Consider the following 57,671-nt stretch of genomic DNA (forward strand, 5'->3'; position numbering starts at 1 on the left):
AAGGCCGAGCGAATACACCGCGATCCCTGCCAAATAGAGGTTGCGCTGTCCGTATCGATCCCCCATCCGCCCTGTGACGAGCATGGGCACCACGGTGCATAACAGGTAGATGCTGGTGATCCACACGGAATCGCCGACGTTGGAGGGAAGATGCGGGGTCAACACGGGCACGACGGCTTGGTCCAGCATGACGAAAAAATAGCCTACGGACATCGCCGTAAGTGCCAACCACCTACTGCGCTTCGTCTGACTCGCTTCCGCCGGGGACGCCTGCCCGTCCGTGCCCATTTCTCTGCCTGCTCTCTATCGCGCGGATCCCATCGACGTTCCAGATTACGCGGTTGTCCGGCAACCACTCCGTTTGCGTCGTGGCGACGAGGACGACGCCTGGGTAACGAACGAGAATCCGGGACAGGTCTGCGAGAAATTCCGCAGACACGTGCTGGTCGATACCTTCGAGAATCAGTATCGGCGGTTGTCCAAGTAGCGCACGCGCAACTTTCAGGCGCGCCACCTCGCTTTGCGACCAAGGCTGACCATCATTTTTCAATTGCCGGCGCAGGCCCTTCTCGTCGCTACGCACTGTCTCGTCGAGCCCGACGGCTGTGAGAACGGCATCGATTTCCTCTGGTTGCGCTGCGGGTAGCCGGTAAGTAATGAGGCGATTGACCGAACCTCGCTCCAGACGTGTGTGGATCGAGGCGAAGCCGACCAGCTCGCGTCGCACCTTCGCAGGCGCGCTGGCGAAATCCAGACCGTTGATGACGAAGCAATCCTCGTCGTCGGTAGATAAGAGCTCAGAGACGACAGACCTGAGGCGGGTTTGATTGTCTGAGCGCATTTCGACGATGGTGCCTGCCGGTGCCATCAGGGTATCGATCGGAGCGCCGTCGACAAGCAATCGGTCGATGACGACAGAGCCACCGGTGGTGGGCACGTCTTCGTCGTCACGCTGCTCCCACGCTTTGCGACGCATCTCCTCGATCTCTTTGAGACGGTCTGCTTGTTTGAGCACGGGCACGAGGATCCTGGCGGCCGCATTGTAATTCTGGCGATACTCCACGACTTTGCCGAGATCATTTAACGGTGTAGCCAACACACCCAGCAACGTCATGGCCGAGGCGACCGACGCCGCTTCAGCGAGGCCTTGATCCGAGACCATGACCACCGCCACCACAGCGAAGGACGAGGCGGTTGCGGAGAGTGCGCGTGTTAATCCGGTGATTCTCGCGCGGGATACGGCAGCGACGACGACTTTGCCGCTGTGGCGATCGAGCTGTTTGATCTCTCGGGCAACGGCACCAGAGGCACGCACGGATTCACTCGCTAACACGGTGTCAGCAATGCGCGCCGACATCCTGCCGCGCCTGCGCCGCAGGTCCCGAGATTTTTTGAACGTGGCGCTGGACAATGCGGGAATCGCGACGAAGAAGAAGGCCATGGAGACAGCGACAGCAAGCGCGAGCTCCAATTCGAGCATGAAGAGTCCGATCAGTACGACAACGATCAGCGGGATTCCGGTGACCAAGGGAACAATGCCAAGTGAGATCCAGTTCCGGATTGAGGAGAGGTCGTTGGAGGCACGGGTCACCGTCACTCCGAGGGAGCCGGTATATTCACTTTCTCCCACGGCGGTGACCACGAGTCGACGACGCTGTTCGAAAACATAATCCTGGCCGAGATCCTCCCCGCAGACGCGCTCCAGCCACCGGGCCAGCCCCAGGCCGAGAGCCGAGACGATCATCACCACCAGAACGAGGCGATCAGTGGACTGGTCGGGGTCAAGCACTGCCTCGACGCACAACGCCATGACCAGGGCTGAGACTGCTTGGACGATTCCTAGCACGGTGAGTAGGACCAAGAGTCCACGTCTGCGTCCCGCCCAGATCGGCGGCATCTTTTCTGTCATTGTTCCCTTTTGCTGTGGGCCTATTTCTACTGGCCCTGACTAATAAATGCCTCCACTACTTGTGGTTCGCACAACTCGAAAGTATTAATCACGGGAACATCCAAATCAAGTAGCACCGCAGCTGCTTCGCGCGCAGCGAGTGGCGACGACGTCATCACTCCCGAGGCACAGGCCACGGACAACCCGGCCTCCTGCAGGGTCTGCACACCAGCTCGAGCACCGAGTGCATCCACAGCAGAGAAGACGAGGCGATCGACGCTTGCCTGGAAGATGTCGTCGCGAAGCAAGCGGACGGTTTCGTCCTGGTAGATTCCGTCTGCGATTTCTACGATCACGACATCGTTGTTGTGGCTGAGCAGTTCGATCATGTTGGCGGTGAGGTCACGCACCTGATTGAAGTCAAGTCGGAAGGTTGTTCCGTACCCGAAATCGGTGAAGTCGACGACGTCAGCCGCGCCGGCATCGATGAACAGGTTCCGGTCGTTTCCAGCGCCGGTGCCCGTGATCTTTCCCGCGCCAACGCGCTTTCCTGCTTTGGTAAACCCATTGATCATGCAGGCGGCGGTGGTGGACTTTCCCGAGTTCATCGAGGTGCCCAAAACCGCGATCACTTCGGTTGTTTTGCGTGGTGCCTCGGGCCGGCTCACGTTGACGTGGGGCGCGTATTCCATCACGTTGACCACGACTCCGTCGCGTGCCAGCAAGCCCAGTGGTTCGATGAGCGTGGGCTCGTCGATACCCGCGTGCTGTTCCGTAACAACTCCCGCGATCCCGCCTGCCGCGACCAGGTGGCAGTAGTCCAGGGAGTCTGGGATGTGCGCCAAGAATTGATCCGCGGCGTAGCGATGCCCATAGGCCAAGAGCACGAGATGACCCTCGAACAGGATTGCCTTGCGGGAGTGCTCCGTTTCCACGCGCTTGTGGTTGTGGATTCCGACGACGCGGGCCAGGACGACATCGCCTGCTCGCGGAGCGACATCGGAACCGGCGATCAGGTGGAAGTCATTGTCTGGGTCGGTGAGCGACGGTGTGAGGAACCGGCAGGTGTAGGAGTTTTGAATGCGCTGAGTTGGAAGTTCTTCCCTCCGGTGGGCCCCTTGCGACGCCGGAGCGGACATCGCTTCAAACTCGAGTTGTGCGGAAGCACCGTTGAGCATCGCCAATTGTTGGTGAAGAATTCCTGGCGCGGAGAGAATTGAGGTCATTAACCAAGCCTTTCGAGCATCAATAGATCATCTTTTTCAAAAACCATTGCTTATTAAACAGCAGCAATGTGAATCTCAGGTGAAAAGAAAATGAGAACATTCTCACTCGTCTAATCTAAGGTGCTACACAGACATAAACCCCATAAGTTCCCTGCATCTCTGCATGTCAGGAACTTATGGGGTGTTGTAAATTGCGCGGCTTTTAAGGCCGGTTTTACGCGCGGGCCGCCTCGAAGGCAGCGCCGACGCGGTAGAGGCGATCATCCTTAAATGCCGGTGCCATCAGCTGGAGGCCGACAGGCAGGTTTGTGTCTTCAGCAAATCCTGCTGGCAAGCTCATGCCAGGCAGGCCCGCCAGGTTCAGTGGCAGGGTAAACAGGTCGAAGTTGTACATCGCCAGCGGATCGTCGACCTTCTCGCCCAGCTTGAAGGCGGTGGTTGGCGTCACTGGTGCCGCGATAACATCAACCTGCTCGAAGGCCTTGGTGAAGTCCTGAGCAATCAGCGCGCGGACGCGCTGTGCCTGCAGGTAGTAGGCATCGTAGTAGCCGACGGACAGAGCGTAGGTGCCCAGCATGATGCGACGCTTAACCTCGTCGCCGAAGCCCTCTGCACGCGAAATCGCCATCACTTCGTTAGCGGAATGCTGTCCATCGTCGCCGCCGCGGTGGCCGTAACGCATACCGTCGAAGCGGGACAGATTGGACGAGACCTCGGAGGTCTGGATGATGTAGTAGGCACCCATGACGTCGTCAAAGTGGGGGCAATCAACCTCGATGATCTCGGCACCGAGGTTTGCCAACTCGTCGTATGCCTTGGTGATCGCTGCCTGCACGCCAGGCTGATTGCCCGGGCGGTTGAACTGCTTGACCACACCAATCTTGGTGCCCTTCAGATCACCAGCAGCACCCTCGCGGGCAGCGGCGACGACGGGAGCGAGCGGGGTGTCAACGCTGGTTGCGTCGAAAGCATCGTGGCTTGCAATGACCTCGTGCAACAGCGCGGTATCAAGGACGGTGCGCGCACTGGGGCCACCCTGGTCCAGGGAGGACGCAGCGGCGATCATGCCGTAGCGCGACACGGTGCCATAGGTTGGCTTCACACCAACCGTGCCGGTCAAAGCTGCTGGCTGGCGGATGGAGCCGCCGGTATCGGTACCAATGCCCAAAGGAGCCTGACCAGAGGCCAAAGCCGCTGCAGTGCCACCGCCGGAGCCACCAGGGGTGCGCTCGGTGTCATGTGGGTTGCGGGTGAGCTTGTACGCGGAGTTCTCGTTGGAAGAACCCATCGCGAACTCATCCAGGTTCGTCTTGCCCAGGATGGGTACGCCTGCGGCACGCAGGTTTTGCACCACAGTCGCGTCGTAGGGCGACATGTAGCCTTCAAGCATCTTCGAAGCCGCGGTGGTGGGCGCATCCGTGGTGACGAACAAGTCCTTCACTGCGACAGGCACACCGGCCAGAGCGGAAGGAAGTTCCTCGCCCGCTGCGACCTTGGCGTCGATCTCGTCGGCAACTGCGAGTGCTTCCTCTGCGCCGACATGCAAGAAGGCGCCCAGCACCTCGTCGGTTTCGGCAATGCGGTCAAGGTGTGCCTGGGTTACTTCACGGGAGGTGACCTCGCCGGAATGGATCTTCTCGGCGAGCTCGGCAGCGCTGAGGCTGGTCAATCCGGAAGTAGGTGTGGTGTACTCGGTCATTTTTATTCAGCTTCTCCCAGGATCTGTGGAACGACAAAACGCTCGTCTTCAACCTCTGGGGCCTGATCGAGTGCCTGTTCTTGTGTCAACGTCTTAATCTCAACGTCTTCGCGCATTGGCGCGTGGATGGAGTGTGGATGGCTCATCGGCTCGACTCCTTCCGTGTTGACCTGGGAAACCTTCGACACAGCGTCCATGATGGTATCCATCTGGTCGGCATATGTAGACAGTTCTTCTTCGGTCAGCGCGAGACGGGCAAGACTTGCGAGGTGATCGATATCCTCGCGGGAAATGTCAGACACGTAAACTCTTCCTTTGCACTTTAATCTGTTGAACCGCTCCCATATTACGGCACGAGGAAATCTTCGGGCAGTGAGGTAGCGCTGGTATAAAGAGAGAAGCGCAATCTTTGCCAATGAAAGAGGAAAACAATGTCGTACCTGATTCGCGTATTGCTCGCTGATACTCCCGGAAGCCTCGGCGAACTCGCCCAAGCATTCGGGTTATTAGGGGCCAATATTCAATCAGTAGACATCGTTGAAGCACTCCCCGACGGAACTGTGTTGGATGATATCGTCGTCGAACTCCCCCGCGATGTCATGGCCGATGCACTCATTACCGCCGCCAGCGATGTCGAAGGCGCGGAGGTGGATTCGATCCGCCCGTTTACCGGACGGGTCGACCGTCGCGGTCAGATTCAGATGTTGGCTCGGGTGGCCAAGCAGTCCCACAACCTGACCCGCGCGATGGAGGAATTGGTCACGGTCATGCCGTTGGCACTGACCTCGTCGTGGGCCATCGTGCTGCGCCAGACCGAGCAGGGTGTCACGCGCATTGCGGCATCGCAGGCCGCGCCTAGCGACGATGGCTCCTCGCCTGCCCTGACCAATGTGGAAGAGGCACGCATCCTCCGCCCCGAAGACGAGGACTGGATCCCTGAATCCTGGGGATTGTTGGACTCCACCCTGGCCGCGACTCCCCTGCGCGGCACCGACCTTGTGCTGATTGTAGGGCGCACCGGCGGACCAGATTTCCTGGCCAACGAAGTGACCCACATCGGAGATCTGGGCACCATCGTCGGCTCACTGCTGCACTAGGGCGCTGAGCTAATCCGAGCTATTCCGGCGAACCCGTCTCGAGTAGGCGCTGGAAGCCGGCCTCATCGAGCACAGGTACGCCGAGATCACGGGCCTTGGTTTCCTTGGAACCGGCGTTTTCTCCGGCAACGACATAGTCGGTCTTCTTCGATACCGACCCGCTGGCCTTACCTCCGCGCGAAAGTATCGCTTCCTTCGCGGAGTCACGCGAGAAATTCTCCAGTGTGCCGGTAACCACCACGGTCAGGCCCTCAAGCGTGCGCTCGACCTGAGTCCCCGCATCGGCCTCCATGGTCACGCCGGCTGCGGCCCAGGAGTCCACGATATTGCGGTGCCACTCCACGTCGAACCACTCCTTGAAGGCCTCGGCGATAATCGGGCCGACGCCGTCGGTCTCGGAGATATCCTCAACGGGCGCATCGACGAGCGCCTGCATCGAGCCGTAGCGCCCGGCCAAGGCGCGGGCCGCGGTGGGACCGACATGGCGAATCGACAGCGCCACGATCACCCGCCACAGATCCGCCTCCTTGGCCGTGGCCAAATTATCCAGCAACTTCTTACCACTGGCGTTGACCTTGCCTGCCTTGGTGGTATAGACGCTGGTCTTGGCCAAATCTTCCTCGGTGAGGTCGAAGAGAGCGCCTTCGTCGATAAGCACTCCCGAACGGATCAAATCCTGTGCGGCCTTCTCCCCCAATGCCTCGATATCGAAGGCACCGCGACCCGAGAGGTAGCTCAGGCGCGAGGACAATTGCGCCGGGCACGAGCGCGTGTTCGGGCAACGCCAATCCACGTCGCCCTCCTTTTGCGGGGCGAGCGTGGTGCCGCAGGACGGACACTGGGTGGGGAAAATGAACTCGCGCTCGGAGCCGTCGCGAAGATCGGCCACGGGGCCCAGGACCTCGGGGATGATCTCGCCGGCCTTGCGCAGCACCACGGTATCGCCGATAAGTACCCCCTTGCGCTTGACTTCCTCCTGGTTGTGCAGGGTGGCCATGGACACCGTCGACCCGGAGACGAAGACCGGCTCCATGACCGCAAACGGTGTGACGCGGCCAGTACGTCCCACGCCGACCTGAATGTCGAGCAGCTTCGTGGTCACTTCCTCCGGCGGGTACTTATAAGCAATCGCCCAGCGCGGGGCGCGTGCGGTAGTACCCAGTCCGCGTTGCGCGGCCATGGAATCGACCTTGATGACCACCCCGTCCATCTCGTGGATGGCGTCGTGGCGGTGATCGGCCCAATAATCCACGGCTTTGAGCACCTCGGCCGCACTTTCCGCGGGCTTGGTGTATTCGGAGACCGGCAGGCCCCAGGACGCCATGGCCTGATACGCCTCATGCTGGGTCGCCGGAGTGAAGCCCTCGCGTGCGCCGATGCCGTGACAGATCATGTGCAGCTTGCGCTTCTTCACATCCTCGGGATTTTTCTGGCGGATGCCACCGGCCGCCGTGTTGCGCGGGTTGGCAAAGGGCTTGCCGCCTTCCTCGATGCGCTGGGCGTTGAGTTCCGGGAAATCCTCAGGGCGGATAAATACCTCACCGCGGATCTCCACCAGCTCCGGGAAATCGCCGGTGAGGGTGTGCGGGATGTCCTCGATCACGCGCGCATTCGCGGTGATGTCCTCGCCAACGCGACCGTCGCCGCGGGTGGCAGCACGCTCGAGCTGGCCGTTGCGGTAAACCAGATCGATGGACAGGCCGTCGATCTTCAGCTCGGTGAGGTATGGCCCCGGGGTGCGCGCCAGCCAGCCGGAAAGCTCCTCATTGCTGAACACGTTATCCAGGCTCATCATGCGCTCTAAGTGCTCGACATCGGCGAACGCGCTGGAAACAGGCGCACCGACTTCCTTTGTCGGCGAGTCAGGCACGGCAAGCTCGGGATGGTCCTCCTCGAGCTTTTGTAAGCTCGCGAAAAGATCATCGAACTCCTTATCCGAGATGATGGGCTGGCCGTTGTAGTACAGGTCGCGGTGTTTGCGGACTTCCTCGGCGAGTTCGTCCCATTGCCTGCGCAGTTCAACTGATTGTTCGGTCACAGCCCCTAAGTGTAGCTAGACTTATCGCCATGCCGACTTTCAACGCCTCCCGCATGCTGTCATTCGATTTGGAAACCACTTCGGTAAATCCAGCGGAGGCGCGCATTGTCACTTCGGCACTCGTGCGCATCGATGGGCGCGACGTGCAGGCCAACGAAACCATGGCGGATCCGGGTGTGGAGATCCCCGAGGAAGCAGCCAAGATCCACGGCATCACCACAGAAAAGGCCCGCGCCGAAGGCCGCCCCCACGACGAGGTGCTCGCCGAGACCGTCGAGGCGATCAAGAAGGGTTGGGAGGACGGCCTAACTCTGATCGTCTTTAACGCACCCTATGACCTTTCCGTGCTGCGAGCGCTGACCGGCGATTTCACCGTCACCGGGCCCGTCTACGACCCGTACGTCATCGACCGCGCCCGCGATCGCTACCGCAAGGGCAAGAAGCGCAACCTCACCGCGCTCTCTGAGTTCTACGGTGTCCAGCTCGAAAACGCCCACGAAGCCACCTCCGATGCCCTGGCGGCGGCGCGCATCGCGTGGAAGCAGGTCAAGCAGTTCTGGCCCGAGCTCTCGGAGATGGACAGCGACGAGCTGATGGAATACCAGGCCGTCCAGCAGTACGAGCTGCAGTCGGATTTGAAGAAGTACCTGGAGTCCCGCGGCCGCGATGCCTCGGATGTGGCTACAGGCTGGCCGATGATCAGCTAGGTAACTAGCTCAAGAAGTCGCGCTGCAAAATCTCGTCGTACTCGCGCGCCTGGGCATAATTTCCTGCCGCTTCCTTCAGGGTCGCGGCACGTGGCGCGTAGACATCGATGTGGGTTGCGGTGGGATCGATTTGCAGCTTATCGACGAGTTCCCCCACCCGCTTCGGCTCCAAGGGCGCAATGGCAAACCTATGGCCCTCGCCGAGGGCGGCGCCGGCGTCGTCGAGAAGCTTTGGTGTGTTGAGCTTTTCGAGATCGACGGTGACCCACTGCGCGCCGAACAAGGGGGCGGTGGTGTTGAGCAGGTACTCCCCGAAAGGTTCGAGGCGCTCAAGCACGTCGTTGGAGTGCACGGGCTTGATCTCCTCGAAGTCGGTGGTGCCCTTGAGCTTGCCTGCCATGACCTCGGGGAGGCGGGGCTCGTCGAGTTGGACGGTCACCTCGGCATCGAAGCGGGAGGCCACATCGGCGACGTGGCTGTTCACCGTATCTAAGAGCGCCTCAGTGAGGTCCTTGAGCGCGCCGGGGTCGGTGATCATGCGGTGCCCGTTGGGCATCTCGATCTCCGCGGCTAGGGTCCACGGGCCTACCAGCTGGACTTTAATTGTGTCGGTGCGCCCGGCCCACGCTTCCTCGAGAAAGTCGAGGTCGCGCTGTATCTGGTCGGTGGCGCGCCGGGTCAGAATCTGGGGTCGCTTGGTCACGCGCCAGGAGCGCGCGCCACGGTCGACGTGGATGGGCAGCAAGGAGGCGGTACGCCCGATCAGGTCTGAGCCGAGGCTGCGGTCTGGCAGCTGCGGCAGGTGTGGGAGCGGGGATTCAGAGATCACGATGTCGGCGGCCTGGGACAACGAGACCCCGGGTAGTTCGCCTAGCCCAAATGCAGTCATGAATGACTAGTCTAATCAGCTAAAAAATTTAAGCAGTTTAGGCAGTACCCGAGATCGTGCCCGAGCCCAGCACCACGTCACCCTGGCCATCTGGGTCCGGCAGGTACAACACGGCTGCCTGGCCGCGGGCCACACCCGAGAGTGGCTCCTTGAGCTGGAGCGTCATCGTGTCGCCCTCGATGTTCGCCCAGCACGCGACGACGCCACCGTGCGCGCGGATCTGCACGTTCGCTTCGAACTCGCCACGCATATCGGGGTGCAAGACCTTCAGGCGATCAGCGGTGATCTCGCGAACCTCGAGTGCTTGACGCGGGCCGACGGTGACGGTGCCGGAGGCCGCATCAACATCGGTGACGTAGCGGGGCTGGCCGTCGGCAGCAGGAACGCGCAAGTCAAGGCCGCGACGCTGACCGATGGTGTACTGGAAAGCGCCGTCGTGCTCCTTGAGCTCGGTGCCGTCCTGGTCCACGACCATGCCGGGGCGCATGCCAATGGAACGGCCCAGGAAAGCCTGGGTGTTGCCATCAGGAATGAAGCAGATGTCGTAGGAATCCGGCTTCGTCGCCGTGGAGAAGCCCTTGGCCTTGGCTTCCTCGCGGATCTGTGGTTTTTCGGTATCCCCGATCGGGAAAATGCAGTGGTCCAGCTCGTCGCGGGTGAGCACACCCAAAACGTAGGACTGATCCTTGAGCGGATCGACGGAGCGGCGGAGGTTGCCCTCATCGTCGATAAGCGCATAGTGGCCGGTTGCTACCGCATCGAAGCCGAGTGCGATGGCACGCTCGAGCAGGGCCGCGAACTTGATCTTTTCGTTGCAGCGCAGGCACGGGTTCGGGGTCTCGCCCATGGCGTAAGACTCCACGAAGTTGTCAATGACATCTTCCTTGAACCGGTCCGAGAAATCCCAGACGTAGAACGGGATGCCCAGCTTGTCGCAGACGCGGCGCGCATCGGCGGAATCCTCCAGCGAGCAGCAGCCGCGGGCGGATTCGCGGGTTTGTTGGGCGTCTTGAGACAGCGCAAGATGGACGCCGACCACATCATGGCCGGCGTCGACGAGGCGAGAGGCCGCCACTGAGGAATCGACGCCACCGGACATTGCTACAAGAACACGCATGTCAGGCAGTGTACCCTCTACATCCATGGCAAGAAAACAGCAGGAGAACCGGACTTTCGAGATCGATACCGGGATCGCGGAAGTCGTCGAGGAATCGGACGGTTCAATCACGCTCATGGTCAATGGCGTGCCCTCGTCCAACAACGTGCCCGGGCAGCCCGAGCGACTCGAGTTCGAGTACATGCGCTGGATAGCTGCTGGTGTTGAAGAACTAACCAGGCTGGACCGGCCCGAAGACAAACCGCGGCTGACGCATTTGGGTGGCGCGGGCTGTTCCCTGGCCCGCTACTTTGCGCACGTCTGGCCGGCCTCGCGCAATACGGTTGTCGAGATTGACATGGAACTCGCGCAGCTGGTGCGCGAGATCTTCGATATTCCCAAGTCCCCCGCCGTGAAAATCCGTGTCGGTGAGGCGCGCGAGGAAACCAATAAGTTCGTGCCCGATAGTCGTGACGTGATTATCCGGGACGTATTTGCGGGAGCGCAGACCCCGCGCGCGCTGACCACGGTGGAATTTTTTGAGGCGGCGCGGTCGTCGCTAAGCAAACGAGGCCTCTATATAGCCAACTGCGGCGACCACTCGGACCTGAAGAACGCGAAGGAGGAGCTCGCCGGGATGCTCGAGGTCTTCCCGCACGTGGCCGTGATTGCGGATCCGCCGATGCTCAAGGGACGCAGGTACGGAAATATCATGCTGCTCGGCGCCGATTTTCCGCTTGAGGCCAGCCAGCAGCTGACGAAGCGGCTGCTCCAGGGCGCGGTGCCGGCACAGTTCAAGGACGAAAAGTGGGCGCGGGAGTTTTCCTCGGGCGCCCAGTCGCGTCACGACGATTAGCCCTGCGTTTCAGCCTTCGGCTCAGCCTTCGGCTCAGTCTGCTTCTCATTGTCCTTGCGCGATTGCAGCCAGGCGCGTGCGACCGCGAGGGTGTCGGAGGCGCGCATCGTCGGCAAGTAACAACCCACCACTGCCTGGCCGATGACGGGAAGCGCGAGCTCGTCATCGTATGCCAGGACCCAGCTGGTGTGGCCAGGGTGGAACTTATTTTTCGACGAGGCCAGCGAGCGGAAACCGTAGAGCGGCTCGATGGAATCCCCGGCGCGATCCAGCAGGGTATCCAGCAGGCCCTGGGGCTCGTCGGTACGCATGAGCGGGGCGCCTGAAAGCGAGATCCACTCAATACCCTCGCCGTTGGCGTGAATCATAGCCTCGGCGATGAGGAACTCGATGGCCGGACGCCAGCCGTTTCCGTCGCGGCGCATGAAGTCGAGGGTGTAGCCGTCGATCACCCCGTCCTTGTACACCGGCAGCCAACTGGTCACGCCGTGGACGGCACCGTCGTCGTCAATGGCAAGCAGCAGCGCCGTATCGGGATCTTTGAGTTCTTCGAGCCCGCCGAGCGTGAATCCCATCTCCGGCAGGGCCTTCTCGGAGACCCACGCCTCCGACAGCGCGAAAACGCGTTCGCGGGTGTCGAACTCCAGCTCACTCCAGGTAGTCCACTCGGCGCGCACGCCTTCCTTCACCGCGTGGTTGCGGGCGGTGCGGATATTTTGGAATTTCTTCCCCTTGAACTCGACATTGGTGGTGTCCAGGATGGCTTCCTCGGCGACGTGAAGCTGGTGGAAGCCGGGGCGCTCAAACTCCTCGCGGACCGAATACCAGGCGACGCGCCCGCCCAGGCCGACGATGTTCGCCTCGAAGGCATCGGCAATCCCATCACGGCTATCGCCCTCCCCAACAATCGGCTCACCAACCGTGACCGCGATGCCATTCTTATAGCGGTAGGCCACATAGCTATTACCGCTGAAGAAGTACTTGTTGCCGCCCCACAGCGTCATCCACGAGAGATGGTCGCCGGTACCGGCGCGGAGCAAATCGTAGGCCTTGTCGCGATCGCGTGACGACGATTGGTCGGCCGCGCTCGCTGTGATCCGGTAGAGGGCAACGAGGGCGACAATCCAGAAGATGAGCCCGACCCACTCGTAGATAAACGTCGACACCGCCGAGGTCGGCACCGCTTGAGTGGGCAGGAAGAGGTTAAACACCGGTGGCAGATAGCGCCGTGGGAGCTCGGTGAGTACGCCTCCGATGCTGATCGCTGGGGCAAAGTGGTGAGCGACCGCGCTGGCGCCGAGCACCCAGGCCAGGGCGGTGACAAGAAATGCTGTGAGTACGAGAAGCCCGTTGCGCCAGGCGACTTTCGTGTCGATTCGGACAAAGAAGTGCCGGTAGGTACGCAGCAGCACGGCAGCGCATACAAGCCATGGCAGCAGCAGGAAGAAGAGGTTAACACCGAAGAGCTCGGCCGGCAGGTCCGAAGGTGTGACCAGGACCTGGGCGGTAATCGCCGCGATGGTGACTGCTTGGGCCAGAAGCGCCAAGACCCACGAGAGCCTGCGCCCGCGCACCAACCCGTAGGCAATGACCAGCTGGAGAATAAACGGAACCAGGTTGCTGAGGGTCGGACCGATCCCGCTGAGTTGGTTGATGGTGGTGGCATCAAAACATGCCGTGCTTTGTGCGTCGGCCGCGCACAGGTTGTGCACGATGTGGTCGGAGACAGTGGGCTGCCAGAGGAGCTGGGTGACGAGTGAGAAAGGCCCATCGGACTGCGGGTTGATGGCGGACAGCAGCGGGCCTATCGCCACAGATGTAAACACCAGTGCGACGAGAATACGGGATTCACGCAGGGACATGGTCGGTTTCTTTAAGGTGAAGCTGTGTCCTGCCAGCACCTCTCCCACGAGGATGCCGAAGACAACACCGATGGCCACGACGACCCACACCAAGGTTCCGGTGTAGAGCACCATCGTCGCCGACAGCGCGACTAACAAGACGCGCAGGCGGCGCTTCCACAGCAGTGGCATCGAGGCGGTAGCCAAGGCAGCTGTAGTAAAGAGCCAGCCCAGCGGCGACAGGTAGGTCGCTGCAAGGAGGTCCTCTCCCCATTCGTTAAAGCCCAAGTTCTCGATGATCTCGGCGACGAGAAAGCCCAACGGCACTGCAATCATCTGCGAGGCAAAAGCCGCAATGAGGAATTTTCGCGATCCCAGTGTGACCTCTGCCGCGCCGCCAACAATCAAGACCGCAAGCGTAACCAAGATCAGGGAGGTCCAGTGATCGGTGGTCAGACCCGAGGTAAACAGGTGCCAGCCTTCTGGGTCCCCCGACCCGCTCAATTCCAAGCTATCGCGCAGGGGGAACAGCACCCACATGAGGACCGCGGCGAGGATGGAGAGGCGCACCTTTGTCAGCAGTTTTATCATTGGATCCCTCCGAACTGTGCTACTTCCTCGAAGCTTTGCCGTAGGGCTTGGCGCCACACGGAATAACTGTGTCCACCTGGGACGGTGGAGTAAGTGGTGGTCATTCCGGCCGCCTGGGCCAGTTGGTTCATTGTGGCCAGGGCATTCATTGATTCCGTGTCTCGGTCACCTGCGATGAAAATCCCCTTCAGGTGGGAATATTCGTTGGTTCCTACTGCCTTGCGCAGCAGGTTCGCCGGGTTGACGTCGGCAAAGGCTTGCTCGTCTCCGCCGAAGAAGGCATCCACTGTTTTCTTGTGCGAGCCAATGCTGGGTTCTGCTTGTCCGGAGAAGTCTAAGAACATGCCGTAGGCCTGCGGATGGTTGGTGACTACTTGCAGCGCGCAGGTGCCGCCATAGCTGAGCCCGCCAATCGTCCACTTGCTCTGATCAGGGTTGACGTTGAACGTCTGATTGATCGCAGCGGGCACAGTCTGACTGAGATAGGTCTGGACTTGGTATTCGGGCCCGTCCACGCAGGCGGGGTTACCGCTGAAGGTGCCCGTTGCATCCACGCTGATAATCACCGGGGATTCGCCGCCATGTTGCGACTGGAAATCGTCGGCAGTTTGGCTTCCCTGCCCCACGGTGAACCACTGTCCCGGCTCGCCGGGATTGCCAGCCATGAGCACTAGGACCGGCAAGTTCGAGTTGTGCCAATACGCCGGAGGAACATAGGCCACCGCATCACGCATAGGAGGCAGCGGAACCGTGACCAATGCGCCGACTTCGCGCCCATCAATCTGCGGTGGCTGCGTTGCGGCGTTAAATTCGTCGAGGTTCATGGACACGGTCACAGGGGTGGGATCAAAGGAGCCGACCGTGGGAAATTGTTGATATTGCAGGTTGGCCACCAGATAGGCATTCCCCATGGCAATCACGGCCAAAATGGCCAGCAAGACGCGACGTCCACGCTGGGTAAAGGCGCTGACCAGCACGAAGGCAGCTGCGGTACCCGCAATATAGATCTCCGGGGGAATCGTTTCGGGGAATGGCTTCGGCCACACCGCGAGAATAAACCACGCGATGGCGCCCAAAATCAGCGCAATGATAAGTGCGATGGTGGTGCGCCGGCGCAACGGTGCACGGAAGAAGCCCCAGGCAGCAACCAGTGTTGTCAGAAGCGCAATGGCATAGATGACAATTAATGCCGGTGTATTCACCAGCGAAATTGAGCGTATCAACTCCATTTGATTAGGTTTACACCTTGGCTCAATATTTCGCTCTATTCTTGAGCGCTATGGGAATTGTTTCATATCTTCCTCGTATCCAACATCCAGCTGTCGCGCACTTTGTGCAGAGCAGCACGCGAATCGTCGTCGCGCTGCATGGGACGTTGGGCCATCCTCGCAGCTTCGATATCCTCGCCCGGGATCTTCCCTGCCCCGTCATCCAGCTTCCCTACGGGCACCGGGGCACGGTCCCCGTCGACGAGGCAGTTACAGAGGTAGCAGATTTCCTAGCGGACATTCCACAACGCGTGACGACGATTGACCTCGTCGGTCACTCTCTCGGCGGTCTTATCGCGCTCGGTGCCGCCCACGACCCGCGCCTTACCGGGCGGATCGACACGATCGTCGGCCTGGGCGCCTCGTGGAGGGGTGTACCGCTGACTGGAAACCGCTTCACGCGCTGGTTTCAGGCCACGGTCTTGGGCGAGTCTTTCGTCGATATTATGCGCCCAGAACCAGCAAACGCGCACATCCCGAAGGGAGTGCGCGTGGTGTCCATCATTTCCTCGACGGACAAGGAAGTGCCGGAATCGTCGTCACGCTTAGGCACCGTGGTCTGTCTGGGGACTGTGCCCCACCGGGAATTACCCCGGCACACGGATGCCGTGAGGTGGGCATTGGGATTAGAGCCCTGAGACGACCTCGTAGGCTTGGTCGATCTGCTGCTGATCCAATGGGATTTCGCCCGTGTCTTGTCGCTGCAGCAATACTTGCTCGATCTGGGCCGCATCCGACGCTGTCAGACCAGAGTCGTTGGCCACCTGGGCTGCCTCAGGGCCTGCTGCGCCGGACTGCACTGCGCCGAGTACGTCGCCGAGCAAGGTGGAGCTCTGCTGTTCGAGGTCTGCGATGATATCGCTGCTCGGAGCCTGCATTGTTTCGAAGACGCCACCGGCAGAGTTGAGGTTTCCTGCAGCAAAGGCCTGCAGCTGCGCCTCGGTACCGTTGAAGAGATTCAGATCAACATTGGCGTCGACACCGGAGACGGTCCCGGTCTCGGAGCGCTGCCAGAACGACACGGTGTCCCAACCGCCCATGGGAGCTGGTGCCTGATCTTGGTAGGCTGCGAGCCAGAGCGGATAGTTGGAGAACTCAGTCGTGTTTGCCATCTCGTCTACCCAGAAATAGCGGTAGGTATAGATCATAGGTGTCCGGCCGGTCTGGGCCTCGAAAGTCTGCAGGAACGCGCGGGTCCAATTTTGTAGATCGACAGCGTTGAGTCCGTCTGTTTCTTCCAGGTCAAGGACGGGAGGCAGATTGGTCGCGGGACCTGAGTTGACCATTGAGGCGAAGTAGTTCGCCTGTGCGTGTGGGTTAGAGTCTGGTCGGGCGTAGTGATACGCACCGGTGAGAAGCCCTGCGGCGTTTGCCGCGGCCACATCTTCTCCGTAGAAGTCATTAGCCCAGCCATGACCTTCGCTGGCCTTCACATAGGCGAATCGCTGGCCGCTGGCTGCGACGCTATTCCAATCGATCGGTGCGCCCCCTGGGCGCTGATGGCTAGCTACATCGATGCCGGACGGGGCGACAACGGATTGAGCTTGAGCTTTGGAGGACAGTGGGATAGCAAGAAAACCCACCGCAGCGAAGAGCGCGACGAGCATGGCTACTGTGTAAGAACGCAGATTCAGGCTTAAACGCATGCAAAAAAGGCTACATCACATTAAACGCATACGCCACAATAACCTCAATATTCACATTAGTCACATTGGAAACAAATTAAAAGTTTCCTGCTAGGCGCGCCCTTTGCACTACTTCTGAAATATTCTCAATGACGTAATCCACGTCCTCTTCGGTGGTCGTTCGCCCCAAGGTAAAGCGTAAAGCCCCAATCCCTGTCTTTTCGTCAACACCCATCGCCTCGAGGACATGGCTCATGCGCGTCACACCGGAATTACACGCCGACCCCGTCGCCGCCTCTACACCAAGAGAATCGAGCAACATAATCAGAGAATCACCGTGCGCACCTGCGAAAATGAAGTGGGCATGGCCCGGCAAGGCAGGCTCAGTCGTGGTCACAGTCAATTCAGGAACCTGGACCTTGAACCCCTCGACGAGGCGGTCGCGCAGCCCGGATATCCGCGCATTTTCCGTGCCCATCTCACGAATCGACTCCTCGAGCGCAGCCGCCGTAGCCGCAGCCGTAGCAACGTCGACCGTGCCGGATCGAATGCCTCGTTCCTGGCCCCCGCCGAGAGTCAAGGGCTGCGGTGCCGGTGAACGCTTGGCCAGTAAGATTCCTGCCCCGCGTGGCCCGCCGAACTTGTGCGCACTCATGGCCATCGTGGTGGCTCCGAGCGACGAAAAATTAATCGGGAGATGCCCGGCAACTTGCACTGCGTCAATATGGACTGGCGTGCCCTGCGCCGATGCCCGGGTAATAACTTCTTCGACCGGTTGAATCGCGCCGGTTTCATTATTCGCCCACATGCACGCCGCTACCGCTGCCGGTAAATCCAGCGCGGAGAGGTCACGAATGTGCCCACTTGCCTCGACATGCAGCAGTTCGACGTCGGCGCCTGCGGCTGCGAGCGACTTCACGGTCTCTAGCACTGCCGCGTGTTCGATCGGCGTAGATACTATTCGATCAAGTTCAGAGGCTTGATAAAGGCCGCGCACGGCGATGTTATTGGCTTCTGTGCCAGATCCCGTAAAGATTACTTCGACGGGATCGGCGCCTAAGAGCTCGGCGATTTTCTCGCGGGATTCGGCCAAAACAGAATTGGCCTGCCGCCCGGAGGCATATTGGCCTCCGGGGTTTAAGGCACCTGCGTGTTTCACCCATGCTTCGATCGCCGACTGGCGCATGGGAGTTGTCGCCGCGTGATCGAAGTAGTGTGTCACTTTCGCTTACCCAGCTCCGCGATCAAGGCCGGCACGATTTCTTCTACGTCGCCCACGATGCCGATATCGGCGATCTGGAAGATCGGTTCATCTTGGTCTTGGTTCACCGCGACGATGGTGCCAGCAGTCTGCATACCGGATAGGTGCTGGATCGCACCGGAGATTCCCAAGGCGAAGTACAGATCAGGCGAGACAGTCGCACCCGTCTGTCCGATCTGAGCGGAACCAGGAGCCCAGCCCTCGTCGACAGCATCACGTGTTGCACCGACTGCCCCGCCCAAGGTGTCGGCCAAAGGTTCGACAAACTCGGAGAAGCCGTCCTCGCCCACACCGCGACCGCCGGCGACCACAACGGTGGCCTGGTTTAGGTCAGGGCGATCGCCCTGGACTGCAGGGGTAAAGGAGGTGACGGTCACGTCCTTGGCCGTCGCAGCAGCAACTGGCATCGGCGCAACCTGTCCTGCGCCGGCCTCTGGCGCAGCCTTGACGGAACCCGGGCGCACGGTATAGATCGGGCAGGCTCCGCCAGCAGCGGTGGTGGTGACTACCGAGCCGCCGAAGATTTCGTGGCGGGCCGTGCCGCCCGCTTCGATTCCAACAACGTTGAGCAGAACGCCAGAGGCGAGGCGAGCTGCCAAACGACCTGCAATCTCGTTACCGGTTGCGGTCGCGGCAATGACGATCGGCGCTGGATTGGCTGCGCCGAGAGCATGCAAAGCGTCTACTTCTGGCAGCACCAGGCGAGAGTCATAATCGCTCGCGTGCGCATCAATGATTTGTGCAGCACCAGCCTGGGCGAGCTCAGGCGCCAGTGCTTCTGCCTGACCCGGCGCGCCAACGACCACAGCGGAGACCACACCGAGTGGACGCGCAGCGGTAATGAGTTCGGAGGTCACTGGGTTGAGCTGGCCTGCGGAGTGTTCGACGAGAACATATACGTGAGACATAATTCTGAGTTTTCCTTTTGCCCTTCCTAAATCTTTAAATCAGAGACTTCGCAGCGAGCTTGTCGGCAACCTGGGCAGCAATCTCTTCAGCGGAGCCAGAATCGATGATCTCTCCGGCACTACGCGCGGGGACCTCGGTAGCGCCCTGGACCACGGTGGCGGAGTGGCTCAGGCCAACCTGGCCGGCGTCCACGCCAATGGAGGCAATGTCGAGCTGCTTGATCTCGTGCTTCTTCGCCGCCTGCAGTCCCTTAAAATTAGGGAAACGCGGCTTAGCGGCCTTCTCCGTGACCGAGACAATCGCGGGCAGGGAAGCTTCGAGCTCCCAGGTGCCACGCTCATCCTCGCGGGTAGCGGTGACTTTGTCACCGGCAACGGATACAGCACCGACCTGCGTGAGCGCCGGCACCTGGCGGTACTCGGAAAGCAGACCAGCGAGTGCGCCGGTGGAACCATCGGAGGACTGGTTGCCGGTGACCACGAGGGCAACGTCATCGATCGTGTTCAACGCATTGGTCAGAGCCCATGCGGTGGCCACGGTGTCGGAACCGGCCAGGGCATCGTCGCTAAGCAATACGGCGTCATCCGCGCCCATCGCGAGCGCCTTGCGCAGCGCCTCGTCCGCACCGCTCGGGCCCATGGACAGCGCGACAACTTGGAAGCGCTCGGGGTCGGCTTCCTTGATTTGTAGCGCGGTCTCGACGGCGTATTCGTTAATCTCGTCGATGATGGAATCGACGTTGGTCCGGTCAAGAGTGTTGTCTGATTCCAGGACCTTGGTGGACCAGGTATCCGGCACATTCTTCACAAGCACCACGATGGTGGCCATAAAAGCACTCACCTTCCAATTGGCAATTTTCTCGGCAGATTTTGTCGTAGAATTCTGGGACTCAGGTTACCCTAATCCGAAAGTTGGCTATAACGCTCCCCTGCGTGCTCGCGGGCCCCACACAAGAACGCCGTTGCCGTGGATCCGATGCGCGCGATGATCACTCCCATCGACCGTTTCCCTTTAAGTTTCATCTTTTTCCGCAGCTGATCGGGGTCAACGTCCACCCCGCGCACGAGGATCTCAATGGCTCCCGTGTCGTGCGCGGCAAGGGCTTGCTTGAGCTTTTTCAGGGGCACAGTTTCAATGAATGGAAATCCGCTGGAGCCTGACGGAATCACCTCGCCGGAAAGGAATGCGATGTGCGGATCGAGCATCCACAACCCGTGGCGCGCCGCCCAGCCGCGCACAAGCCCCGCACGGATCACCGCTCCGTCCGGCTCGATGATGTAGCGGCCAGGCTCGCGCGCATCGACGTCGTCGGGCTCAAGGTCGGTGACCTGTTCGACGACACCGTCGGTGTCGCAGACAATCGCTTCACGACGAAGCCCTGCCCCCAGCCCGGGCGTATATAGGCAGGCCTCTTTGACTGCGCCACTGACACTGGAAATGCTGACCAGGCCCTCCCACTCGGAATAATCGATCCCCGGGGCACACTTCACCGCCAGCTCGCGGCCACTGTAGGCATCCACGAGATCCGGCAGTGGCGGCATGAGTTTGGCTGGGTCGGTGATCCGGCGTCCGCCCGCGCGGCGTGCCGGGTCGGCCACAATCACATCTGCCGTGGACACCGGTACGGTGGCATCGGCGCGGAGCAGCCAAGCTTCCTCTCCTAGGTTGTGTCTGGCCATCCGCAGCCTGGACTGGTCAAGGTCGCTGCCGAGCCACTGCATTCCGCGTTCATAGACTGCCGGTGCCTCGGTCCCGATCGAACAGGTCACGTCGTGGACCAGGCGCGCTCCACTGTCGCTGAGGCGGCGGGCGCGCAGCTCGCTGACGATGCGCGGCGTCGCCTGCTGCGCCGCATCGGAATCTGTCACCCAGGTTGCCGGGAATTTCTCGCCCGCAGCCCGCGAGGCCACGACCAATTCGGTCACTGCGCGGGAATACTCTCCAAACTTATCGCGCAGGACTTTCTGATCGGCCAGCGCAGATTTCTTCGTGAGGGCAAGTGTGGCAGTGGTGTCGTCGATAAGCGCTCGATGCTCGCTTAAATAACTGATCTCGCTGTCAGTGAAGGCCACCCAGTTTTCCAATCCTGTCGGTAGGTATGTGTGTGAAAAAGTCCTGGTAGCGCGGGATATGCGTGGGGTCGCCCACGATCGGCGCCATGTCTTGCTCTTTGGCCGCGGCCATTACCTCTTCGACCGTGTGGAACTTCGACAGATCGAGCATCTGCGCCCACGTGGCCACCGCGAATCGCACTAACCCAACGCGCCAGCCTTCCATGAGCAAGGAAGGGGAAAACCAGTTCGCGTCGTGTGCCTCACCGGTGTTGCCGTCAGGTGCTTGGCCCTTGGGAACGGCGGCCACGAAGCTAAACGTGTCGAAGCGATTGCCTGATTCGGAGGTTCCCGCAAACCTCCCCCACGGCTCCAACAGATCGGCGTTGACCTTGAGGTGGTTGTCCTGCAACACATCGGTCAAGGCGAGCTGATGCGATTCCAATTTGGTTCGCGCGTCCGCATAGGGGCGAGCATCTGGCAAGATTTCGCCGGACGCATCATTAACCAGCAAAATACCGGTTTCTTCGAACACCTCGCGCACGGCAGCGAAGACGAGAGCATGGGCCTTGTATTTGGTCAGACCCAGCCGGCGGGCGAAGGAGATCACGGAACGACCCGTCCACAATTCGCCGGAATCCCAGGAGCGCGGAGGGAAATCCCTGCTGTCGACGCCACCGCCGGGAAAGACTGTCATGCCGGGGAAGTTACGCATCGTGCGGACGCGTTCTTGTGCCCAGACTTCGAGGCCATCCTCGCCGTCACGGATGAGCAACACGGTCGCGGCCAGACGGCCACCATTGAATCCCGTGGTTTCGGTGGGGTCGATCCGATCGGCTTCGTCGGCGGACACTGCGCCTTTAGATCGATGCATCTCCCCACCTCCTCAGCATGTTTTTCGGCGCACCCTTGTTCGGCGCAACGAGTGCCCTTCTATGCGCGGTGGGAGCCCCCACGGCGCGACCGGCGCGCAAAGTACCTGCCATCTACCTTATTCAACTCAATTGGTTGGTGGTAGGCGGTGGTCAAGTTTGCACTGGTCATCACATCGTCGATCAGTCCTTGGGCAACCACATTACCCTCGTCGAGAAGCATGGCATGAGTAAACCCATAGGGAATCTCCTCCACGTGGTGCGTGATCATGATGATCGCTGGGGAATCAGGATCTAAAGCCAGATCACCGAGGTACGTCACGAGGTCCTCGCGCCCGCCTAGGTCCATGCCGGCACCCGGTTCGTCGAGAATCAACAGCTCCGGATCCGTCATGATGGCGCGGGCAATCAGGACGCGCTTGCGCTCTCCCTCGGACAGGGTGCCCCAGGTGTGGTCGATGAGGTGCATCGCGCCGAGCTGCTCGAGCTTCTCCGAGGCCTGTTCGTAATCCATCTCGTCGTAGTCCTCGCGCCAGCGACCCAAAATGGAATAGCCCGCCGAGATGACTAAGTCGCCGACCTTCTCCTCGTCGGGGATGCGGTGCGCGAAGGCCGCCGAGGTCATACCGATGGATGCCCGAAGGTCGCGCAAATCCACCTTGCCGAGCTGCTCCCCGAGCACGAATGCAGTACCCGCGGAAGGAAACTCTTGGGCGCCCGCGATTTTAATAAGGGTGGTCTTGCCGGCGCCATTGGGGCCGATGATGACCCATCTCTCGTCAAGTTCAACCTGCCAATCGACGGGACCGATAAGAGTCTTTCCACCGCGCCGGACTTCGACGCCACGGAAATCGATCATCAGGTCGGGATCGGTGGGTTCAATTGCGTGCGTTGGATTAGATGCAGGATCGTTCACAGCCCTATTGTGGCTTATTTTCTCGCTCCACGGTGAAAGTGACACGTTTTGACTAAGATCGACCGTGTTAGACATAACCGTTTACAACACCTTGAGCGATATCGCGGAGGGCTTGATCTGCGATGGAACTCTCGGGCGACACCGTGACTGCGAGCGAGGAATTATGACTGGACGACTCGGAATCGATGATGTTAGGCCCCAAATTTCTGGGCGCACCCTTCCTGCCAAGGCAGCGGTCGGAGAGGTTGTTCCGATCTCCGCGCTGGTCTGGCGAGAAGGACACGATGCGATAGCCGCCACCGTCGAAATTGTCCCACCAGCGGGTGGTGAACCATTCTCCATTCACATGCAGCAGGAAGAGTTCCGCCCGGACAATGTGCATGCAGTTTTCGTGCCCGATACCGAGGGCACGTGGCGCTTCCGCATCGACGCTTGGTCGGACCCCTTGGCAACATGGCGCAATGCCGTGACCAAGAAGCTTGCAGCCGGCCAGAATGAACAAGAAATGGCCAACGACCTCCACCACGGCGCGGACCTATTCCTCGAGGCGGCCAAGGTGGCGCCGAAGCCGGATGACCAGGTGCTCAAGGATGTCGCCCACTCTCTGGAGGACGAATACCTCTCGCTGCCTGAGCGCATCGAGCCAGGCCTGACCGAAGAGGTCTTGGACATCCTGGCAGACTACCCGCTGCGTGAACTAGTCACTCGAGGCCCGGTCTGCGAAATCCTCGTCGAGCGCCGCGGCGCCTTAGTCAATTCCTGGTACGAACTCTTCCCACGCTCCACCGGCGGATGGGACGATGCAGGCAACCCTGTGCACGGTACGTTTAAGACAACCGCTGACGCGCTCGAGCGCGTGGCGAAGATGGGCTTCGACACCGTCTACTTCCCTCCCATTCACCCGATTGGCGAGATCAACCGCAAGGGCAAGAACAACACGCTGACCACTGTGGAAGGCGACGTGGGCTCCCCGTGGGCGATTGGTTCCTCAGCTGGTGGACACGATGCGCTTCACCCTGATTTGGGCACCGAGGAAGATTTTTCCGCTCTTGTTGCCCGCGCCGAAGAACTCGGTCTCGAGATTGCACTGGACTTTGCGTTGCAGGCCGCGCCCGATCACCCGTGGGCGCAAAACCACCGCGAATTCTTCACCGAGCTCTCGGATGGCACGATCGCGTACGCGGAAAATCCACCGAAGAAATACCAGGACATCTACCCGATCAACTTCGACAATGATCCGAAGGGCATTTACGAAGAGGTCTACCGGGTGGTCATGCACTGGGTGGACTTGGGCATTAAGACCTTCCGCGTGGACAACCCCCACACCAAGCCAGTGAACTTCTGGGAGTGGCTGATTACTCGCGTCCGAGAGACTCATCCCGAAGTCATCTTCTTGGCTGAGGCGTTTACCCGCCCCGCGCGCATGTTCGGCCTGTCCAAGATTGGCTTTAGCCAGTCGTATACCTATTTCACCTGGAAGACCTCGAAGGCTGAGCTGACGGAATTCGCCGACCTGATCATCGAACGCGCCGATGTCTCCCGCCCGAACCTCTTCGTGAACACCCCGGATATCCTGCACGAATCTCTGCAGTACGGTGGCCGTGCCATGTTTGCTATCCGCGCGACGCTCGCGGCAACCATGAGCCCGCTGTGGGGTGTCTACTCCGGCTACGAGCTCTACGAGCACGAGGCGGTCAAGGAAGGCAGCGAGGAATACCTCGATTCCGAGAAATACCAATTGCGTCCACGCGACTTCGCCGGGGCATTGGCTCGTCGTGAATCGTTGGAGCCCTACATCACCACCTTGAACCAGATCCGCCGGGACCAGCCCGCACTGCAGCAGCTGCGTAACTTGCGGTTCCACGAGGTCGACAACGACAACCTGCTCGCCTACTCCAAGGTGGACTCGCTGACCGGCAATTGTGTGCTCGTCGTAGTTAACCTGGATTCTTTCGGCGCCCAGGAAGGAACAGTGCATCTGAACTTGGCCGAACTGGGACTGAGCCAGGGCGATAGCTTCCGCGTCGACGATCTGGTCAGCGGTGCGAACTACATTTGGGGCGAGCATAACTTTGTGCGCTTGGAACCGTTGAACAATGTGGCGCACATCTTCGTTTTGCCCGACGTTGCCCCTGAAAAGCGTGAGCAGATGGCGTGGCGCCAAATTGGCGAACACGACTACCGGCCGTAACCACCAGCCACTCAGTTACCCATGAATCACTTCGACGCGTATCTGCCCGGGAGGTGGCCCGGCTGCGGTACCGTCATTAGTAACACCGTTAAACAACCGTTTTTACCGTCCCGATACACCACTCAAGATTATTAAAGGAACATCATGACTGAAGGCCAAAACAGCATCGACCCTGTGCTGCTTATCCCGTCCGGCGATCGCGCACGCCTTCTCGAGTGCAGTCACCACGCTCCCCATGATTTCTATGGTTGGCACTCCACGTCTCGCGGTTCCGTCATCCGTACGCGCATGTTGGGTGCAGAACGCGTTGAATTGATCATTCACGGTGATTCCCGCGAGATGCTGGACACCGGAGACGATATTTGGGTCATTGGGCTAGACGACGAGCTCACGCCGGATTACCGCTTCCGCGTGTTCTACCCCAACGCGGAACCACAGATTGTCGCAGATGCGTACCACTTCTTGCCAACGCTTTCTTCCTTCGACTTGCACCTGATCGCAGAAGGTCGCCACGAGCGTCTGTGGGAGGCCCTCGGCGCGAACATTCACACGTATGAAACCGCGATGGGCACCGTCACTGGTACCTCGTTTGCAGTGTGGGCTCCAAGCGCTAGGGGTGTTTCGGTTGTCGGTGATTTCTGTGCGTGGAATCCCAACCAGTACCAAATGCGCGTCCTTGGCTCGACGGGCATTTGGGAAATCTTCATTCCGAATGTCGGGGCTGGTACCACCTACAAGTTCGCTATCCAGACCGCTGAAGGCCACCGCCGCGACAAGGCCGACCCGATGGCCAAGGGCACCCTGGCGCCACCTGAGACCGTCTCCAAGGTTGTCGATACCGGCACCTACGAGTGGGAAGATTCAGAGTGGATGAAGGCTCGCCCTGAGATCGACCAGGTCAACAGCCCAATGAGCGTCTACGAGGTGCACCTTGGCTCCTGGCGCTTGGGCGATGGTTACCGTGAACTGGCCGACAAGTTGGTCGAGTACGTCTCCGAGCAGGGCTTTACGCACGTTGAGTTCCTCCCTGTGGCTGAGCACCCCTTCGGAGGTTCCTGGGGTTACCAGGTCTCCGGCTACTACGCTCCTACTGCACGGTGGGGTTCCGCCGACGAACTGCGTCTGCTGATTGATCGCCTGCACCAGTCAGGCATTGGCGTCATCGTCGACTGGGTTCCAGCTCACTTCCCGAAGGACGATTGGGCACTTGCCCGCTTCGACGGCACTGCGCTCTATGAGCACCCGGACTGGCGCCGTGGCGAGCAGAAGGAATGGGGCACCTACGTCTTCAACTTCGGCCGCAACGAGGTGCGCAACTTCCTCGTGGCCAATGCGCTCTACTGGCTCGAGGAGTTCCACGTCGACGGCCTGCGCGTCGATGCTGTGGCCTCCATGCTCTACCTGGATTACTCCCGCGAATCCGGTGAGTGGTTGCCGAACCAATTCGGTGGCCGCGAAAACCTCGACGCGGTGCAGTTCCTCCAGGAGATGAACGCAACGGTGCACCGTGAGCACCCGGGAGTCCTCACCATCGCCGAAGAGTCAACCGCATGGCCTGGCGTGACTGCCAACACCGAGGACAATGGTCTGGGCTTCTCCTTGAAGTGGAACATGGGCTGGATGAATGACACCTTGGAGTACTTCAAGCTGGATCCAGTACACCGCTCCTACCACCACAACGAGATCACCTTCTCCATGGTGTACGCGTTTTCTGAGAAGTATGTCCTGCCGTTTAGCCACGACGAGGTTGTCCACGGCAAGGGTTCGCTGTGGGGTCGCATGCCTGGCGACGATTGGAACAAGGCCGCTGGTCTGCGCACACTTTACGGCTACATGTTCTCGCACCCCGGCAAGCAGCTGATGTTCATGGGCCAGGAGTTCGGTCAGACCTCGGAGTGGGATGAGGCTCATTCCACCGGTTGGTCGGACCTGGAAGGCTGGGGTTCTGAATTCCACCTCGGTATTCAGCGCGCGGTGCGCGACCTCAACGCGGTATACAAGTCCCAGCCTGCCCTGTACTCGCAGGACAACACTCCGATGGGCTTCCAGTGGATCAAGGGCGATGACTCGGCCAACAACATGTTGTCCTATGTTCGTTGGGGCACCGACAACACCCCGATCCTTGTGGTCGTGAACCTCTCGGGTAGCACGCCGACGAACTACCGTCTTGGCCTGCCTCGCCGCGGTGCGTGGGAGCTGCTCATTAACACCGATGCGGCGATCTACGAAGGCTCGGGCACTCCGCTGGAGACCACCGTGTACACCGAGCCAACTAGCTGGGATGGCCACGACCAATCAGTCGAATTGACCGTCCCTGCGGCGAGTGTGCAGTACTACATTCACCGCGGCTAGTGTCCGCGCTGAAAGCTAGAACAGGCTGCTAGCCAGGCGCGTCCTGGCTTGCGCCACGCGGGGATCCGCAGCGTCGAAGAGATTAAACAGCTCCAGCAGGCGCTGCTTCGCGGTTTCCTTGTCAGCACCGGCCGTCTGCTCCATGATTGTGAGCAGGCGGTCGAATGCTTTTTCCGGGGCTCCCGCGACAATCTCGGCGTCCGCGGCATCAAGTTGCTTCTCCACGTCGTCGGGATGCGCGGCCGCTTCCTCAATCGCGTCAGTCTCGCGGTTTTGCGGATCGAGCCGCTTAATCACGGCAACGGTTGCCTTCGCCTGCTTAATCTCCGCGTTGCCCGGATCCTCGGCGAGGATCTCGTCGTAAAGCTTTGTTGCCGCGTCGAAATCTCCGACGTTGAGCGCGGCCGTCGCGGCATCGAGGCGCGGATCCTCTGCCTCGGCTGGCTCCCCCTGCTGTGGCAAGCCCTCCAGCTGGGACCCAACCTGCTGCACGAAAGTGTTCACCCACTGAGTCAGCGCGTCGGCCGGCTGACCACCTTCGAAAGACGTCACAGGACGACCCGCGGCGATAGCCAAGACGGTAGGGATGCCGCGCACGCCGAGGGCCTGAGCGATCTGCGGGGTGGAATCAGCATCGACGTAGCCGACGACGAACGCATTGTTGTTGTTCTTAGCTAATTGCTGAAAGGTCGCCTTGAGGCTTTCGGAGTCCTCCGAACGCGCGGATCCGACCTGGACAATCACGGGGATCTGCGTGGAGCGCTGCAGCACCTGGGATTCGAGGTTCTCCTCGGTTACGGTAAAGAAAGCCTCGACCTGCGAGCTATTCATCTTCTCGCGAGCCTCAGTCTGTGCTTGCAAGCGGCCGAGGTCTACGGCACCGGCGGAATAAGGGTTTGTCATTTAGTTCTCCTCGTTCGAGTTTGCGTCTAAGGCTTTATTGAGCGAATCCATCTTCTGATGCAGCTGGTCGGTGTAGCCTTCGCGAATATCCGCCTTGATCACAAGGGAGACCCGCGGGGACACCGACGTCACCGCCTCGGTGGCTCGCTTAATCACGTCCATGACCTCGTCCCACTGACCTTCCACGAGGGTAAACATCGCGTTTGTCTCGTGGGGTAAACCCGATTCATTAACCACCGCCACTGCACGCGCAACCGCGTCCGCCATTTCGGCGGAAGGGTTGCTGGTTACAGTCGGTGCAACTGAGAAAGCAACAATCATGCCCTCTAGTCTAACTAGATTTGCTTATCGACGATCCCAGCAGTGCCGGTGCCAATGTCTGCGGTCATCGCCACGTCCGCCCGTGTCGCGCGGCCACGCGACGATGTGGGCGACTCCCGGTGGTATGTTCTGATTGCACCCCGGACAGACGTAGAACTTCGTCGCCCGCGGCGACCCCATGTGGCGCATGAGGTAGATCTCCCCATGGGTCCACTCGGGTCCTTCTACTTCCTGGGTGCCCAGATATGTCGCACCATCGCGGGGTAACTCCCGGGGAGGTGGCGGGCTTGCGCGCCTGCCCCGTCCGGAGTTGCCTGCCTGCGAGCGTCGATTCCGCCTTGGCATCTAGAACAACCTAAGCTCGTTCGATTCAATGCCACGCAACTCGTCGTAGTCCAGCACAACACAACGAATACCACGGTCTTCGGCCAAGGTTCGCGCTTGTGGCTTAATCTCTTGCGCAGCAAACACCCCCACGACTGGCTTGAGCAATTCATCGCGGTTGAGCAGTTCAAGATAGCGCGTCAGCTGTTCGACGCCGTCAATTCCTCCGCGACGCTTGACCTCGACGGCGACGGAGACGCCATCGGGTGTTTTAGCGAGGAGATCCACCGGACCGATCGGAGTTGGGTATTCGCGGCGCACGAGAGAATAATCTTCTCCCAAGGTTGTAATGTGCTCCGCTAAGAGCTCCTGGAGGTGGCTTTCGACGCCGTCTTTCACCAGACCCGGGTCTTCCCCCAGGTGGAAAGATTTTTCGTCGTGAAGCTGCTCGATAGTGATGCGGAGCTGTTCGCCCTTCGGGTTTTCTACAACCCAGAGGAGCTCGCCTGTGTCATCGCCGTCGATATCCACAATGGATTCCTCGACCAGCGAACACGGAGGTGTCATCCAATTTAGGGGCTTGTAGGCGCGATCATCAGCATGGACGGAAACGGAACCGTCAGCTTTTACCATGATCAGCCTGTCCGCCATCGGAAGATGGGCGTCGAGGCGGCCTACATAGTCAACAGAGCAACGAGCAATGACAAGACGCATGCCTACTAGATTAGCCTTGCTCGCGCTGACGCCCAATCCGCTGGGTCAACGACTTGTAATCCGTCTTTTCTTGGCGAGGATCCGGCGCAGATTCAATCCACGAAATGAGCGCCATGATGATGTGGCGGGTGGCCGCGATCTCGTAGGTAGCCGAATCAGACTTCACGGTCAGGATTCGCACTGCCGTGGGCATAAACTCGCGCTCGGAGGTACCCAGCTCGCGATGGCCTTCGACGCTGAGATAGGTGCGGTCCAGGATTATATCCGCCCGAGGAATAAGTGAGCGCAGCTTGTAATAGCTGAGGGTGTCTCCGCTGTATTGGATTTTTCCGTGGCGCCATCCATGGTTACCGCTGGCGGGAAGCACCCGCAGCAACACCGTTGATCCGCGCGAGCGAAGAGCGAAGAAGCGCAGGGCACCCAACGCCATGCAGATGACTGCGAGTGCAATAAACACCCAGCCTAATAACTCCATGGAAACTCCCCACGATTCTCTCAAATGCCTGCCCCAATACTAGTCCTGGCAACTTCGAAAACCTATCCGCCTTCTGGTTGATGAGCCAAGCAAGGGAGCAAAAGAAAAAGCAATTGTCTCAATTTTACAACGACCGGCAAATCAAGTGGTAAATAGCGAATAAAAAGACCGGCGTTCTCGATCACAGTGATGTGAACGAAAACGCCGGACTTTTTACAATTCCCGAGAAGGAAGAAGGCTTACTGCCCTATTTAGTTCTGGTTCCGTCGCACGGCGGCAAGAGCTGCCTCAGCACGCGACTTAGTCAGATCGTCCTCGCTGGAAAGCTCGGACTCTGAAGCGGCTACGTCAACTTCGTTAGCGAAGATCGCGAAGTCCGCCAAAACCGTCACCTTGTCAGCTGTCACGGAGAGGAAGCCACCCTGGACAGCGGCAACAATCTTGTCGCCATCCACAGGAGTGATGGTCACGACGCCGTTCTCGGCGAGTTGGCCCAAGAGAGGCTCGTGACCAGGCAGCACGCCGATCTCACCCTCAGTGGTCTGTGCGGTAACGATGCTGGCCTGACCAGACCAGAGCATGCGATCCACAGAAACCAATTGGACGGTGATGTCAGCCATGGTGCTCTCCTACTTCTTCTCGTTGAGCTTCTGGTATGCCTTCTCGACATCGTCCAGACCACCGAGGCCGTTGAAGGCCTGCTCTGGGTAGTGATCGAACTCGCCGTTGCAGATACGGTCGAAAGCATCGATCGTCTCTTCCAGTGGCACGTAGGAGCCTGGCAGGCCGGTGAACTTCTGCGCAACGAAGAAGTTCTGGCCCAGGAAACGCTCGAGCTTACGAGCACGCATAACAACGAGCTTGTCTTCTTCACCGAGCTCGTCCATACCCAGAATCGCGATGATGTCCTGCAGTTCCTTGTTCTTCTGCAGAATGTTGATCACACGCTGAGCAACCGCGTAGTGACGCTCGCCGACGATACCTGGCTCGAGGATACGAGAGGTAGAGGTCAGTGGGTTCACTGCAGGGTAAATACCCTTGGAAGCAATACCACGGTCAAGCTCGGTGGTTGCATCCAAGTGGGCGAAGGTGGTCGCTGGAGCCGGGTCGGTGTAGTCATCCGCAGGAACGTAAACGGCCTGCAGGGACGTGATCGAACGGCCACGGGTCGAGGTAATGCGCTCCTGGAGCACACCCATCTCGTCAGCCAGGGTTGGCTGGTAACCCACAGCGGAAGGCATACGGCCGAGAAGGGTGGAAACCTCGGAACCAGCCTGGGTGAAGCGGAAGATGTTGTCAATGAACAACAGCACGTCCTGGTCCTGGACATCGCGGAAGTACTCCGCCATGGTCAGGCCGGACAGAGCCACGCGCATACGGACCCCAGGTGGCTCATCCATCTGGCCGAAGACAAGCGCGGTATCTGGGAGAACGCCCATCTCTTCCATTTCGAGGAAGAGGTCGGTGCCCTCACGGGTACGCTCGCCGACGCCGGCGAAAACGGAGGTACCGGAGAACTCGCGTGCAATACGGGTAATCATCTCCTGGATGAGAACCGTCTTGCCCACACCAGCACCGCCGAAGAGGCCAATCTTTCCGCCCTTAACGTAAGGGGTCAGAAGGTCGATGACCTTAATGCCGGTCTCAAGGATCTCGGTCTTACCCTCGAGGTCCTTGAAGGCTGGAGGCTCGCGGTGGATGCCCCAGCGCTCGCCATCGACACCAACGGACGGGTCGTCCAGGCAGTCGCCGAGCGCGTTGAACACGTGGCCCTTGACCTGGTCGCCGACTGGAACCGAAATTGGCTTGCCGGTGTCGATGACCTGCACGCCACGGACCATGCCGTCGGTTGGGCCCATTGCGATAGTACGCACGAGGTTGTCACCCAGGAACTGGGCGACTTCGAGCGTAACGGTCTTTGCGACTGCCTCGAGAGTAATCTCGACCTGCAGCGCGTTGTAAAGATCAGGCATCTCGTCGCGTGGGAACTCCACGTCGACGACCGCGCCGATCACGCGAACAACGCGGCCGGCGGTGGAACCCGCCTGCTCGTTGCTCTGCTCTGCGAGAGAGGTTGTCATTTTTTAGTCACTTTCTCCATCGTCGGACAACGCGCCTGCGCCGCCGATAATCTCGGTGATTTCCTGGGTGATTTGTGCCTGGCGGGCCTGGTTAGCTTCACGAGACAGGCCCTTGACCAGCTCGTTAGCGTTATCCGTTGCCGCCTTCATGGCTGTGCGTCGAGATGCAGACTCACTTGCGGATGCTTCCAGGAAAATGGAGTAGAGCGAACGAGAGACATACGTTGGCAAAAGATTTGACAACAAAGTCTCGGAGTCAGGCTCGAAATCCATTTCTGGGTGCACGTCGCCAGAGATTTCCTGCAACGATTCCTGTTCCAATTCGATAGATTCAATCACAGGTTCAATTGGCAGCAACTGCTGCACAACTGGCTCCTGGCTCAACATCGAAATGAACTTGGTGTAGACGACGTGCACCTGGTCGAAACCACGTACTGGAACGCCTTCTTCACCCGAAAGGCCATCACGCCACTTGGCTTCACCATTGGAGCTAGCAAGGAATCCGTCGATCATGTGACGGCGCACATCGTGCGTGCCCTCCCATGTTGGATCCTGGGACCAATCGGTCCAAGCACCTGCGATGTCCTGGCTGCGGAACTGGTAGTGTCCCACACCCTTGCCACCGGTGATGTACCGCACAACCTCATAGCCGCTGTTCTCGAGAAGCTTCTCGAGCTCGCCAGCCTTCTTGAGCACGTTGTGGTTGTAACCGCCGGCCATGCCGCGGTCAGAGGTCACGACGAGAACCGCAGCGACCTTTCCATCCTCACGCTCGCGGAGCATGGGGTGGTCCAGGGAGCTAGCAGCAGCAATGCGCTCCATGACGGCTTGCAGCTCGTTTGCGTACGGCAGTGCCGCCGAAACGCGCTGCTGGGCCTTGGTGATGCGCGAGGTCGCGATCAGCTCCTGGGCCTTTGTAATCTTCTTCGTTGAGTTGACGGACCGGATACGGTCACGTAATTCGCGAAGTGTTGCCATGGTTTACTCTCCTCCCTTCCTATTCGTAGACGGTGAGCAAATAATAATTACTTGTTTACCGACTTGCGCTGGACGGAGAGCTGGTTCTTCTGAATCTCATCAGCGTTAAGTGCTTCTGGCTCTGGCTCGCGAACGACGCGCTCGCCAGTCGAGGTCTGGAAGTCCTTAGCGAAGGTCTCGTTGTAGTCCAGGACTGCGGTCTTGGACTCGTCGGAGAGTGCAGCGCCGCCAGCGATCTGGTCGTAGACCTCAGGCCTGGTAGAACGCAGACCTTCCTGGAAGTCACGCTCATAACGGAGAACGTCTTCGACGGGAACGTTGTCGAAGCCACCCTCGTTAGCCAGGAAGATGGAGATGATTTGGAACTCCACTGCCTGTGGCGAGGACTCTGGCTGCTTCAGCAGCTCGGTCAGGCGCTGACCGCGCTCAAGCTGAGCCTTGGATGCGGCATCGAGATCGGAAGCGAAGGTAGCGAACGCCTGCAGGTCGCGGTATGCCGCGAGGTCCAGACGCAGGTTACCAGCAACCTTCTTCATACCCTTGGTCTGAGCTGCACCACCAACGCGGGACACGGAGATGCCCACGTCAACAGCTGGGCGCTGACCCTGGTTGAAGAGATCGGACTGCAGGAAGACCTGACCATCGGTAATCGAAATCACGTTGGTAGGAATGAAGGCGCCGACGTCGTTTGCCTTGGTCTCAATGACAGGCAGAGCGGTCAGAGAACCAGCGCCGAGCTCGTCGTTAAGCTTAGCTGCACGCTCAAGGAGGCGAGAGTGCAAGTAGAAGACGTCACCTGGATAAGCTTCGCGGCCCGGTGGGCGACGCAGCAGCAGGGAAATCGCACGGTAGGCCTCAGCCTGCTTGGTCAGATCATCGTAGATGACCAGGACGTGCTTGCCCTGGTACATCCAGTGCTGACCGAGCGCTGCACCGGAGAATGGTGCCAGCCACTTGAAGCCCGCGGAGTCGGATGCAGGAGCAGCCACGATGGTGGTGTACTCCAGTGCGCCGTTGTCCTCGAGGGTCTTGCGCACACCAGCAATGGTGGAGCCCTTTTGGCCGATTGCCACGTAGATGCATCGCACCTGCTTGGTTGGATCACCGGTCTCCCAGAAAGCCTTCTGGTTCAAGATGGTGTCAATGCCGATTGCGGTCTTACCCGTCTTACGGTCACCAATGATCAGCTGACGCTGGCCACGGCCGATTGGGGTCATCGCGTCAATCGCCTTGATGCCGGTCTGCATTGGCTCTTCGACCGGCTGGCGGTCAAGAACGCCTGCAGCCTGCAGCTCAAGTGCACGCTCTTCGGTAGATTCGATTGGGCCCAAGCCGTCAATTGGCTGACCCAGTGGGTTGATTACGCGACCGAGGAAATTATCCCCGACCGGTACGGACAAAACTTCTCCGGTCCGCTTAACCTCATCGCCCTCGGAAAGGGTCTCGAATTGACCCAGAATAACGACACCGATGGAGTCGGTCTCGAGGTTCTGTGCCACGCCGATGACGCCGTTCGGGAACTCAAGCAGCTCATTCGCCATGCAGCCAGGTAGCCCGGAAACCTGGGCAATACCGTCTGCTGCCGAAATTACCACGCCGACCTCCTCACGGGAGGCCTCCGCGGAGTAGCTCGAGGTGTAGTTCGCTATCGCGCTACGGATCTCATCGGAGGAGATCGTCAGCTCCGCCATGTTCTTCCTGCTCTCGGTAGATTGTTCCAGCATATGTTCTTATGTACTTCAGTCTTTAATAGGAGGTGGCGGCTAGGTTCGTGCGGTAACGCGTGATCTTGCTACGCGTTGAGCCGTCGATGACCTCGTCACCTACGCGGATAACCATTCCACCGAGGAGGCTGGGGTCTACCTCAGAGTGAACGGACATCTCTTGACCGTAAATTCGTTCCAGCTTCTCGGCTAACGCCGACCGCTGCCCTTCGTTAAGCGCCTCAGCCGACACAACATGAGCGGCAGTGCGACCAGTCAAGGCTGCTGCCTCGACTGCTAGTGCCTTCACGTCGTCAACTGGGTTGTGCTCTGGTCGGCCAATGACCTGCAGAGCCAGTGCTTCGGTATATTTCGTTACCTTGCCGTAGAGCACGCTGGCAAGAAGCCCGCGCTTACGCTCTGCGGTTGCGGTTCGATCGGACAGCAGCTGCGATAGCTTGCCTTCGCGGTCCAGCAGACGGGACAGCTGGAAGAGTTCTTCTTCCACCTGGCCGAGCTGGCCCTCGGATTCGGCGCCACGCAATAGGGCACGACGACCAAGCAGGACCAGTCCAGTACGCATTTCACGTGGAGTGGACCATGCGCGTTCGGCGGCTGCTCGCAGTACCTCAAGGGTGCTGTCTGCAACCTTTCCGCCGAATACCTGAGTCATAATGCCCACACGCTGTGCAGACTCCCAAGAGGACTCGGCAACGGCAACACGCAAAGAGCGGTCCGCGTCGAGTGCATCGACGGTGTCGAAAATTTCTGTGCCGGTCTGTGCTGCATACGCCACGACGTTATCCGAAGTACGGATCTTCTCGTCGATAAGGTCTGCGACCTGTGCTAGTGCTTCGCGACTCGCTGCTCGCATCTTGCCTACTTCCGTGCCTGTGAAACGTTGTCGAGCTCGGACAGGAAGCTATCAATCGTGCCGGAGCGACGAGTGGAGTCCGAAAGCTCGGAGCCCAGCAGCTGCTCTGCAAGGTTGATGGAGTTCTGACCGATCTCGTTACGCAGTTCTGCGACAACCTGATCACGGGACGCAGCAAGCTGCTTCTCACCGGCGTCGATGATGCGGCGCTGTTCAGCTTCGCCTTCTGCGCGCATCTCAGCCTGGATCTGCTTGCCCTTTTCACGAGCGGCTTCGCGGATCTCTGCAGCCTCGGCACGAGCCTCGGCGAGCTGTGAGTTGTTCTTTTCCAGGGCAGCTTTAGCCTCAGCCTGAGCAGCTTGAGCACGCTCAATGCCACCCTTAATCCGGTCTTCACGCTCCGCCATGACCTTCTGGAAACGTGGGAGCACGTACTTCCAGAAGAGAATGAAGATGATGACGAAGACGACGGCAGACCAGACGATGTCGTACAGCTTCGGCAGAAGGATGGAGTTGCCACCGTCGAGTGGCAACGTCTCGGCCTCCGCCGCAAGGTAATAAATGACGTTCGTCATAGCTTGCTCCTGTTTCTTAAAAAGTTAATGTCCTGCGGGGATTTCTTTTTAGAACAGGAAGCCTGCAACCAGGCCGATCAGGGCAAGTGCCTCAACGAAGGCGATACCCAGGAACATGGTGGTGCGCAGCTGGCCAGCCATCTCAGGCTGACGTGCCATACCTTCAACGGTCTTACCGACAAGGATGCCGATGCCCAGGCCTGGGCCGATGGTAGCGATGCCGTAGCCGATTGCGCCAAGGCCGGTGATCGAAGACTCTGCAGCCTGTGCCAGGATGATCTCGTTCATGTGAAAGTCGTTCCCTTTCTAGATACCCGGGGGGATTGTTGTCCCGGGCGGTTGTGACGAAGTTGTATGGGGTATTCAATTGGCCGCGCGAACGCGAATTGTTAATGCGAATCTGCGTGCAACGAAAGCTCAATGTAGACAGCAACCAGCAGGGCGAAGATGTACGCCTGCAAGAAGATGACAATGAGTTCGTAGAAGGTGAACAGAACCGCTGCAACGAGTGTCAGTGCCGACAAACCGGTCCATGCATTCAGCTGCCAGAAGAAGAAGTTGGTAGCCGAGTACAAAAGAACCAAAATGATGTGGCCGGCCAGGAAGTTCGCCATAAGACGAAGAGCCAGGGTAACCGGACGCAAAATGAATGTCGAGAAGAACTCGATAGGAACCACCAGGATGTGAAGGACTGGCGGTAGGTTCGGAATAACCACCGAAGACTTGATGTACTTGCCAAGGCCGTAGCGCTGCGCGCCGGCGTAAATCATTGCAATGTAACCAACAAGGGCGAACACGATCGGCATACCGATACGCGCGTTCGGGGAAATGTTGAGACCTGGAATGATCGTGGCGACGTTCATGAAGAGGATGGTGAAGAACAGGGTTGCGATAACCGGAAGGAACCGCTTTCCGTCCTTCTTGCCCAGGATGTCCTCGGCAATGTTTACCCTCACGAAGTCAACTGCGATTTCACCTAAGTTCTGCAAACCCTTAGGAATCAGCTTTGGATTCCTAAAAGCAAGAACAAAAAGGATCACAAGGATGGCCGCCACAAAGAGGCGGACAAGCATAATGCGATCCAATGCGAACGCACCACCGAGGAAGTCTTCCCCGATGATGTGGCCGTAGTATTGCCCCGGGAAAAATTCTGGGTCCAGCTCAGGGGCATGGAACTCCCCCCGCATGGCCAAATTCGTAACGCTCAGCGTTCTCTCCCGTTCTCGGGCCGCACCGATAGGTGTTCGATGCGGTGCGATGGACGTCTTCAAATCGTCTGCTCCCGCGGCGGACTCCGTCGCACATCAGCGTCCGCGGTGACAGGGGATGTTCTTACGGTGGCATACATCCACCTCAAGTAACCCGCAGGCTAGCCTATCAGTCACAGTGAAAATCGAGGTGTTGAGAATTCCATTTTGAGGCTTCTTTCATGGTTCTCTCCCCAATTTCGGGGGATATTGCAGGTATACCCACTTTTCGCACGCTTGTAAGGTCTGTCACACGTCCCCCGGTTGGGGGAACATGCCAGGTGCATAGCGCACGAAAAAGGCCCCCCGGAGGTCATCCGGAAGGCGTATAGCTTGGCTTATAGCTAGCTCACATAGGTGACGCGGGTTGTGATTACACCCCACGTTTCCGTTGCCAAAACTACAACGAGGGCCGCAATTGTGGTGACTCCCAGTGCAGCCTGGTCATAGAAATCCATTCCTCGCAGCCAGGCCAGAATTAGAATCAAGACCACAATCTTGACCAGCCAGCCACCGAGAACCACCGCAAGAGTCGTTGACGCCGAGGTATTAGCGGTCAACAGCACTGACAGCGCTGTGAAGAGGACAAACCCTCCCCCGATGGCAGCCCCAATCAGTACACCCCAAATACCGGGAAGGTCCCGGAGCGCTCCCCAAATAATTAAGGAGACGATGGTGAGGACGATCAGTGCGCCTCCACCGAGCTTCACTGCACGAATCAGCGGGCGTTTGGGATCGTCGAAATCAACGTCCTCGATCTGGGTGGATACTTGATCGGTTTCTTCGGGATTTGATGCTGCGCTAGTCACAGTGGTGATACTACCGAGGTTGCCTGCCACGACCTATTTGCGACGATCTATTTACAGTGTCGGGTTTCACGCCGAGGCGCTTGCCGTCCCGTTTCGGCGTTGTGTCTGTTCATCATCGGGGTCCTTGGGTCGCCCGATCTTGCCCTGCACCGCGGGCACGATGGTGGCGAGTGCGGCAAACACGAGCAAGACAATGCTCAAAAGAAGGGCAATCCTGGAAGGAAAGACCGAAAAGCTCACTGCCCCAAATGCGACGGCTGATACCCACAGATAGAGCACCAAAACGGTGCGCCGGTGGGTATGTCCGAGTGCCAGGAGTCGGTGATGAATGTGCTGCCGGTCGGCCGAGAAGGGGCTCTTCCCCTTGGACAAACGCCGCACGACGGCCATAACCAGGTCGAGGACCGGCAACGCAATAGCCGCTAGTACAACAATCACAGGACTCATCAACGCGACCACATCTGCGGTGCCGTAGAGAGACATGTTGATTTTCCCTGACGCAGAGATACTCGCAGCGGCCAGCAGTAAACCGATCAGCATGGAGCCGGAGTCGCCCATAAAGATGCGGGAAGGCTCGAAGTTGTGGGGCAAGAAACCAATACACATGCCCACTAACCCGGCACAGATAATGGCGGGCGGATACGCCGACACGGCGCCACCTTGATCGTGGAGCACGGTGAGCGAGAAGATCAGGATTGCTCCGCCGGCGATGGCGCCCAGTCCCGCGGCTAAACCGTCAATGCCGTCTACGAAGTTGATCGCATTGACCAGCAGGACCGTAAATACCGTCGAGGCAATTACTCCCTGCGTCTGGTCAAGCACGAGCGTTGTCCCATCCCCGAACGGGAGGTAGATCATTGTGACAGACAAACCCAACACACTCATCAACACCGCAGCGAGGAGCTGCCCGATGAGCTTCGTTAAGGCACCGAGCTCGTAGAGGTCATCGATCACGCCGACGACGACGATCGCAAAAGCGCCCCACAGCACCGCTGTCATTTCCGGCGTGATGGGAGCAAAACCTCTGGTCAGCGCGGGCAATTGTGCGGCGAGGAAGACTGCGCCGAGGAAGCCGGTGAACATGGCCACCCCGCCCAGACTCGGGGTGGGTTGGGTGTGCACGTCACGTTGACGGATCTCGGCGACTCGGCCGCTGCGCACCAAAATGGAACGGACAACTCCTGTGGCCAGATAGGTTATTGCGGCGGCAACGAGGAGGATGATTCCAAGTTCGCGCAGCGGAACGCCAGCGCCTGTCACTTATTTCCTCCGCAATTGCTCCGGATCGAGGCCTAACACTTCACCAATGCGCTCGGCGGTGATAGCGCCTTCACGCAAGATCACGGGGCTACGACCCGAGATATCCACAATCGTCGAGGGCTCGCCAATGGAGGCCTCTCCCCCGTCGAGATACACCGATACAGCCGAACCGAATTGTTGTTTCGCTCCCACCGCGCTCGTCGGTGGCTGCTTTCCGGAGATATTGGCACTCGAGACAGCCATCGGACCTACCTCGCGCAGCAATTGGATCGCAATCGGCTGCAAAGGCATGCGCAGCATCACGGTGCCGCGGGTATCCCCCAGGTTCCATGGCAGCGATGGGGCTTCGGGGACCACGATAGAGAGACCACCTGGCCAAAACGCCTCGACGAGGGTCTTCGCGGTATCGGTAAATTCAAGGACGAGGCCTTGAATTGTGTCCCAGGAGCCGACCAGCACGGGCACCGGCATGTCAGGGCCACGACGCTTGGTAGCAAGAAGGCTGGCTACGGCATCATTATTAAAGGCATCCGCCCCGATCCCGTAAACGGTGTCGGTAGGAAGGACTACGGTGCGGCCCGCGCGCGCAGCCTCAACCGCGGCGGCGATTCCCTCCTCGCGTCCCTTCGGATCAAGACAGTCATAAATCTTGCTCACCATAACCGTGTGGGTTCCCTTCTAATGTGCTCAAGCGTCTTCGTCTTGTGCAAGCTTACTCGCAATCACAAATCGATCGCGTCCAGTGAAGTCCTGCGGCACTGCAGGCTCATTGAATTGCCCATGAGCAGCAACAACGTCGAGAACATCCATGGAAGTCGTGTCGTCGTGCTCAATGCCCAATCCCCCGCCCGGCTTGAGGAGCCGAGCAGCCACCGGCACCAGACCACGAATCGCATCCATCCCGTCGGCACCAGAAAACACCGCCTGATGCGGGTCAACGTAGACCTCTTTTTGGAGATCCTCCGCTTCCGGTACGTACGGCGGATTAGACACAACGAGGTCGACAGTGCCGTCGAGGTCGCGGAGCAGCTCCGGGTCTGTCATGTCGCCGGCGACAATGCTTATCGACGAGCTCCCGCCCGCTAATTCCGCGTTACGCCGGGCAAATTCACGGGCTTCCGCTGATTTCTCCACTGCAATCACTCGCGCATCGGGGCGCTGGGAGGCAATGTAGAGCGCGAGCGCCCCCGTGCCGGTGCCCAAATCGACCACGATGGGCTCGTCGAGAAGCGCAATGCGTCCGACCGCCCAATCCGCGAGCACTTCCGTCTCGGGACGCGGAATGAACACACCGGGGCCCACTTCGAGGTCGAGCGGGCCGAAAGGCGCGGTGCCAACGATGTGCTGTAACGGTTCGCGCGCTTCGCGACGAGTTACCCACGCCTCGAATCTCCCCTCGAAATCCGCGGGGAGATCCTCGACGAGGGCCACCTGAATGGGACGAATCCCCAGCAGTTCGGCGGCGAGAATGCGCGCGTCGACCTCTGGGGAATCCACTCCGGCGCTTGTGAGGCGTGCGGTAGCGTCGTCGAGAAGCGTGCGGATCTTATTCCGCTTCAAGGCGCTCCTGCCGTTCGTGGGTCTGCAGGGCGGTGATCAGATCGTCCATGTTGCCGCCGAGCACCGAGTCAAGGTTGTTGGCCTTGTAATTGATGCGGTGATCCGAGATGCGGTTCTCCGGCCAATTGTAGGTGCGGATGCGCTCGGAACGGTCCATGGTGCGCACCTGGGAGGCGCGACCCTGGGCAGCTTCGGCCTCCGCTTCCTCGCGGCGCATCTGGTCCAGGCGAGCCTGGAGGACGAGCATCGCGCGGGCGCGGTTTTGAATCTGGGAACGCTCGTTCTGGCAGGTCACGACCACACCGGTAGGCAGGTGCGTGATGCGCACTGCCGAGTCGGTGGTGTTCACGCCCTGGCCGCCCTTGCCCGAGGAACGGTAGACGTCGACGCGCAGATCCTTCTCGTCGATGTCCACGGCTTCGATCTCGTCGGGCTCTGGGTAGACCAGCACGCCGGCCGCCGAGGTCTGGATACGACCCTGCGACTCGGTGACCGGCACGCGCTGCACGCGGTGGACGCCACCCTCGAACTTCAGCTTCGACCAGGCGCCATCGCGCGAAGGATTCTTCGACTTGATAGCAATGGTCATGTCCTTAACACCGTCGAGATCAGACTCGGAGAGGTCAAGAACGTCCCAGGTCAGGCCGTGCTTCTCGGTGTACTTCTGGTACATCTTGGCCAGGTCGCCTGCGAACAGTGCGGCCTCCTCGCCACCGGCACCAGCTTTGATTTCCATGATCACGTCGTCGGCATCGTGCTCGTCGCGAGGTGCCAGCAGGTCTGCCAGTTCCTCTTCGAGCTGCACGATCTCGGCCTCGAGGCGCTTGGCCTCGTCAGCAAATTCCTTGTCCTCGCTGGCCATCTCGAGTGCTGCCTCGTGGTCCTCGCGGGCCTGGACGAGCTTGTTGTTGGCCGTGATAATCGGCTGGATCTCCGCGTAACGCTTGGAAATCTTGCGGAACAAGTCCTGGTTACCGGTGATTTCCGGGTCCGACATTTGGGCTTGGATGCCCTCGTATTCGGAGACGTAATCGTCGACAAGTGAAACTTCGTTTGCCATCAGAGGTACTCCTCCGTATCCGTATCTGCGACCATTGGGGCGCTCTTCGCCACGCCCATGAGGAATTCACCGTTGGACTTAGTCTTCTTCAGCTGCTTGATCAGCAGATCGATCGCGGCCTGGGAATCCAGGGCGGAGAGGATGCGACGCAGCTTGTGCATGATGCGTGCCTCTTCAGGAACGAGCAAAAGCTCGTCCTTACGCGTACCCGATGGGTTGACATCCACTGCTGGGAAGACGCGACGCTCTGCGATCTTGCGATCGAGTTTGAGCTCGGCGTTACCCGTGCCCTTGAACTCCTCGAAGATGACGGTGTCGCCGGCAGAACCGGTTTCGACCATCGCGGTAGCGATAATGGTCAGCGAGCCACCGTCTTCGATGTTGCGGGCAGCGCCCAGGAAGCGCTTCGGTGGGTACAGCGCGTTCGAGTCCACACCACCGGAGAGGATACGGCCCGAAGCTGGCGAGGAGTTGTTGTACGCACGACCCAAACGGGTAATCGAGTCGAGCAAGACGACGACGTCTTGGCCCATCTCCACGAGGCGCTTTGCGCGCTCGATGGCAAGTTCTGCCACGGCGGTGTGCTCGGCAGGTGGGCGGTCGAAGGTGGAAGCAATGACTTCACCCTTGACGCTGCGCTGCATGTCGGTGACCTCTTCAGGTCGCTCATCGACGAGCACAACCATGAGGTAGCACTCAGGGTTATTCGTTGCGATGGCGTTCGCGATGTTCTGCAGAATCGTCGTCTTACCAGCCTTTGGAGGCGAGACGATCAGCGCACGCTGGCCCTTACCAATTGGCATAACCAGGTCGATGACACGAGTGGTCAAGATGTTGGGCTCGGTTTCCAAGCGCAGGCGCTGGTTCGGGTACAGCGGCGTGAGCTTGTGGAACTCTGGGCGCTGCTTCGCCTCTTGTGGATCCATTCCGTTAACGGAATCCACGCGAACCAGCTTGTTGTACTTGCTGCGGTTGCGTCCGCTGCCATGAGACTGGCTCTGGCTGTTCTGGCGTACCTGGCCAACAACAGCGTCGCCGGAGCGCATGCCGAACTGGCGAATCATATTGTTCTGCACGAACACGTCGGCAGGATTCGAGCGGTAGCCGGTGGTGCGCACAAAAGCAGCATTGTTATCGACGACGTCGAGGATGCCTGCTACTTCCTGCAACTCTTCAGGCTCAATATCCTGGTTGCCCTGGTTGCCCTGACCACCACGGCCATCTTGGCGGTTGTCCCCGTGGCCACGGTTGTCTTGGCGGTTATCCCGGCCGTCGCGGTCGCGTCCACGACGGTTACGGCGTCCACGACGACCGCGACGGTTGCCGCCTTCATCGTCGTCGCTGTGTCCGCGGTTGTTATTGCGGTTGTTCCGGTTGCCCTGGTTGTTCCCGCGGTTGTCGGACTCGTCGTCGTCCGCGTTGTCACGGTTGTCCCGGTTGTCGCGATTATTCCGGTTGTCCTGGCGGTTATCGCGATTGTCGGAGTTGCGCCTGTTCCGATTGTCCTGGCCAGAGGATTCCTGACGGGAATCGCCTGCGGAATCATCATTGGCATCAGTCTGAGAATCCGACTTCGTTTCTACTGCATCGGTTGCCCCTGCAGCCGTAGCAGCGTCGTCGCCACCGGCGCGAACCTGACCATCGTGATCCTGCTCGTCGCTATTCCCGCCCTGACGAGCGCGGTAGCGACGGGCCCGGCGCGCAGCCGAGCGTGATTCGTAGCGCTGATCGCCCTCACCATTATTGCCAGCCTGCTCCGAAGAACTCTCGGCTGGCTTTGCCTCGGCAGTCGCCTCAGCGGACTGATCTGCGGAATCCGCGGATTCAGCTGGCTTCTCCGCAGGCTTGTCTTCGGTCTTCGCCGAAGAAGTAGGCGTTCCCGCACTACGGGTGACCCGGCGAGTGGCGCGTTTGGCAGGTGCCTTGCTGGTTTCTGTTTTGGCCTCAGGTGCCGACTCGGGTGCAGATTCAGCCTGAGCCTGAGCGCTGGCCTGGCCGCTCGTCGCGGAAGCCTTAGCTGGGACGGACCCAGTCTTAATTGCCTCAATCAGTTCGCCCTTACGCAGGGCGGAAACGCCTTTGAGGCCCTTTTCTGCGGCAACTTTGCGCAGTTCAGGAAGTTTCATGGTAGCCAAATCCTGGTTGGCTACTGCATTGTCCGTTTGCGTCACGGATGTCCTTTCGTCGCTTGACCGTACACGTCTCCGCACTTTGTGTTGAACCACATTTAAAGTGCAAGCACACTCACCGGAAGCTTTCGTGTGGATGATTGCTGCCCATCTAGTGCTGCACGGGAAAGCAACCTAGATATTGTAAGGCAGACATAGTTCTTTTTATTCCCCAGGCGTCACGCACCTTGGGAGTAAAAAGCAAGATAGAGAAAGAAGATCGGGTCCTCTCGCGGGGCGCGCGTGGTCCGCCGTCGAATGGCCGGAGATAATCCGCGGATAGTAATCAGCCCTGTTTAGGACTGTACCCGTCGATCTTGGAGGCAAGTGTAGTCGATGGATTTCAATAGTGTGTTTTCGACCCCCGCTTTTAAACCCCCACGTTCCATTCCCAGCTAAAGTAGGGCGCATGCTCTCGACTATGCAAGACATCCCGATGTCGATCGCCCGGATCTTGGAATACGGTTCCACGGTCCATAGCTCGACCAAGGTGACTACTTGGCGGACGGACGCAGCCGAGGAATCTACCTTCCGCGATATTGCTGCCAGGGCCGGGGCATTCGCCCACGCGTTACACGACAAGCTCGGCATCGACGGCGATCAGCGCGTCTCTACCTTGTTATACAACTGTGCCGAACACCTCGAGGTGATGTTCGCGGTCGCTTCTAAGGGTGCTGTGTTCGCACCCGTGAATAAGCAGCTGATGAACGACCAGATTTCCTACATCCTCAATCATTCCGAGGCTGAGGTCATCGTCATCGACCCGCGCTTAGCGGAGAAGGCCGCGACGGTAGTCGTCGATTGTCCGAAGGTCCGCGCGATCGCGATTACGGGCACCTCGCCTATCGACGAGTTCCAGGACCTGTTCCCGGAGCACATTGCTGTCTACTCCTACGAGGGTCTGCTCGACGGGCAGTCGACTGTCTATGACTGGCCCGAGTTGCCGGAGCAAACCGCTGCCGCGATGTGCTACTCCACGGGCACGACTGGTGCGCCTAAGGCTGTTGTGTATTCACACCGCTCGATCTGGTTGGAGGCAATGTCGCTGCGTTCAACTGACTCGCTGGCCATTACACATGGGGAATCCTTTTTGTGCTGCATCCCCATCTATCACGTCTTGAGCTGGGGCGTTCCCTTCGCGGCGTTTATGTCCGGCACGCCTTTGGTTCTGCCTGACTCGGATGTCTCCGCGCCGACGTTGGCGGCGCTGATTGCTGCAACGCATCCTCGCGTCGCTCACGGCGTACCCACGATTTGGATCCAGCTCATGGTCCACTACACCAATAATCCTCCCGAGCGCATGAGTCTCACCGAGATCTACGTCGGCGGCTCCCCTGCCCCTCCAGCCTTGGTGAAGATGTGGGAGGAGCGCTACGGCGTGGACATTATTCACGCCTGGGGTATGACGGAAACCTCCACAGTGGGAACCATTGCCAGGCCACCGTCAGGCGCATCGGGTGAAGCACGCTGGGCATATCGAATTTCTCAGGGTCGCTTTATGCCGTCCTTTGAGTACCGCGTGGTCAATGACGGCAAGGTCGTGCGCGCCACCGACCGAAACCAAGGCGAGATTCAGGTCCGCGGGAATATGGTCACGTCTAGCTATTACCACTCGCCCGCCGAGGACAATGGCGATACTGCAGCGTCCTTCCGTGGTGTCGAGGTCAACGACGGCGAAGAGTTGTTTACTGCCGATGGTTGGCTACGCACCGGCGATGTTGGCTCGGTGACCGCCGACGGCTTCCTCACCTTGTATGACCGGGCCCGCGACGTCATTAGGTCGGGCGGCGAGTGGATCTATTCCGTCCAATTAGAAAACCTCATTATGGCCTCGCCCGAGGTCGTCGAATGTGCCGTGATCGGCTACCCCGACGAGAAATGGGGCGAGCGCCCCTTGGCTGTCACCGTGCTCTACGAAGAGCACGGCCCCAGCGAGGAAATGGCCGAGGAGCTGCGCGACCGCCTCCGCAAGGAGCTGCCCGCGTGGATGTTGCCGGAGTATTGGACGTTTGTGCGCTCGATTGACAAGACGTCTGTGGGCAAATTCGATAAGAAGGACCTACGCAAGCATCTCAAGGACGGTGACTTTAACGTCATCGCGCTGAAGGGTCCGGGAAACCGCTCGCACCCTTCGACCCCTACATCCCCTCCGTCACAGAATTAGGCTGCCCCTGTTGTCATTATTTCCGGAAAACCCCGAGTTTAACCCTTGGTTTTTTCACGCCCACCTCGTAGGATGATGTCACCATGACCAAAAGCTCACTCACCCGGATTCCGCTAACTCTCACTCCCACGCATGCAGTGTCGGACGCGAGTTATACGCCTCCCGAGGGTCTTCCGTCTCCTGCTGCTGACGGGTCCCGTGCGTTGGTGGATAAATTTGGTCGCGTCGCGCATGACCTGCGCGTAAGCCTGACGGATCGCTGCAACCTGCGCTGTACTTATTGCATGCCTGCAGAGGGCCTCGAGTGGATCCCCACTGATCTCACCTTGAGCGACGAGGAAACTATCCGGCTTATTCGCATCGGCGTGGAAAAACTCGGCATCCGGATGGTGCGCTTCACCGGTGGAGAGCCTTTGCTGCGCAAAAACCTTGATCAGATTCTCGCGGCCACGAAAGAGATGCGTACCGACGAAGGCGTTGCTCCCGACACGGCGCTGACCACCAACGGTTTGGGGCTTGCCCGCAAAGCGCAACACTTGGCTGATTCTGGGCTGGATCGGGTCAACATTTCCCTCGATACGATTGACCCGAAGCTCTACCAGGAACTCACCCGGCGCGATCGTATCCACGACGTGTTCGCAGCAATCGATGCTGCCCTCGAAGCAGGACTGAACCCGGTGAAAATCAACGCCGTTGCCATGCCAGGTGTCAACGAGGATTCCTTGGTTGATCTTGCACGCTTCGCTTTGTCGAAGGGAGCGCAGCTGCGTTTCATCGAGCAAATGCCTCTTGGCCCGCGCGAGCAGTGGAAGCGCGAAGATATGGTCACAGCAGAACAGATCCTGGACCATCTGCGCCGTGAATTCGATTTGCAGCCAGCCCGAGCCCCTCGGGGCTCGGCACCGGCCGCGGTGTGGGAGGCCACCGACGGAGACTTAAGCGGGACCATTGGGATCATCGCGAGTGTGACGCATTCCTTTTGCGGCGATTGCGACCGCACCCGGTTAACCACCGACGGGGCTGTACGCAGCTGCCTCTTCTCTTCCCAAGAGTCGGAAACCTCGCTGCGCGACCTCATGCGTGCGGGTGCTACCGATGACGATCTTGCCGAGGCGTGGGCCGGAACGATGTGGTTAAAGAAGCCCGGCCACGGCATCGACGACGAGGGATTTTTGCAGCCTGATCGCCCCATGTCCGCCATCGGTGGATAAGCTAATCCACTATGGCTCACGGTTTATCAGCTCATCCTGCACGCCCGATTGACCAGCACCTTCGTGAGGTACTGGGGATGGCTACCCCACAGGTCACCCGCGGGATTCCCGTCGACCAGGCGCTCGGGTCTGTGCTGGCCACCGAGGCCAACGCGCGCCGGGCCGTGCCACCTTTTAGTAATTCCGCCATGGACGGATTCGTCGTACGAGCCTCTGATCTTCCCGGCACCGGACCGTGGGAATTACCCGTGCACGTAGACATTCCTGCCGGCGCCGTACCCGAGATCTTCCCAGCCGGTTCCGCGGCACGAATCATGACAGGCGCGCCCGTCCCCGACATCGATGGCCTCATTGTCATTCCCGTCGAGAACACCAATATCGCCCGCGGCCCCGTCCCGTTGCCCAGCACGGTGACAATCACACACGCAGATTACTCCAGGACGAATATCCGCTTGGCGGGCTCGAACGTTGAGGTGGGTGACATCGTCGTTAAGCCTGGGACCCGGATCGATGCTGGCGCCCTCGCCGCGCTGATCTCCCTGGGCATCGAGGAGGTGGACGTCTACGCCCCTCCCACCGTTGCCGTGATTTCTACCGGCGAGGAGTTGGCCGAATCGGCGGCACAGGCGAGGCGGTACCAAATCCCCGACTCGAATCGCCCGATGCTCGCTGCACTTGCCCGCGCTAATGGCGCAGCTCACGTGCACGAATTTCACGTCGGCGATGACAACGCAGAATTCCTCCGCGTCTTAGACCACGCCAGCGACGTCGCCGATATCGTGATCACCTCCGGCGGGGTGTCCGTCGGGGCGTTTGATGTCGTCCGAGCGGTCACAGGTGCATCCGAGACGATGTGGTTCGGCCCCGTGGCCCAACGCCCAGGAGAACCGCAAGGTATGGGCACGTGGAACGATGCGGCCCTGGTGTGCCTGCCCGGCAATCCTGTCGCTGCCTTCAATTCTTTCCATCTCTATATCGCGCCCTTGCTCCGCGCCACGGCGGGTCTGCCGACAGCCTCGTCGATATTTGACCGCCCGCGGGTCACCGCACGCATAGGCGCTGACTTCCCAAAGCCGAAGAAGGCCGTCACGCTGGTCGTTCCGGTGCGCCTGGACTTTTCCGGTGACGAGATCATCGCCACTGCCTTTTCCACATCCGGCGCCGGTTCGCACCTAGTGGGCTCGCTATCTGCCACCGACGGACTGGCCATCGTGGAGAATGAACACACCGATAGTGCGCCCACTCAGCACGACCACGTCACCGTACTTCTCACCCAAACTTAAAGGAGTCCCCATGAAATTCACGCACCTGAACGATTCCGGTCAGGCCTACATGGTTGACGTCACGGAGAAAACGCCAACAGTGCGCGCGGCCACGGCTCAAGGGGAAGTCGCCTGCTCCGCTGAGGTGATGCAGGCCCTGCGCGACGGCACTGTTCCCAAGGGCGATGTGTTGGCGGTGGCACGCATCGCGGGCATCTCGGCGGCGAAGAAGGTCCCCGATTTATTACCGCTGGCACACACCATCGGCGTCCACGGCGCCAGTGTTGAGCTAGAGCTTCGCGACGATCACGTGTTCATCGAAGCCACTGTCCGCACGGCGGACCGCACGGGTGTGGAAATGGAAGCGCTCACAGCCGTCTCCGTGGCGGCTCTCGCAGTAATCGATATGGTCAAAGGCGTGGATCGCTCAGCGTTGATTCGTCGGATGGGTATCGTGGCGAAATCGGGTGGTCGCTCCGGCGATTGGTCTCGGAAGCTCCCCGAGTGACCACGGCTGATATCGGGGTAGTCGTGTTGGCGGGTGGGCGCTCCACGCGCATGGGAGCTGACAAGGCTCAGGTGCGTCTCAACGGTGTCCGCCTCGTTGATGTCCTCCTGACAAGCCTGCCTGAGGAGATGGACTATGTTGTGGTCTCCTCGCAGGATCTCGGAATCCCTACTGTCAGCGAGGATCCTCCGTTTGGTGGACCCGTCGCCGGGATCGCGGCGGGGGCCGCGCGTTTGTCCAACGAGTTCATCGCAGTACTTGCCGTGGATGCACCGGCATCCGCGGGGCTTGTGCAGTCGCTGTACGAGGCGCTGGAATCGTCGTCAAGCGATGTTGCTGCCGTGGTTAGTGACGGGATGCTGCAACCACTGTGTGCGCTGTGGCGCCGAACTTCTTTGCAAGAAGCGCTGAATTCGCTGGGGTCGCCGCGCGATAAGTCGGCGAAAAAATTGATTTATTCTGCAGAAACGTTGGCAGAAGTTCCCGGCGATGGACGCGAAACAGATTACGACACCGCCGATGAGTTGCGCAGACTCGGCGAGGTGGAGCTGTGAGGCAGGAAGCGTTCACCATGTGGCCGGGAACTTCTTGCACCGAGTGTACAATTTCTTCCAACCGTACGATTGGTTTTTGCAAATATTTTTATTGCGAGTTTTAATAAATCTACTAGACCTATTGACTATTGCCCTAGTCGCTCCTGAATATTCGGCCACACAGAAGCGATGACCGTCAACGCATCCCTGACGCCGCCCGGCGAACTCGGCGCATTCACGATGAGCACTCCATTGCTCTCCCGCGAAGTCAGGCCCACTACCCCGCGGGACAGGCCCGCCTGCTGCGAGGATTTCAAGCCTTCGAAAAGGATCTGATTTTCGAGGCCCTCAAGCCTGGTTGTTATCACTCCCAGCGTTGCCTCGGGCGTGAGATTGCGCGCCCCCACCCCGGTCCCCCCGCACGTGACCACAAGGTTGCTACCCTCACTCACTGCAGCGGCAAGTGCGCGGGAAACATCGTCGAACCCCTCATTAATGACTGCGACCGGTGCGACTTGAAAACCGGCGCGCTCGAGGAGCTCCACTGCCACTGGCGATGCCTTATCTTGGCGATCTCCGGCGCAAATTCGATCCGAGACGACAATCACAGCAGCCCGTGAGGAAGTCTTATCTGACAATACTCCCATTACTCCTACCTATCTTAAATGGTATGTACGGAAAAAGTTTTGTTGACATATTTACATCACAGTTTCATGCCTTTAATAAATTCGAACTTTCTCGTAATAAACAAGATAACCTGAGGATATACCGATAACCTATTCAAAGAGGCGCGGTTCCTCTCAGATGGTTCTTAGAACTGCGTCACAGAAAAGTCCGCACGCTTTAGCGTTTCCACGATTGAGGAAAGTGATATGACGCAGCTCGATACTTCACAGCGGGTGCTCCACGGTTGGGACCCAGAAGACCCTGATCACTGGGATTCGAAGATCGCCTGGAAGACCCTATGGATCTCAACGATCACACTGTTCATTGGTTTCTGTACTTGGTACATGGTCTCGGCAATCGCGCCGATGCTCAATCAGATCGGTTTTGATCTGACCACCAGCCAGCTCTACTGGATCACCGCGGTCCCAGGTCTCTCCGCCGGCCTCTTCCGCTTAGTTTTCATGTTCCTACCGCCGATCATGGGTACCCGCAAGCTGGTCACCATGTCGGCGTTGCTGTTCCTGATCCCCATGTTCGGCTGGTTCTTCGCCGTCCAAGACACCTCCACTTCCTTTGGAATGCTGCTGACGCTGTCCTTCTTGGCAGGTATTGGTGGCGGCGTGTTCTCCGGGTTCATGCCATCGACCGGCTACTTCTTCCCGAAGTCGAAGTCGGGTACCGCACTGGGCCTGCAGGCAGGTTTGTCCAACCTGGGCATGTCATTTATCCAGTTGGTCAGCCCGTGGTTGATGGGCTTTACCTTGCTGGGAATTGGCTTCGTCGCCCCGACCCGCGCCCATGAAACGGGTGAGCCCCTCTACGTCTATAACCCAGCGATCGTATTGGCCCCATGGACCATCATCATGGCGATTATCGCGTGGAGCCAGCTCAAGGACGTTCCTGTTAAGGCGAACTTCCGCCAGCAGATCGACATCTTTGGCAACAAGAACACCTGGATCATGACCATCATCTACCTGGCTGGTTTCGGCGCCTTCGCTGGTTTCACGGCCCAGCTGGCGCTGTTGATCAACAACACCTTCGGCATTACCTCCCAGTTTGCCGACACCGTGCCTATCGACGACCTCCCGCGCGGCGCAGCCTGGGCCTTCCTCTTCCCGCTCGTGGGTGCCTCCACCCGCGCATTGTGGGGCCCGCTGTGCGACAAGTTCGGAGGCGCTATCTGGACATTCATCGGCCTTGCTGGAATGGCAGTATTCACCGGTGCCGCCGCGCTCTTCCTCAACCCAGACTCCCCTGATCAGTTCATCTGGTTCTTCTCCATGATGATCATCATGGCGTTTTTCTCCGGGTTGGTTAACGCCGGTTCGTTTAAGCAGATGCCCATGATTTTTAACAAGCGCCAATCCGGTGGCGTGATCGGCTGGACCGGTGCCGTAGGTGCCTTCGGCCCCTTCATCGTCGGCATCCTGCTCTCGCTGATGGCACCGGCCACGTTCTTCTGGGGCTGCGTGGTGTTCTTCATCATCGCCGCCGTACTCGCCTGGGTGTACTACGCCCGCCCGAACGCTCCATTCCCGGGTTAACCTGCGGATACATTCCACACTTCAAGCGAATTTTCAAGTACTAACAATAGAAGGGAACTCTCAATGACCACATCACATCAAGCGTCATCTGCGGACAACCTGCTTTTCAACCTCGGCGGCTACGTCCGCAAGGGTGACACCACAGAGTCGGGTCAGCAGATCTTCCTCAAGGGTGGACGCCAAGCGGACGTGTTCTACCGCAACCGCTGGTCCTACGACAAGATGGTGCGCTCCACGCACGGCGTGAACTGCACCGGGTCGTGTTCGTGGAAGGTCTACGTCAAAGACGGCGTGATCACTTGGGAATCCCAGGCCGTGGACTACCCCACCACCGGCCCCGACATGCCGGAATACGAACCACGTGGATGCCCACGTGGTGCGTCCTTCTCCTGGTACACCTACTCGCCGACCCGCATCCGCTACCCCTATGCGCGCGGTGTGCTCGTCGATATGTTCCGTGCAGCCAAGAAGAACAACGACGGTGATGCCGTCCTGGCCTGGCGCGAAATCCAGGAAGACCCCGATAAGCGTCATGCGTATGTCTCACAGCGCGGCAAGGGCGGCCTGGTGCGCATCGATTACAACGAAGCAATCGAGATGGCCGCGGCCGCGCACGTGTACACCATTCGCCAGTGGGGCCCCGACCGCATCGCCGGCTTTACCGTGATTCCGGCAATGTCGCAGGTCTCGTATGCATCGGGCACGCGCTTCCTCGGCTTGATCGGCGGCATGCAGCTCTCCTTCTACGACTGGTACGCCGATCTCCCACCAGCCTCCCCGCAGACTTTCGGAGATCAGACCGACGTGCCGGAATCCGGCGACTGGTACAACTCCTCGTATCTCATGATGTGGGGCTCCAACATCCCGGTCACCCGTACCCCGGACTCCCACTTCATGGCAGAGGTCCGCTACAAGGGCACCAAGATCGTCTCGGTCTCCCCGGACTACAACGACGCCGCGAAGTTCGCCGACGAATGGGTACGCATCTCCACCGGCGCTGACGGTGCCCTGGCGTTCGCGATGGGCCATGTCATCTTGAAGAAGTTCCACGTGGGACAGCAAACCCCGTACTTCCTCGAGTACATGAAGAAGTACACGGACTCGCCGTTCCTCGTCACCCTCGACGAGAACGAGGACGGCACCGTCACGGCCGGCAAGTTCCTCACCGCCGATAAGCTTAGCGACGAGGCCCTGGCCACCCTGCCAAGTCAAGATAATGCGAACTACCGCCTGCTCAACATGGAAGCCGACGGCAGAATCGTCGACCCAGGTGGCACGCTTGCCGACCACTACAAAACCGAGCCGGGCCGCTGGAACCTCAACCAGGAGGGTGTCACGCCGATCATGTCCGTGGCCGATGCTGGCGTCGAGGGTACCGCGGAGATCCTCATGCCGCGCTTTGACATGGATGCCTCCGAGGAAGACCTCGACTCCGACGGCCCCATCGGCGCCGGTGTGGTGCACCGCGGTGTGCCCTACCGCGTGGTCAATGGTCGCAAGGTCGCTACCGTCTTCGATATCTTGCTCGCACACTACGGTGTCAATCGCCCAGAGTTGAACCTGCCAGGCTCGTGGCCAGCAGACTTCAACGATGCCACCGAGGTGGGCACACCAGCATGGGCCGAGGAGCGCACCGGCGTTCCCACCGCTCAGGTGGAGCGCATCGCCACCGAGTTCGCCCAGAACGCGGCTGACTCTGAGGGCCGCTCGCAGATCATCATGGGTGCTGGTGTTAACCACTACGTCAACGCCGATTCCATCTACCGCACCTTCCTGGCGCTGACCTCCATGTGCGGCACCCAGGGTGTCAACGGTGGTGGCTGGGCGCACTACGTGGGCCAGGAAAAGCTGCGCGCGCAGAACGGTTGGGGCCAGTACGCCTTTGCGAACGACTGGAACCGTCCGCCGCGCCAGATGATCACCACCGGCTTCTACTACCTGACCACCTCCCAGTGGCGCTACGACAATTCCAAGGCCTCACGCATGGCCTCGCCTTTGGCCAAGTACGGCGCCGCCGACGACAAGCTGCTCTCGGAAACGCTCGTCGAATCCATGAAACGCGGTTGGATGCCGTCGTTCCCGCAGTTCAACCGCAATCCGCTCTTGCTTGCCGACGAGGCCGCTGCCAAGAATATGGACGTCAAGGATTACATTGTCGACGAGCTGGAAAGCGGCCGCATGGAATTCGCCGCCGAGGATCCGGATGCGAAGGAAAACTGGCCTCGCATCCTGCTGAACTGGCGCACCAACCTCATGGGTTCGTCGGCCAAGGGCACCGAATTCTTCCTGCGTCACATGTTGGGTGTGGATTCGGATGCCTCGGCCCCAGAACTCAAAGAAGGCGAGCGTCCAAAGACGATCCGCTGGCAGGATGAGGCGCCACACGGCAAGTTGGACCTGATGATGACCACCGACTTCCGTAACACCTCGACGACGCTGGTCTCCGACATCGTGCTGCCTGCCGCAACCTGGTACGAGAAGCACGATATTTCGTCGACGGATATGCACCCGTTCATGCACCCCTTCAACGCGGCGATCAACCCGCCATGGGAGGCACGCACCGACTTTGAGGTCTTCCGCGACCTCGCCGACGCCTTGTCACGCATGTCCGAAAAGTGGCTGGGCACCCAGACCGATATTGTGACCAAGCCGATCAATCATGACTCGCCAGACGAGATCAACCCGCTGATGGCCAACGGTATCGTCCCGGATGTCAAGGAAGTCGGCCTTGTCCCTGGCCAAACAATGGCACAGCTGGTTCCGGTCGAGCGTGACTACACAAAGATCTACGAAAAGTGGATCACCTTCGGCCCTCTGACCGCCCAGGCTGGCAGTAACGTCCACGGCACCCCATTCAACGTGGGTAAACAGGTCGATGAGTTGTACTCCATGCTGGGCAAGAGGCATACGGACAGCGCAGGAGAAAGGCCCCACGTCAGCACGGATATCAAGGCCGCGCAGACGATCATGCACCTGTCTGGCGTGACCAACGGCGAGGTAGCCAAGGACGGTTTTGAGCGCCTCGGAGAGTTGATGGGCACCAATAACCGCGAGTTCTGGGAGGGAACCGAGGATGTGCGCATCAACTGGGACGAGATTAAGGAACGTCCACAGGAGGTGATCACCTCGCCGGAATGGTCGGGTGACAAGCGCGACGGCAAGCGCTACACCGCGTTCTCGTTGAACCTGAAAATGGGTAAACCGTGGAACACTCTCTCGGGGCGCATGCACTACTTCCTCGACCACGACTGGTTCATTGACTACGGCGAGCAGCTGCCCATGTTCAAACCTCCGGTTGATCGTCTCCGCCTCAACGGCGAGACCGCACCTGGTCAGATCGTCGAGGGCGAGGACGGCAACCCTGAGATCACTGTGCGCTACCTCACCCCGCATAACAAGTGGTCGATTCACTCGCAATACTTCGACAACCTGCACCTGTTGTCCATCTCTCGTGGTGGCCAGGTCGTGTGGATGTCGGACAAGGATGCCAAGAAGATCGGCGTGGCCGACAACGAGTGGATTGAGGTCTACAACCGCAACGGCGTGGTTTCTGCCCGCGCGATTGTCTCCTACCGCATCCCAGAGGGCACTGCGATTATGAACCACGCGCAGGAACGCACCGTGGGTACACCGCTCAACGAACGCTCAGGAAGGCGTGGCGGTACGCACAACTCTCTGACGCGTATCACGATTAAGCCACTGCACGTAGCTGGCGGGTATGGCCACCTGTCCTACTACTTCAACTACATCGGCCCAACCGGAAACAACCGCGACGAGGTCACACGCATCCGTCGCCGCTCCCAGGAGGTGCAATACTAATGCGAGTTATGGCTCAAATCGGCATGGTCATGAACCTGGACAAGTGCATCGGCTGTCACACTTGTTCCGTGACCTGTAAGCAGGCGTGGACAAACCGCCAAGGCACTGAATACATTTGGTTCAACAACGTCGAAACCCGGCCTGGTCTGGGGTACCCACGTGGTTGGGAAGATCAGGAGAAGTGGGAAGGCGGTTGGGTCCGCACATCCAACGGCAAGCTCAAGCCACGTTCCGGCGGCCGGATCAAGAAGCTGCTCACGCTCTTCCACAACCCGAAGATGCCCACTATCGACGACTACTACGAGCCGTGGACCTACGAGTACGACGCGCTTTTGGCCGCTCCGAAGGGTCAAAAGACCCAGCCGACCGCGCAGCCCCTGTCGCAGTTGACCGGCAAGCCGATCAACAAGGTGGAATGGTCCTCGAACTGGGACGATAACCTCGGTGGCACCTCCGCTACCGTGGATCAGGACCCGATCCTCGAGCAGATGAACATGCACGTGGCTCACGAGATCGAAGAGTCCTTCATGTTCTACCTGCCTCGCATCTGCGAGCACTGCCTCAACCCGACGTGTGTGTCCTCGTGTCCGTCCGGCGCGATGTACAAGCGCTCCGAGGACGGCATCGTGTTGGTCGACCAGGACCAGTGCCGCGGCTGGCGCATGTGTGTCTCGGGTTGTCCTTATAAGAAGGTCTACTTCAACCACAAGTCGGGCAAGGCTGAGAAATGTACGCTGTGCTACCCACGCATCGAGGTCGGTCAGCCGACGGTGTGCTCGGAGACTTGTGTGGGTCGCCTGCGCTACCTGGGTGTTTTGCTCTACGACGCTGACCGCGTCGCCGAGGCAGCATCTACTCCGGACGAAAAGGACCTGTTGGAAGCTCAGAAGAGCATCTTCCTGGATCCACACGACCCAGAGGTCTTCCGCGAAGCTGTGAATGCGGGCATCCCGCACTCGTGGCTGGATGCGGCCAAGGCCTCCCCCATCTACGACTTGATCTTCAAGTACGGCGTCGCCCTTCCGCTGCACCCGGAGTACCGCACCCTGCCTATGGTTTGGTACATCCCGCCGCTGTCCCCCATCGTTGATTCGGTGACCAGCACGGGTAACGACGGCGAGGATCACAAGGTTCTCCTGTCCGCGATCTCGAATATGCGCATCCCGCTTGAGTACCTCGCAGGTCTTTTTACTGCCGGAGATACCGCTCCAGTGGAGCTGTCCCTTCGTCGTCTAGCGGCGATGCGCTCGTACATGCGCGACATTTCGCTTGGCGACGAGCCGCAGGAACAGATCGCTGAAGCCGTCGGAATGACCGGTGAGAAGATCCAGGAAATGTATCGCCTGCTCGCAATTGCGAAGTACGACGATCGCTACGTGATTCCTACGACCTCCCCTGAGTCTCCTCGTGGCATTTCCAGCCTGGATCCATTTGGCGGCGTCGACCCGTCGAGCATGGATACCCTGCCGAATCTCGGCGAGGGCGCGCCTTCCGCGTGCCACACCGAGGCTGAAAACAGTCAGGGCGGCAAGGTGAGCC

Annotated in this window: 51 protein-coding genes (2 of these 51 running past the window's edge); 14 read left to right on the forward strand and 37 right to left on the reverse strand. The window is 59.5% G+C overall.

The window, feature by feature from the left end:
- From A37O_RS0101645 to gatC, 5 genes are all read right to left on the reverse strand, one after another.
- Window positions 1-288 carry the 5' end (the start) of an MFS transporter gene (locus A37O_RS0101645; protein ID WP_281167706.1) on the reverse strand. 1,083 nt of this gene lie to the left of the window's left edge, so the window shows 288 of its 1,371 coding nt (coding positions 1-288); its start codon is at window positions 286-288; the stop codon falls past the left edge of the window.
- Window positions 233-1,909: an ABC transporter transmembrane domain-containing protein gene (locus A37O_RS14395; RefSeq protein ID WP_018295750.1), complete on the reverse strand. Its 1,677-nt coding sequence runs from the start codon at window positions 1,907-1,909 to the stop codon at window positions 233-235. The genes A37O_RS0101645 and A37O_RS14395 overlap by 56 nt, the downstream gene beginning before the upstream one ends.
- 26 nt (window positions 1,910-1,935) lie before the next feature.
- The gene (locus A37O_RS0101655) at window positions 1,936-3,027 is read right to left on the reverse strand and encodes a malic enzyme protein (protein ID WP_051077935.1); all 1,092 of its coding nucleotides are present in this window, start codon (window positions 3,025-3,027) and stop codon (window positions 1,936-1,938) included.
- A 301-nt stretch (window positions 3,028-3,328) separates the two neighbouring features.
- Window positions 3,329-4,813, reverse strand: coding sequence for an Asp-tRNA(Asn)/Glu-tRNA(Gln) amidotransferase subunit GatA (gene gatA, locus A37O_RS0101660; protein ID WP_018295752.1), 1,485 nt, complete (start codon window positions 4,811-4,813; stop codon window positions 3,329-3,331).
- A 2-nt stretch (window positions 4,814-4,815) separates the two neighbouring features.
- On the reverse strand, window positions 4,816-5,115 hold the full coding sequence (gene gatC / locus A37O_RS0101665) for an Asp-tRNA(Asn)/Glu-tRNA(Gln) amidotransferase subunit GatC (RefSeq protein WP_018295753.1): 300 nt from the start codon (window positions 5,113-5,115) through the stop codon (window positions 4,816-4,818).
- A 129-nt stretch (window positions 5,116-5,244) separates the two neighbouring features.
- On the opposite strand from gatC, the gene A37O_RS0101670 reads away from it, so the two are divergent.
- A complete protein-coding gene (locus tag A37O_RS0101670; RefSeq protein WP_018295754.1) occupies window positions 5,245-5,910 on the forward strand; it encodes an ACT domain-containing protein in 666 nt (221 codons plus the stop codon).
- A gap of 19 nt (window positions 5,911-5,929) precedes the next feature.
- Here A37O_RS0101670 and ligA read toward each other — a convergent pair whose 3' ends face one another.
- Complete coding sequence (gene ligA / locus A37O_RS14400; RefSeq protein WP_018295755.1) at window positions 5,930-7,948, reverse strand: NAD-dependent DNA ligase LigA; 2,019 nt, start codon at window positions 7,946-7,948, stop codon at window positions 5,930-5,932.
- Window positions 7,949-7,977: 29 nt separating this feature from the next.
- Between ligA and A37O_RS0101690 the strand changes: the two genes are divergently transcribed.
- The gene (locus A37O_RS0101690) at window positions 7,978-8,655 is read left to right on the forward strand and encodes a 3'-5' exonuclease (protein ID WP_018295756.1); all 678 of its coding nucleotides are present in this window, start codon (window positions 7,978-7,980) and stop codon (window positions 8,653-8,655) included.
- A gap of 4 nt (window positions 8,656-8,659) precedes the next feature.
- Here A37O_RS0101690 and A37O_RS0101695 read toward each other — a convergent pair whose 3' ends face one another.
- Both A37O_RS0101695 and mnmA read right to left on the reverse strand, forming a co-directional pair.
- Window positions 8,660-9,544: a uroporphyrinogen decarboxylase/cobalamine-independent methonine synthase family protein gene (locus tag A37O_RS0101695; protein ID WP_018295757.1), complete on the reverse strand. Its 885-nt coding sequence runs from the start codon at window positions 9,542-9,544 to the stop codon at window positions 8,660-8,662.
- Between the two features lie 37 nt (window positions 9,545-9,581).
- Window positions 9,582-10,661, reverse strand: coding sequence for a tRNA 2-thiouridine(34) synthase MnmA (gene mnmA / locus A37O_RS0101700; protein ID WP_026196035.1), 1,080 nt, complete (start codon window positions 10,659-10,661; stop codon window positions 9,582-9,584).
- Between the two features lie 25 nt (window positions 10,662-10,686).
- Between mnmA and A37O_RS0101705 the strand changes: the two genes are divergently transcribed.
- Window positions 10,687-11,496, forward strand: coding sequence for a spermidine synthase (locus A37O_RS0101705; RefSeq protein ID WP_018295759.1), 810 nt, complete (start codon window positions 10,687-10,689; stop codon window positions 11,494-11,496).
- Here A37O_RS0101705 and A37O_RS14405 read toward each other — a convergent pair.
- Both A37O_RS14405 and A37O_RS0101715 read right to left on the reverse strand, forming a co-directional pair.
- Window positions 11,493-13,928, reverse strand: a complete 2,436-nt coding sequence (locus tag A37O_RS14405) for a bifunctional lysylphosphatidylglycerol flippase/synthetase MprF (RefSeq protein WP_018295760.1) — start codon at window positions 13,926-13,928, stop codon at window positions 11,493-11,495. The two genes, A37O_RS0101705 and A37O_RS14405, sit on opposite strands and share 4 nt — an antisense overlap.
- Window positions 13,925-15,157, reverse strand: coding sequence for an alpha/beta hydrolase (locus A37O_RS0101715; RefSeq protein ID WP_018295761.1), 1,233 nt, complete (start codon window positions 15,155-15,157; stop codon window positions 13,925-13,927). Before A37O_RS0101715 ends, A37O_RS14405 begins: the two co-directional genes overlap by 4 nt.
- Window positions 15,158-15,207: 50 nt before the next feature.
- On the opposite strand from A37O_RS0101715, the gene A37O_RS15765 reads away from it, so the two are divergent.
- Window positions 15,208-15,834: an esterase/lipase family protein gene (locus A37O_RS15765; RefSeq protein WP_018295762.1), complete on the forward strand. Its 627-nt coding sequence runs from the start codon at window positions 15,208-15,210 to the stop codon at window positions 15,832-15,834.
- Here the strand turns inward: A37O_RS15765 and A37O_RS0101725 are convergent.
- The 7 genes from A37O_RS0101725 to A37O_RS0101755 form a co-directional block, all read right to left on the reverse strand.
- Entirely contained in the window at window positions 15,823-16,842 is a 1,020-nt protein-coding gene (locus A37O_RS0101725; RefSeq protein ID WP_156802459.1) for a glycoside hydrolase family 25 protein, read from the reverse strand. The genes A37O_RS15765 and A37O_RS0101725 overlap by 12 nt on opposite strands.
- A 76-nt stretch (window positions 16,843-16,918) precedes the next feature.
- Window positions 16,919-18,043, reverse strand: coding sequence for a cysteine desulfurase family protein (locus A37O_RS0101730; protein WP_018295764.1), 1,125 nt, complete (start codon window positions 18,041-18,043; stop codon window positions 16,919-16,921).
- The gene (locus A37O_RS0101735) at window positions 18,040-18,990 is read right to left on the reverse strand and encodes an electron transfer flavoprotein subunit alpha/FixB family protein (RefSeq protein ID WP_018295765.1); all 951 of its coding nucleotides are present in this window, start codon (window positions 18,988-18,990) and stop codon (window positions 18,040-18,042) included. Before A37O_RS0101735 ends, A37O_RS0101730 begins: the two co-directional genes overlap by 4 nt.
- Before the next feature lie 34 nt (window positions 18,991-19,024).
- The gene (locus A37O_RS0101740) at window positions 19,025-19,819 is read right to left on the reverse strand and encodes an electron transfer flavoprotein subunit beta/FixA family protein (protein ID WP_018295766.1); all 795 of its coding nucleotides are present in this window, start codon (window positions 19,817-19,819) and stop codon (window positions 19,025-19,027) included.
- Between the two features lie 71 nt (window positions 19,820-19,890).
- The gene (locus tag A37O_RS0101745) at window positions 19,891-21,063 is read right to left on the reverse strand and encodes a THUMP-like domain-containing protein (RefSeq protein ID WP_018295767.1); all 1,173 of its coding nucleotides are present in this window, start codon (window positions 21,061-21,063) and stop codon (window positions 19,891-19,893) included.
- Window positions 21,050-21,916, reverse strand: coding sequence for an NUDIX hydrolase (locus A37O_RS0101750; RefSeq protein WP_018295768.1), 867 nt, complete (start codon window positions 21,914-21,916; stop codon window positions 21,050-21,052). Before A37O_RS0101750 ends, A37O_RS0101745 begins: the two co-directional genes overlap by 14 nt.
- Before the next feature lie 59 nt (window positions 21,917-21,975).
- Window positions 21,976-22,773 carry an ABC transporter ATP-binding protein gene (locus tag A37O_RS0101755; protein ID WP_051077936.1) on the reverse strand — a complete coding sequence of 266 codons (798 nt, stop codon included), beginning with the start codon at window positions 22,771-22,773 and terminating at the stop codon, window positions 21,976-21,978.
- A 220-nt stretch (window positions 22,774-22,993) separates the two neighbouring features.
- Between A37O_RS0101755 and A37O_RS0101760 the strand changes: the two genes are divergently transcribed.
- Entirely contained in the window at window positions 22,994-25,021 is a 2,028-nt protein-coding gene (locus tag A37O_RS0101760; RefSeq protein ID WP_018295770.1) for a maltotransferase domain-containing protein, read from the forward strand.
- A gap of 144 nt (window positions 25,022-25,165) precedes the next feature.
- A complete protein-coding gene (glgB, locus tag A37O_RS0101765) occupies window positions 25,166-27,373 on the forward strand; it encodes a 1,4-alpha-glucan branching protein GlgB (RefSeq protein ID WP_018295771.1) in 2,208 nt (735 codons plus the stop codon).
- Window positions 27,374-27,388: 15 nt separating this feature from the next.
- On the opposite strand, the gene A37O_RS0101770 is transcribed toward glgB, so the two are convergent.
- From A37O_RS0101770 to rho, 19 genes are all read right to left on the reverse strand, one after another.
- The gene (locus A37O_RS0101770) at window positions 27,389-28,276 is read right to left on the reverse strand and encodes a tetratricopeptide repeat protein (RefSeq protein ID WP_018295772.1); all 888 of its coding nucleotides are present in this window, start codon (window positions 28,274-28,276) and stop codon (window positions 27,389-27,391) included.
- Window positions 28,277-28,597, reverse strand: coding sequence for a thiamine-binding protein (locus tag A37O_RS0101775; protein ID WP_018295773.1), 321 nt, complete (start codon window positions 28,595-28,597; stop codon window positions 28,277-28,279). It lies immediately after the preceding gene.
- A 24-nt stretch (window positions 28,598-28,621) separates the two neighbouring features.
- Entirely contained in the window at window positions 28,622-28,942 is a 321-nt protein-coding gene (locus tag A37O_RS15985) for a hypothetical protein (RefSeq protein ID WP_083912561.1), read from the reverse strand.
- The gene (gene nucS / locus A37O_RS0101780) at window positions 28,943-29,635 is read right to left on the reverse strand and encodes an endonuclease NucS (RefSeq protein WP_018295774.1); all 693 of its coding nucleotides are present in this window, start codon (window positions 29,633-29,635) and stop codon (window positions 28,943-28,945) included. It lies immediately after the preceding gene.
- Between the two features lie 10 nt (window positions 29,636-29,645).
- Complete coding sequence (locus A37O_RS0101785; RefSeq protein ID WP_026196040.1) at window positions 29,646-30,110, reverse strand: DUF2550 domain-containing protein; 465 nt, start codon at window positions 30,108-30,110, stop codon at window positions 29,646-29,648.
- A 251-nt stretch (window positions 30,111-30,361) separates the two neighbouring features.
- Entirely contained in the window at window positions 30,362-30,730 is a 369-nt protein-coding gene (locus tag A37O_RS0101790; RefSeq protein ID WP_018295776.1) for a F0F1 ATP synthase subunit epsilon, read from the reverse strand.
- A gap of 9 nt (window positions 30,731-30,739) precedes the next feature.
- The gene (gene atpD, locus A37O_RS0101795) at window positions 30,740-32,191 is read right to left on the reverse strand and encodes a F0F1 ATP synthase subunit beta (RefSeq protein WP_018295777.1); all 1,452 of its coding nucleotides are present in this window, start codon (window positions 32,189-32,191) and stop codon (window positions 30,740-30,742) included.
- A 3-nt stretch (window positions 32,192-32,194) separates the two neighbouring features.
- Window positions 32,195-33,169 (reverse strand): F0F1 ATP synthase subunit gamma, encoded by a 975-nt coding sequence (locus A37O_RS0101800; protein ID WP_018295778.1) that lies wholly within the window; start codon window positions 33,167-33,169, stop codon window positions 32,195-32,197.
- 47 nt (window positions 33,170-33,216) lie between these two features.
- Window positions 33,217-34,893 (reverse strand): F0F1 ATP synthase subunit alpha, encoded by a 1,677-nt coding sequence (gene atpA, locus A37O_RS0101805; protein WP_033377649.1) that lies wholly within the window; start codon window positions 34,891-34,893, stop codon window positions 33,217-33,219.
- Window positions 34,894-34,915: 22 nt separating this feature from the next.
- The gene (locus A37O_RS0101810) at window positions 34,916-35,746 is read right to left on the reverse strand and encodes a F0F1 ATP synthase subunit delta (protein ID WP_018295780.1); all 831 of its coding nucleotides are present in this window, start codon (window positions 35,744-35,746) and stop codon (window positions 34,916-34,918) included.
- 5 nt (window positions 35,747-35,751) lie between these two features.
- The gene (locus A37O_RS0101815; RefSeq protein WP_018295781.1) at window positions 35,752-36,321 is read right to left on the reverse strand and encodes a F0F1 ATP synthase subunit B; all 570 of its coding nucleotides are present in this window, start codon (window positions 36,319-36,321) and stop codon (window positions 35,752-35,754) included.
- Between the two features lie 48 nt (window positions 36,322-36,369).
- On the reverse strand, window positions 36,370-36,609 hold the full coding sequence (locus A37O_RS0101820; RefSeq protein ID WP_018295782.1) for an ATP synthase F0 subunit C: 240 nt from the start codon (window positions 36,607-36,609) through the stop codon (window positions 36,370-36,372).
- 101 nt (window positions 36,610-36,710) lie between these two features.
- A complete protein-coding gene (atpB, locus tag A37O_RS0101825; protein WP_018295783.1) occupies window positions 36,711-37,508 on the reverse strand; it encodes a F0F1 ATP synthase subunit A in 798 nt (265 codons plus the stop codon).
- A 404-nt stretch (window positions 37,509-37,912) separates the two neighbouring features.
- The gene (locus A37O_RS0101830; protein ID WP_026196041.1) at window positions 37,913-38,326 is read right to left on the reverse strand and encodes a Cg1360 family ATP-synthase-associated protein; all 414 of its coding nucleotides are present in this window, start codon (window positions 38,324-38,326) and stop codon (window positions 37,913-37,915) included.
- Window positions 38,327-38,443: 117 nt separating this feature from the next.
- A complete protein-coding gene (locus A37O_RS0101835; RefSeq protein WP_018295785.1) occupies window positions 38,444-39,637 on the reverse strand; it encodes a glycosyltransferase family 4 protein in 1,194 nt (397 codons plus the stop codon).
- Complete coding sequence (locus tag A37O_RS0101840; protein ID WP_018295786.1) at window positions 39,638-40,297, reverse strand: L-threonylcarbamoyladenylate synthase; 660 nt, start codon at window positions 40,295-40,297, stop codon at window positions 39,638-39,640. It abuts the gene before it with no gap.
- Between the two features lie 27 nt (window positions 40,298-40,324).
- Window positions 40,325-41,197: a peptide chain release factor N(5)-glutamine methyltransferase gene (gene prmC / locus A37O_RS0101845; RefSeq protein WP_018295787.1), complete on the reverse strand. Its 873-nt coding sequence runs from the start codon at window positions 41,195-41,197 to the stop codon at window positions 40,325-40,327.
- Window positions 41,184-42,257 carry a peptide chain release factor 1 gene (gene prfA, locus A37O_RS0101850; RefSeq protein ID WP_018295788.1) on the reverse strand — a complete coding sequence of 358 codons (1,074 nt, stop codon included), beginning with the start codon at window positions 42,255-42,257 and terminating at the stop codon, window positions 41,184-41,186. The genes prmC and prfA overlap by 14 nt, the downstream gene beginning before the upstream one ends.
- A complete protein-coding gene (rho, locus tag A37O_RS0101855; protein WP_018295789.1) occupies window positions 42,257-44,428 on the reverse strand; it encodes a transcription termination factor Rho in 2,172 nt (723 codons plus the stop codon). Before rho ends, prfA begins: the two co-directional genes overlap by 1 nt.
- 406 nt (window positions 44,429-44,834) lie before the next feature.
- On the opposite strand from rho, the gene A37O_RS0101860 reads away from it, so the two are divergent.
- The 5 genes from A37O_RS0101860 (at window position 44,835) to mobA (ending at window position 50,124) form a co-directional block, all read left to right on the forward strand.
- Entirely contained in the window at window positions 44,835-46,589 is a 1,755-nt protein-coding gene (locus A37O_RS0101860; RefSeq protein ID WP_018295790.1) for a long-chain fatty-acid--CoA ligase, read from the forward strand.
- 83 nt (window positions 46,590-46,672) lie between these two features.
- A complete protein-coding gene (gene moaA / locus A37O_RS0101865) occupies window positions 46,673-47,800 on the forward strand; it encodes a GTP 3',8-cyclase MoaA (RefSeq protein ID WP_026196042.1) in 1,128 nt (375 codons plus the stop codon).
- A gap of 11 nt (window positions 47,801-47,811) precedes the next feature.
- Window positions 47,812-49,083, forward strand: a complete 1,272-nt coding sequence (locus tag A37O_RS0101870) for a molybdopterin molybdotransferase MoeA (protein WP_026196043.1) — start codon at window positions 47,812-47,814, stop codon at window positions 49,081-49,083.
- A 10-nt stretch (window positions 49,084-49,093) separates the two neighbouring features.
- Window positions 49,094-49,570, forward strand: a complete 477-nt coding sequence (moaC, locus tag A37O_RS0101875; protein ID WP_018295793.1) for a cyclic pyranopterin monophosphate synthase MoaC — start codon at window positions 49,094-49,096, stop codon at window positions 49,568-49,570.
- Window positions 49,567-50,124, forward strand: coding sequence for a molybdenum cofactor guanylyltransferase (gene mobA / locus A37O_RS0101880; RefSeq protein ID WP_018295794.1), 558 nt, complete (start codon window positions 49,567-49,569; stop codon window positions 50,122-50,124). The genes moaC and mobA overlap by 4 nt, the downstream gene beginning before the upstream one ends.
- A 125-nt stretch (window positions 50,125-50,249) precedes the next feature.
- On the opposite strand, the gene A37O_RS0101885 is transcribed toward mobA, so the two are convergent.
- Window positions 50,250-50,750: a MogA/MoaB family molybdenum cofactor biosynthesis protein gene (locus tag A37O_RS0101885; protein WP_018295795.1), complete on the reverse strand. Its 501-nt coding sequence runs from the start codon at window positions 50,748-50,750 to the stop codon at window positions 50,250-50,252.
- A gap of 225 nt (window positions 50,751-50,975) precedes the next feature.
- On the opposite strand from A37O_RS0101885, the gene A37O_RS0101890 reads away from it, so the two are divergent.
- The 3 genes from A37O_RS0101890 to narH all read left to right on the forward strand — a co-directional run.
- A complete protein-coding gene (locus tag A37O_RS0101890) occupies window positions 50,976-52,313 on the forward strand; it encodes a nitrate/nitrite transporter (RefSeq protein WP_018295796.1) in 1,338 nt (445 codons plus the stop codon).
- Between the two features lie 63 nt (window positions 52,314-52,376).
- Window positions 52,377-56,132 carry a nitrate reductase subunit alpha gene (locus tag A37O_RS0101895; protein WP_018295797.1) on the forward strand — a complete coding sequence of 1,252 codons (3,756 nt, stop codon included), beginning with the start codon at window positions 52,377-52,379 and terminating at the stop codon, window positions 56,130-56,132.
- On the forward strand, window positions 56,132-57,671 hold the 5' portion of the coding sequence (gene narH, locus A37O_RS0101900) for a nitrate reductase subunit beta (RefSeq protein WP_018295798.1). 59 nt of this gene lie beyond the right edge of the window; the window shows 1,540 of its 1,599 coding nt (coding positions 1-1,540); its start codon is at window positions 56,132-56,134; its stop codon lies beyond the right edge, outside the window. Before A37O_RS0101895 ends, narH begins: the two co-directional genes overlap by 1 nt.

The sequence above is a fragment of the Corynebacterium lubricantis DSM 45231 genome, assembly GCF_000379425.1.
In the GTDB taxonomy this organism is placed as follows: domain Bacteria; phylum Actinomycetota; class Actinomycetes; order Mycobacteriales; family Mycobacteriaceae; genus Corynebacterium; species Corynebacterium lubricantis.

Excerpts from the sequence above, each read along its gene's own strand:
- A37O_RS14395 (WP_018295750.1), bottom strand. The coding sequence starts at position 1,909 with ATGACAGAAAAGATGCCGCCGATCTGGGCGGGACGCAGACGTGGACTC.
- A37O_RS0101655 (WP_051077935.1), bottom strand. The coding sequence starts at position 3,027 with ATGTCCGCTCCGGCGTCGCAAGGGGCCCACCGGAGGGAAGAACTTCCA.
- gatA (WP_018295752.1), bottom strand. The coding sequence starts at position 4,813 with ATGACCGAGTACACCACACCTACTTCCGGATTGACCAGCCTCAGCGCT.
- A37O_RS0101670 (WP_018295754.1), top strand. The coding sequence starts at position 5,245 with ATGTCGTACCTGATTCGCGTATTGCTCGCTGATACTCCCGGAAGCCTC.
- A37O_RS0101690 (WP_018295756.1), top strand. The coding sequence starts at position 7,978 with ATGCCGACTTTCAACGCCTCCCGCATGCTGTCATTCGATTTGGAAACC.
- A37O_RS0101695 (WP_018295757.1), bottom strand. The coding sequence starts at position 9,544 with ATGACTGCATTTGGGCTAGGCGAACTACCCGGGGTCTCGTTGTCCCAG.
- mnmA (WP_026196035.1), bottom strand. The coding sequence starts at position 10,661 with ATGCGTGTTCTTGTAGCAATGTCCGGTGGCGTCGATTCCTCAGTGGCG.
- A37O_RS0101705 (WP_018295759.1), top strand. The coding sequence starts at position 10,687 with ATGGCAAGAAAACAGCAGGAGAACCGGACTTTCGAGATCGATACCGGG.
- A37O_RS14405 (WP_018295760.1), bottom strand. The coding sequence starts at position 13,928 with ATGATAAAACTGCTGACAAAGGTGCGCCTCTCCATCCTCGCCGCGGTC.
- A37O_RS0101715 (WP_018295761.1), bottom strand. The coding sequence starts at position 15,157 with ATGGAGTTGATACGCTCAATTTCGCTGGTGAATACACCGGCATTAATT.
- A37O_RS15765 (WP_018295762.1), top strand. The coding sequence starts at position 15,208 with ATGGGAATTGTTTCATATCTTCCTCGTATCCAACATCCAGCTGTCGCG.
- A37O_RS0101725 (WP_156802459.1), bottom strand. The coding sequence starts at position 16,842 with ATGCGTTTAAGCCTGAATCTGCGTTCTTACACAGTAGCCATGCTCGTC.
- A37O_RS0101735 (WP_018295765.1), bottom strand. The coding sequence starts at position 18,990 with ATGTCTCACGTATATGTTCTCGTCGAACACTCCGCAGGCCAGCTCAAC.
- A37O_RS0101740 (WP_018295766.1), bottom strand. The coding sequence starts at position 19,819 with ATGGCCACCATCGTGGTGCTTGTGAAGAATGTGCCGGATACCTGGTCC.
- A37O_RS0101750 (WP_018295768.1), bottom strand. The coding sequence starts at position 21,916 with ATGCATCGATCTAAAGGCGCAGTGTCCGCCGACGAAGCCGATCGGATC.
- A37O_RS0101755 (WP_051077936.1), bottom strand. The coding sequence starts at position 22,773 with ATGATCGATTTCCGTGGCGTCGAAGTCCGGCGCGGTGGAAAGACTCTT.
- A37O_RS0101760 (WP_018295770.1), top strand. The coding sequence starts at position 22,994 with ATGACTGGACGACTCGGAATCGATGATGTTAGGCCCCAAATTTCTGGG.
- glgB (WP_018295771.1), top strand. The coding sequence starts at position 25,166 with ATGACTGAAGGCCAAAACAGCATCGACCCTGTGCTGCTTATCCCGTCC.
- A37O_RS0101770 (WP_018295772.1), bottom strand. The coding sequence starts at position 28,276 with ATGACAAACCCTTATTCCGCCGGTGCCGTAGACCTCGGCCGCTTGCAA.
- A37O_RS0101775 (WP_018295773.1), bottom strand. The coding sequence starts at position 28,597 with ATGATTGTTGCTTTCTCAGTTGCACCGACTGTAACCAGCAACCCTTCC.
- A37O_RS15985 (WP_083912561.1), bottom strand. The coding sequence starts at position 28,942 with ATGCCAAGGCGGAATCGACGCTCGCAGGCAGGCAACTCCGGACGGGGC.
- nucS (WP_018295774.1), bottom strand. The coding sequence starts at position 29,635 with ATGCGTCTTGTCATTGCTCGTTGCTCTGTTGACTATGTAGGCCGCCTC.
- A37O_RS0101785 (WP_026196040.1), bottom strand. The coding sequence starts at position 30,110 with ATGGAGTTATTAGGCTGGGTGTTTATTGCACTCGCAGTCATCTGCATG.
- A37O_RS0101790 (WP_018295776.1), bottom strand. The coding sequence starts at position 30,730 with ATGGCTGACATCACCGTCCAATTGGTTTCTGTGGATCGCATGCTCTGG.
- atpD (WP_018295777.1), bottom strand. The coding sequence starts at position 32,191 with ATGACAACCTCTCTCGCAGAGCAGAGCAACGAGCAGGCGGGTTCCACC.
- A37O_RS0101800 (WP_018295778.1), bottom strand. The coding sequence starts at position 33,169 with ATGGCAACACTTCGCGAATTACGTGACCGTATCCGGTCCGTCAACTCA.
- atpA (WP_033377649.1), bottom strand. The coding sequence starts at position 34,893 with ATGCTGGAACAATCTACCGAGAGCAGGAAGAACATGGCGGAGCTGACG.
- A37O_RS0101810 (WP_018295780.1), bottom strand. The coding sequence starts at position 35,746 with ATGCGAGCAGCGAGTCGCGAAGCACTAGCACAGGTCGCAGACCTTATC.
- A37O_RS0101815 (WP_018295781.1), bottom strand. The coding sequence starts at position 36,321 with ATGACGAACGTCATTTATTACCTTGCGGCGGAGGCCGAGACGTTGCCA.
- A37O_RS0101820 (WP_018295782.1), bottom strand. The coding sequence starts at position 36,609 with ATGAACGAGATCATCCTGGCACAGGCTGCAGAGTCTTCGATCACCGGC.
- atpB (WP_018295783.1), bottom strand. The coding sequence starts at position 37,508 with ATGCGGGGGGAGTTCCATGCCCCTGAGCTGGACCCAGAATTTTTCCCG.
- A37O_RS0101840 (WP_018295786.1), bottom strand. The coding sequence starts at position 40,297 with ATGGTGAGCAAGATTTATGACTGTCTTGATCCGAAGGGACGCGAGGAG.
- prfA (WP_018295788.1), bottom strand. The coding sequence starts at position 42,257 with ATGGCAAACGAAGTTTCACTTGTCGACGATTACGTCTCCGAATACGAG.
- A37O_RS0101860 (WP_018295790.1), top strand. The coding sequence starts at position 44,835 with ATGCTCTCGACTATGCAAGACATCCCGATGTCGATCGCCCGGATCTTG.
- moaA (WP_026196042.1), top strand. The coding sequence starts at position 46,673 with ATGACCAAAAGCTCACTCACCCGGATTCCGCTAACTCTCACTCCCACG.
- A37O_RS0101870 (WP_026196043.1), top strand. The coding sequence starts at position 47,812 with ATGGCTCACGGTTTATCAGCTCATCCTGCACGCCCGATTGACCAGCAC.
- moaC (WP_018295793.1), top strand. The coding sequence starts at position 49,094 with ATGAAATTCACGCACCTGAACGATTCCGGTCAGGCCTACATGGTTGAC.
- A37O_RS0101885 (WP_018295795.1), bottom strand. The coding sequence starts at position 50,750 with ATGGGAGTATTGTCAGATAAGACTTCCTCACGGGCTGCTGTGATTGTC.
- A37O_RS0101890 (WP_018295796.1), top strand. The coding sequence starts at position 50,976 with ATGACGCAGCTCGATACTTCACAGCGGGTGCTCCACGGTTGGGACCCA.
- A37O_RS0101895 (WP_018295797.1), top strand. The coding sequence starts at position 52,377 with ATGACCACATCACATCAAGCGTCATCTGCGGACAACCTGCTTTTCAAC.